The organism is Pseudomonas fragi (assembly GCF_002269505.1).
GTDB lineage: Bacteria > Pseudomonadota > Gammaproteobacteria > Pseudomonadales > Pseudomonadaceae > Aquipseudomonas > Aquipseudomonas fragi_D.
Genome location: NZ_NQKQ01000002.1, coordinates 1 through 57,452 on the forward strand (window position 1 = coordinate 1; position 57,452 = coordinate 57,452).

The 57,452-nt window shown below is 57.3% G+C and carries 49 protein-coding genes and 4 pseudogenes; 41 read left to right on the forward strand and 12 right to left on the reverse strand.

Features of this window, described 5'->3' with window-relative positions; translation table 11 throughout:
* The first annotated feature begins 888 nt into the window (after positions 1–888).
* The 23 genes and pseudogenes from rpsB (at position 889) to ispD (ending at position 27,013) form a co-directional block, all read left to right on the forward strand.
* Positions 889–1,632, forward strand: a complete 744-nt coding sequence (gene rpsB / locus CJU81_RS02470) for a 30S ribosomal protein S2 (protein ID WP_016781981.1) — start codon at positions 889–891, stop codon at positions 1,630–1,632.
* A gap of 206 nt (positions 1,633–1,838) precedes the next feature.
* Entirely contained in the window at positions 1,839–2,708 is an 870-nt protein-coding gene (gene tsf / locus CJU81_RS02475; protein ID WP_095035375.1) for a translation elongation factor Ts, read from the forward strand.
* Between the two features lie 208 nt (positions 2,709–2,916).
* A complete protein-coding gene (pyrH, locus tag CJU81_RS02480) occupies positions 2,917–3,660 on the forward strand; it encodes a UMP kinase (RefSeq protein ID WP_003440426.1) in 744 nt (247 codons plus the stop codon).
* Positions 3,657–4,214: a ribosome recycling factor gene (gene frr, locus CJU81_RS02485; RefSeq protein WP_048359907.1), complete on the forward strand. Its 558-nt coding sequence runs from the start codon at positions 3,657–3,659 to the stop codon at positions 4,212–4,214. Before pyrH ends, frr begins: the two co-directional genes overlap by 4 nt.
* Before the next feature lie 15 nt (positions 4,215–4,229).
* Entirely contained in the window at positions 4,230–4,985 is a 756-nt protein-coding gene (gene uppS / locus CJU81_RS02490; RefSeq protein WP_095029946.1) for a polyprenyl diphosphate synthase, read from the forward strand.
* A complete protein-coding gene (locus CJU81_RS02495) occupies positions 4,985–5,791 on the forward strand; it encodes a phosphatidate cytidylyltransferase (protein ID WP_095035376.1) in 807 nt (268 codons plus the stop codon). Before uppS ends, CJU81_RS02495 begins: the two co-directional genes overlap by 1 nt.
* On the forward strand, positions 5,788–6,975 hold the full coding sequence (ispC, locus tag CJU81_RS02500; protein WP_095035377.1) for a 1-deoxy-D-xylulose-5-phosphate reductoisomerase: 1,188 nt from the start codon (positions 5,788–5,790) through the stop codon (positions 6,973–6,975). Before CJU81_RS02495 ends, ispC begins: the two co-directional genes overlap by 4 nt.
* A gap of 43 nt (positions 6,976–7,018) precedes the next feature.
* On the forward strand, positions 7,019–8,371 hold the full coding sequence (rseP, locus tag CJU81_RS02505; protein WP_095035378.1) for an RIP metalloprotease RseP: 1,353 nt from the start codon (positions 7,019–7,021) through the stop codon (positions 8,369–8,371).
* A gap of 75 nt (positions 8,372–8,446) precedes the next feature.
* Entirely contained in the window at positions 8,447–10,807 is a 2,361-nt protein-coding gene (gene bamA, locus CJU81_RS02510; RefSeq protein ID WP_095035379.1) for an outer membrane protein assembly factor BamA, read from the forward strand.
* 44 nt (positions 10,808–10,851) lie between these two features.
* Positions 10,852–11,355: an OmpH family outer membrane protein gene (locus tag CJU81_RS02515; RefSeq protein ID WP_003440444.1), complete on the forward strand. Its 504-nt coding sequence runs from the start codon at positions 10,852–10,854 to the stop codon at positions 11,353–11,355.
* Between the two features lie 2 nt (positions 11,356–11,357).
* Positions 11,358–12,412 (forward strand): annotated as a pseudogene (lpxD, locus tag CJU81_RS02520) (UDP-3-O-(3-hydroxymyristoyl)glucosamine N-acyltransferase).
* A gap of 109 nt (positions 12,413–12,521) precedes the next feature.
* On the forward strand, positions 12,522–12,962 hold the full coding sequence (fabZ, locus tag CJU81_RS02525; RefSeq protein ID WP_016781990.1) for a 3-hydroxyacyl-ACP dehydratase FabZ: 441 nt from the start codon (positions 12,522–12,524) through the stop codon (positions 12,960–12,962).
* On the forward strand, positions 12,959–13,735 hold the full coding sequence (gene lpxA, locus CJU81_RS02530) for an acyl-ACP--UDP-N-acetylglucosamine O-acyltransferase (RefSeq protein ID WP_095035380.1): 777 nt from the start codon (positions 12,959–12,961) through the stop codon (positions 13,733–13,735). Before fabZ ends, lpxA begins: the two co-directional genes overlap by 4 nt.
* A gap of 2 nt (positions 13,736–13,737) precedes the next feature.
* Entirely contained in the window at positions 13,738–14,868 is a 1,131-nt protein-coding gene (gene lpxB / locus CJU81_RS02535; RefSeq protein WP_095035381.1) for a lipid-A-disaccharide synthase, read from the forward strand.
* Positions 14,869–14,879: 11 nt separating this feature from the next.
* On the forward strand, positions 14,880–15,488 hold the full coding sequence (gene rnhB / locus CJU81_RS02540) for a ribonuclease HII (RefSeq protein ID WP_016781993.1): 609 nt from the start codon (positions 14,880–14,882) through the stop codon (positions 15,486–15,488).
* Positions 15,489–15,566: 78 nt separating this feature from the next.
* Complete coding sequence (gene dnaE / locus CJU81_RS02545) at positions 15,567–19,088, forward strand: DNA polymerase III subunit alpha (RefSeq protein WP_095035382.1); 3,522 nt, start codon at positions 15,567–15,569, stop codon at positions 19,086–19,088.
* Positions 19,089–19,272: 184 nt separating this feature from the next.
* Positions 19,273–20,220, forward strand: coding sequence for an acetyl-CoA carboxylase carboxyltransferase subunit alpha (locus CJU81_RS02550; protein ID WP_095035383.1), 948 nt, complete (start codon positions 19,273–19,275; stop codon positions 20,218–20,220).
* A gap of 130 nt (positions 20,221–20,350) precedes the next feature.
* The gene (gene tilS, locus CJU81_RS02555) at positions 20,351–21,667 is read left to right on the forward strand and encodes a tRNA lysidine(34) synthetase TilS (RefSeq protein WP_095035384.1); all 1,317 of its coding nucleotides are present in this window, start codon (positions 20,351–20,353) and stop codon (positions 21,665–21,667) included.
* Positions 21,668–21,939: 272 nt separating this feature from the next.
* Complete coding sequence (locus CJU81_RS02560) at positions 21,940–23,571, forward strand: CTP synthase (RefSeq protein WP_029611550.1); 1,632 nt, start codon at positions 21,940–21,942, stop codon at positions 23,569–23,571.
* A gap of 5 nt (positions 23,572–23,576) precedes the next feature.
* Entirely contained in the window at positions 23,577–24,422 is an 846-nt protein-coding gene (gene kdsA / locus CJU81_RS02565) for a 3-deoxy-8-phosphooctulonate synthase (RefSeq protein WP_095035385.1), read from the forward strand.
* A gap of 153 nt (positions 24,423–24,575) precedes the next feature.
* On the forward strand, positions 24,576–25,865 hold the full coding sequence (gene eno / locus CJU81_RS02570; RefSeq protein ID WP_095001321.1) for a phosphopyruvate hydratase: 1,290 nt from the start codon (positions 24,576–24,578) through the stop codon (positions 25,863–25,865).
* 168 nt (positions 25,866–26,033) lie between these two features.
* Positions 26,034–26,312 (forward strand): cell division protein FtsB, encoded by a 279-nt coding sequence (ftsB, locus tag CJU81_RS02575; RefSeq protein WP_016782000.1) that lies wholly within the window; start codon positions 26,034–26,036, stop codon positions 26,310–26,312.
* Positions 26,309–27,013, forward strand: a complete 705-nt coding sequence (ispD, locus tag CJU81_RS02580) for a 2-C-methyl-D-erythritol 4-phosphate cytidylyltransferase (RefSeq protein ID WP_095035386.1) — start codon at positions 26,309–26,311, stop codon at positions 27,011–27,013. The genes ftsB and ispD overlap by 4 nt, the downstream gene beginning before the upstream one ends.
* Before the next feature lie 123 nt (positions 27,014–27,136).
* Here the strand turns inward: ispD and CJU81_RS02585 are convergent, their stop codons facing one another.
* Positions 27,137–28,033 carry a LysR substrate-binding domain-containing protein gene (locus CJU81_RS02585; RefSeq protein ID WP_095035387.1) on the reverse strand — a complete coding sequence of 299 codons (897 nt, stop codon included), beginning with the start codon at positions 28,031–28,033 and terminating at the stop codon, positions 27,137–27,139.
* Positions 28,034–28,141: 108 nt separating this feature from the next.
* On the opposite strand from CJU81_RS02585, the gene CJU81_RS02590 reads away from it, so the two are divergent.
* From CJU81_RS02590 to rpoS, 8 genes are all read left to right on the forward strand, one after another.
* Positions 28,142–29,254, forward strand: coding sequence for an S-(hydroxymethyl)glutathione dehydrogenase/class III alcohol dehydrogenase (locus tag CJU81_RS02590; protein WP_095029934.1), 1,113 nt, complete (start codon positions 28,142–28,144; stop codon positions 29,252–29,254).
* A gap of 155 nt (positions 29,255–29,409) precedes the next feature.
* Complete coding sequence (gene fghA / locus CJU81_RS02595) at positions 29,410–30,255, forward strand: S-formylglutathione hydrolase (protein WP_095035388.1); 846 nt, start codon at positions 29,410–29,412, stop codon at positions 30,253–30,255.
* Between the two features lie 43 nt (positions 30,256–30,298).
* Complete coding sequence (gene ispF, locus CJU81_RS02600; RefSeq protein WP_095001325.1) at positions 30,299–30,772, forward strand: 2-C-methyl-D-erythritol 2,4-cyclodiphosphate synthase; 474 nt, start codon at positions 30,299–30,301, stop codon at positions 30,770–30,772.
* Positions 30,769–31,827 carry a tRNA pseudouridine(13) synthase TruD gene (truD, locus tag CJU81_RS02605; protein WP_095035389.1) on the forward strand — a complete coding sequence of 353 codons (1,059 nt, stop codon included), beginning with the start codon at positions 30,769–30,771 and terminating at the stop codon, positions 31,825–31,827. The genes ispF and truD overlap by 4 nt, the downstream gene beginning before the upstream one ends.
* Positions 31,815–32,564, forward strand: a complete 750-nt coding sequence (surE, locus tag CJU81_RS02610) for a 5'/3'-nucleotidase SurE (RefSeq protein ID WP_095029931.1) — start codon at positions 31,815–31,817, stop codon at positions 32,562–32,564. The genes truD and surE overlap by 13 nt, the downstream gene beginning before the upstream one ends.
* Positions 32,565–32,605: 41 nt before the next feature.
* A complete protein-coding gene (locus CJU81_RS02615; protein WP_176464677.1) occupies positions 32,606–33,241 on the forward strand; it encodes a protein-L-isoaspartate(D-aspartate) O-methyltransferase in 636 nt (211 codons plus the stop codon).
* Between the two features lie 209 nt (positions 33,242–33,450).
* The gene (locus tag CJU81_RS02620) at positions 33,451–34,275 is read left to right on the forward strand and encodes a peptidoglycan DD-metalloendopeptidase family protein (RefSeq protein ID WP_095029929.1); all 825 of its coding nucleotides are present in this window, start codon (positions 33,451–33,453) and stop codon (positions 34,273–34,275) included.
* Between the two features lie 106 nt (positions 34,276–34,381).
* Positions 34,382–35,386: an RNA polymerase sigma factor RpoS gene (gene rpoS / locus CJU81_RS02625; protein WP_095035390.1), complete on the forward strand. Its 1,005-nt coding sequence runs from the start codon at positions 34,382–34,384 to the stop codon at positions 35,384–35,386.
* Between the two features lie 626 nt (positions 35,387–36,012).
* Here rpoS and CJU81_RS02630 read toward each other — a convergent pair.
* From CJU81_RS02630 to CJU81_RS02640, 3 genes are read right to left on the reverse strand one after another with little or no spacing between them, the layout of a single operon-like run.
* On the reverse strand, positions 36,013–37,062 hold the full coding sequence (locus tag CJU81_RS02630; protein ID WP_095035391.1) for an alkene reductase: 1,050 nt from the start codon (positions 37,060–37,062) through the stop codon (positions 36,013–36,015).
* A 20-nt stretch (positions 37,063–37,082) separates the two neighbouring features.
* On the reverse strand, positions 37,083–38,249 hold the full coding sequence (locus CJU81_RS02635; RefSeq protein WP_088378003.1) for an MFS transporter: 1,167 nt from the start codon (positions 38,247–38,249) through the stop codon (positions 37,083–37,085).
* Positions 38,250–38,260: 11 nt separating this feature from the next.
* Positions 38,261–38,563: an ArsR/SmtB family transcription factor gene (locus CJU81_RS02640; RefSeq protein ID WP_019822239.1), complete on the reverse strand. Its 303-nt coding sequence runs from the start codon at positions 38,561–38,563 to the stop codon at positions 38,261–38,263.
* Between the two features lie 154 nt (positions 38,564–38,717).
* Between CJU81_RS02640 and CJU81_RS02645 the strand changes: the two genes are divergently transcribed.
* The gene (locus CJU81_RS02645; protein WP_095035392.1) at positions 38,718–39,305 is read left to right on the forward strand and encodes an ACP phosphodiesterase; all 588 of its coding nucleotides are present in this window, start codon (positions 38,718–38,720) and stop codon (positions 39,303–39,305) included.
* A gap of 1,418 nt (positions 39,306–40,723) precedes the next feature.
* Here the strand turns inward: CJU81_RS02645 and CJU81_RS02665 are convergent.
* Complete coding sequence (locus CJU81_RS02665; RefSeq protein ID WP_095035393.1) at positions 40,724–41,515, reverse strand: lysophospholipid acyltransferase family protein; 792 nt, start codon at positions 41,513–41,515, stop codon at positions 40,724–40,726.
* On the reverse strand, positions 41,515–42,270 hold the full coding sequence (olsB, locus tag CJU81_RS02670; RefSeq protein ID WP_095035394.1) for an L-ornithine N(alpha)-acyltransferase: 756 nt from the start codon (positions 42,268–42,270) through the stop codon (positions 41,515–41,517). The genes CJU81_RS02665 and olsB overlap by 1 nt, the downstream gene beginning before the upstream one ends.
* Positions 42,271–42,505: 235 nt before the next feature.
* On the opposite strand from olsB, the gene CJU81_RS02675 reads away from it, so the two are divergent.
* The 4 genes from CJU81_RS02675 to CJU81_RS02690 all read left to right on the forward strand — a co-directional run bounded on the left by CJU81_RS02675 (position 42,506) and on the right by CJU81_RS02690 (position 46,337).
* Positions 42,506–43,096 carry a YceI family protein gene (locus CJU81_RS02675; RefSeq protein WP_095035395.1) on the forward strand — a complete coding sequence of 197 codons (591 nt, stop codon included), beginning with the start codon at positions 42,506–42,508 and terminating at the stop codon, positions 43,094–43,096.
* Position 43,097: 1 nt separating this feature from the next.
* Entirely contained in the window at positions 43,098–44,255 is a 1,158-nt protein-coding gene (locus CJU81_RS02680) for a phospholipase D-like domain-containing protein (RefSeq protein WP_095035396.1), read from the forward strand.
* A 102-nt stretch (positions 44,256–44,357) separates the two neighbouring features.
* Positions 44,358–44,993, forward strand: a complete 636-nt coding sequence (locus CJU81_RS02685) for a LysE family translocator (RefSeq protein WP_095035397.1) — start codon at positions 44,358–44,360, stop codon at positions 44,991–44,993.
* A gap of 78 nt (positions 44,994–45,071) precedes the next feature.
* Positions 45,072–46,337 (forward strand): diguanylate cyclase domain-containing protein, encoded by a 1,266-nt coding sequence (locus CJU81_RS02690; RefSeq protein ID WP_095035398.1) that lies wholly within the window; start codon positions 45,072–45,074, stop codon positions 46,335–46,337.
* 38 nt (positions 46,338–46,375) lie between these two features.
* Here CJU81_RS02690 and CJU81_RS02695 read toward each other — a convergent pair.
* The 3 genes and pseudogenes from CJU81_RS02695 to CJU81_RS02705 all read right to left on the reverse strand — a co-directional run.
* A pseudogene (locus CJU81_RS02695) lies at positions 46,376–47,056 on the reverse strand (MFS transporter); the annotation flags it as partial.
* Positions 47,057–47,256: 200 nt separating this feature from the next.
* Positions 47,257–47,382, reverse strand: a pseudogene (locus tag CJU81_RS02700) (GntR family transcriptional regulator); the annotation flags it as partial.
* Positions 47,383–47,429: 47 nt separating this feature from the next.
* On the reverse strand, positions 47,430–48,341 hold the full coding sequence (locus tag CJU81_RS02705; protein WP_095035399.1) for a LysR family transcriptional regulator: 912 nt from the start codon (positions 48,339–48,341) through the stop codon (positions 47,430–47,432).
* A gap of 153 nt (positions 48,342–48,494) precedes the next feature.
* On the opposite strand from CJU81_RS02705, the gene speB reads away from it, so the two are divergent.
* The 4 genes from speB to betA all read left to right on the forward strand — a co-directional run bounded on the left by speB (position 48,495) and on the right by betA (position 54,425).
* Positions 48,495–49,472, forward strand: a complete 978-nt coding sequence (gene speB, locus CJU81_RS02710) for an agmatinase (protein WP_095035400.1) — start codon at positions 48,495–48,497, stop codon at positions 49,470–49,472.
* 97 nt (positions 49,473–49,569) lie between these two features.
* A complete protein-coding gene (locus CJU81_RS02715; protein WP_095035401.1) occupies positions 49,570–51,078 on the forward strand; it encodes an aldehyde dehydrogenase family protein in 1,509 nt (502 codons plus the stop codon).
* A 120-nt stretch (positions 51,079–51,198) separates the two neighbouring features.
* Positions 51,199–52,734: a purine-cytosine permease family protein gene (locus CJU81_RS02720; protein ID WP_095035402.1), complete on the forward strand. Its 1,536-nt coding sequence runs from the start codon at positions 51,199–51,201 to the stop codon at positions 52,732–52,734.
* A gap of 2 nt (positions 52,735–52,736) precedes the next feature.
* Positions 52,737–54,425 carry a choline dehydrogenase gene (gene betA / locus CJU81_RS02725; RefSeq protein ID WP_095035403.1) on the forward strand — a complete coding sequence of 563 codons (1,689 nt, stop codon included), beginning with the start codon at positions 52,737–52,739 and terminating at the stop codon, positions 54,423–54,425.
* Positions 54,426–54,520: 95 nt separating this feature from the next.
* On the opposite strand, the gene CJU81_RS02730 is transcribed toward betA, so the two are convergent.
* Positions 54,521–55,039: a hypothetical protein gene (locus CJU81_RS02730; RefSeq protein ID WP_095035404.1), complete on the reverse strand. Its 519-nt coding sequence runs from the start codon at positions 55,037–55,039 to the stop codon at positions 54,521–54,523.
* Complete coding sequence (locus CJU81_RS02735) at positions 54,997–55,305, reverse strand: type II toxin-antitoxin system TacA family antitoxin (RefSeq protein ID WP_095035405.1); 309 nt, start codon at positions 55,303–55,305, stop codon at positions 54,997–54,999. The genes CJU81_RS02730 and CJU81_RS02735 overlap by 43 nt, the downstream gene beginning before the upstream one ends.
* A gap of 425 nt (positions 55,306–55,730) precedes the next feature.
* Here CJU81_RS02735 and CJU81_RS02740 point away from each other — a divergent pair.
* A pseudogene (locus tag CJU81_RS02740) lies at positions 55,731–56,589 on the forward strand (hypothetical protein); the annotation flags it as partial.
* Positions 56,590–56,602: 13 nt separating this feature from the next.
* On the opposite strand, the gene CJU81_RS02745 reads toward CJU81_RS02740, so the two are convergent.
* A complete protein-coding gene (locus CJU81_RS02745) occupies positions 56,603–57,325 on the reverse strand; it encodes a hypothetical protein (protein WP_095035406.1) in 723 nt (240 codons plus the stop codon).
* Positions 57,326–57,452 lie beyond the last annotated feature (127 nt).

Sequence of the window (57,452 nt, forward strand, 5' to 3'; positions counted from 1 at the left end):
AGGAGGTTCTGCGTAGTGGGTCGACCGGCATGGATGCCGGGAGAGCCGCGATGGGCCATGGATGGCCCGTGGCGGCGTGCCCACGGAGCGGGACCGGAGCGAGGGAACCTGAGCGCAGCGAAGGCCGTACGCCAGGGGCAAGCCTTTTTGGTTACTTTTTCGGCGTTTGGAAAAAGTGACTCGCTGTAAGAGCGAAACCATAATTTCAGTTAGACACAAATGCTGGATATGCACGCGGTACACCGATTAAACGCAGATGCAGGGTATGTACGCGGTACACCGATTAAACGCAGATGCAGGGTATGTACGCGGTACTCCCGTTAAAACCACCGAGTACATATCCATTCGATGTGTCACGGCGTTCTACGGGTTCCGCCCTTACGGCGGGTCACTTTTGGCAAACGCCGAGTGTCGGACCATCCCAAAAATAACCAAAAGGTCTTGGCCCTACCATACGGCCGCCTCGCCAAGGCTCGCCGGTGCCCTCACTCCGGCACTGTTATGGGGGCACGCCGCGACGGGCCATCCATGGCCCATCGCGGCTGGCGCGGCGTCCTGCCGCGCCACCCCCATAACAGCACCTGCGTTCGGCCTTCTGTGATGGGCCCCAGCGGTGTTTGGAATATTTCGGTGGCGGCAGTAGGATTGAGCTACAAGCTACAAACAAGACGTAAACCCTTGCCAGATAAGGGCTTAGCAATAAAGTCTGAATTCACGCTTCGTTTTTTACGCATCTTGTGGTATAAAATGCGCCGCTTTGCGGGTATAGCCCGCAGAGCACAAACCCACACACGTGTCGACACGATGACCTGGGTGCCTTCAGCTTTGAAGCTGCTGGTTGGTCGTTGGGATACGTGGAGGCCTAACCCGACTTATTAAGGAACTATCATGTCCCAAGTCAACATGCGCGATATGCTGAAGGCCGGTGTGCACTTCGGTCACCAAACCCGTTACTGGAACCCGAAGATGGGTAAATACATCTTTGGCGCGCGTAACAAGATCCACATCATCAACCTTGAAAAAACCCTGCCAATGTTCAACGAAGCTCTGACTTTCGTAGAGCGTCTGGCCCAGGGCAAAAACAAGATTCTGTTCGTCGGCACCAAGCGTTCCGCTGGCAAGATCGTTGCTGAAGAAGCAGCACGTTGCGGTTCGCCGTACGTCGATCACCGCTGGTTGGGCGGCATGCTCACCAACTTCAAAACCATTCGTGCTTCGATCAAGCGTCTGCGTGACCTTGAAATCCAGGCAGAAGACGGTACTTTCGCCAAGCTGACCAAGAAAGAGGCGCTGATGCGCACTCGCGATCTGCAGAAGCTGGATCGTAGCCTGGGTGGTATCAAGGACATGGGCGGTCTGCCAGACGCTCTGTTCGTTATCGACGTTGACCACGAGCGTATCGCGATCACCGAAGCTAACAAGTTGGGTATCCCGGTAATCGGCGTTGTCGATACCAACAGCAGCCCAGAAGGTGTTGACTACATCATCCCGGGTAACGATGACGCAATCCGCGCTATCCAGCTGTACATGGGTGCGATGGCTGATGCTGTGATCAAAGGCCGTAACCACGTTGCTGGCGGCACCGACGTTTTCGTCGAAGAAGCTCCAGCTGCAGCGGTAGTTGAAGGCTGAGTAATTAACGCCTAGCGTTTACTCAGTACGCAAAAAGGGGGCTTGGCCCCCTTTTTGCCACCTCGAAATCCATTTGTTGTAACCCTGTTTGTTGTATCTGTATCAGATGGCGACGTGCACGGTTGATTCGGGGTGCGCTTCAAACGAATTGAACGCCCGTTCGGTCGGGTGGAATGGTTGAAAACCTATCCAAGAGGAATTTTGAAATGGCAGAGATTACTGCAGCGTTGGTTAAAGAACTGCGTGAGCGTACTGGCGAAGGCATGATGGACTGCAAGAAAGCCTTGACCAAGGCTGGCGGCGACATCGAAAAAGCCATTGATGACATGCGTGCTTCGGGCGCCATCAAGGCAGCCAAAAAAGCAGGTAACGTTGCTGCTGAAGGCGCTATCGCAGTTAAAGTTGCAGACGACAACAAGTCGGCTGTAATTCTTGAAGTCAACTCGCAAACCGACTTCCTGGCTCTGCAAGAAGACTTCAAAAACTTCGTCGCTGCCAGCGTTGAAAAAGCCTTTGCTGACAAATTGACCGACGCAGCTCCGCTGATCGCCGCTCAAGAAGAAGCTCGTCTGATTCTGGTTGGTAAAGTAGGCGAGAACGTAAACATTCGTCGCCTGGCGCGCATCGAAGGCGACGTTGTTGACGCTTACCTGCACGGTAACAAAATCGGTGTTGTAGTTGCTCTGAAAGGCGGCAACGCTGAGCTGGCTCGTGACATCGCCATGCACGTAGCCGCAAGCAACCCAGAGTTCCTGCTGCCATCGCAAGTTTCCGCTGATGCTATCGAACGCGAAAAAACCGTGTTCATGAGCCTCAACGAAGACAAGATCAAAGGCAAGCCAGCAGAAATCGTTGAAAAAATGGTTGCCGGTCGCATCAGCAAGTTCCTGGCAGAAGCCAGCCTGGTTGAGCAAGCGTTCGTTAAGAACCCGGAAATCAAAGTCGGCGAACTGGCCAAGAAAGCCGGCGCTGAAATCGTTTCCTTCACTTACTTCAAAGTAGGTGATGGCATCGAGAAGCCAGTTGACGACTTCGCTGCTGAAGTTGCTGCTCAAGTGGCTGCCAGCAAGCAATAAGACGGTTTTAAACTGTCGACCCGAAGAGGCTGCCCGCTCACGCGCGCAGCCTCTTTTCAAATGGGAGGGGATTTTTCCTTCTCGGCGGAACCGGTTTACAAATTCGTGTTCCGATGGTGCTGCTGTGCAGTGCCACAGCTAGAACAAGCGCGGGTTGAAAAATGACCTCGCACAGATTATCTATAAAACGCGGCAGGAGAGATTCGCAATGGCTCAGCAGGGCAGTGGTTATCAAGCTCGCTATAAACGCATTCTACTCAAGCTAAGCGGCGAAGCCCTGATGGGCTCTGAAGAGTTCGGGATCGACCCAAAAGTACTCGACCGCATGGCACTGGAAGTCGGCCAACTGGTCGGCATCGGTGTTCAGGTAGGATTGGTAATTGGCGGTGGCAACCTGTTCCGTGGTGCAGCACTGAGTGCTGCAGGCATGGACCGTGTAACCGGCGACCATATGGGGATGCTGGCTACCGTGATGAACGCCCTGGCCATGCGCGATGCGCTGGAACGTGCGAATATCTCCGCCATCGTTATGTCGGCTATTTCCATGGTAGGCGTGACTGATCATTACGATCGTCGCAAGGCCATGCGTCACCTGAACGCCAAGGATGTAGTGATTTTCGCTGCGGGTACCGGTAATCCTTTCTTCACGACGGATTCAGCTGCCTGCTTGCGTGCCATCGAAATCGATGCCGATGTAGTACTCAAGGCAACCAAGGTTGACGGCGTGTACACCGCAGATCCATTCAAAGACCCGCATGCCGAGAAGTTCGATCATCTGACTTACGATGAAGTACTGGATCGCAAACTGGGTGTAATGGACCTGACGGCCATCTGTCTGTGCCGCGACCATAAAATGCCATTGCGTGTATTTAATATGAACAAGCCCGGCGCTTTGCTTAATATTGTCCATGGCGGCGCTGAAGGCACTCTGATCGAGGAAGGTCAACAATGATCAACGAAATCAAAAAAGACGCACAGACGCGCATGCAGAAATCGCTGGACTCTCTGTCCCATGCATTTGGCCAGATCCGTACCGGCAAGGCTCACCCAAGCATTCTGGGTAGCGTGATGGTGCCTTACTATGGCTCGGATACTCCGATCAGCCAGGTAGCCAACATCACCGTTAAAGACTCCCGCACCCTTCAAGTTGTAGCGTTCGAGCGCAACATGCTGGGCGCAGTCGACAAGGCCATCCAGAGCGCCGGTCTGAACCTCAACCCGACCAACCTGGGTGAGTTGCTGCTGATCTCCATGCCGGCCCTGACTGAAGAAACCCGTAAGGTTTTCGCCAAGCAGGCTCGTGATGCTGCTGAAGACGCCCGTATTGCCGTGCGTAATATCCGTCGCGACGCGTTGAGCCAGTTGAAAGATCTGGTCAAAGAGAAGGAAATCAGCGAAGACGAAGAGCGTCGTGCTGCTGATGATATCCAGAAACTGACCGACAAGGCCGTGGCAGATATCGAAGTTGCCACCAAGCAGAAAGAAGCGGACCTGATGGCCGTATAAGGGTCAGGGCGTTTTATGGAAAAGACGAAGCAGGCTGACCCGTCATCTGTTCCGCGACATGTCGCGATCATCATGGACGGTAATAATCGCTGGGCGAAAAAACGCTTTCTGCCGGGTGTCGCCGGGCATAAAGCGGGTGTGGATGCGGTTCGTGCGGTCATTGAAGTATGTGCCGAGGCCGGGGTCGAGGTACTGACCCTGTTCGCGTTTTCCAGTGAAAACTGGCAGCGGCCCGCCGCTGAAGTCAGTGCCTTGATGGACCTGTTTTTCAGGGCGCTGCGTCGTGAGGCCAAGCGCCTCAACGAAAACGAGATCAGTCTGCGGATCATTGGTGACCGCTCGCGCTTTCATCCCGATTTGCAAAATGCGATGCGTGAAGCGGAAGCAATGACAGTGGGCGAAGGCCGCTTTGTCTTGCAGATTGCCGCCAACTACGGTGGCCAGTGGGATATCGCCCAGGCCGCGCAGCAGTTGGCGCGTCAAGTTCAGACGGGTGACTTGCAGCCGGAGGAAATCACTCCGGGCTTGTTGCAAACCTGTCTGGTAACGGGCGATTTGCCATTGCCCGATCTGTGTATCCGCACCGGTGGCGAGCACCGCATCAGCAATTTCTTGCTGTGGCAGCTGGCCTATTCCGAGTTGTACTTCTCCGACCTGTTCTGGCCGGACTTCAAACACGAAGCCATGCAGCACGCATTGGCTGATTTCGCTTCTCGCCAGCGTCGCTTCGGTAAAACGAGCGAACAGGTTGAGGCTGGAGCCCGGATTTAATGCTTAAACAACGAATCATCACTGCACTTATCTTGCTGCCAATTGCCTTGTGCGGCTTTTTCCTGCTCGAGGGCAGCGGCTTTGCGCTGTTTATTGGCCTGGTCGTGACCCTGGGTGCCTGGGAGTGGGCGCGTCTTGCCGGTTTCGAGGCTCAACCTGCGCGTATTGTGTTTGCCGTGCTGGTGGCCTTGTTGCTGTTTGGCCTGCATCTGTTCCCTGACCTGGCGCCGTGGGTGCTGGGTGCTGCGGTATTGTGGTGGGCCACGGCTACTTTCCTGGTTCTGACCTTCCCGCAATCGGCTGTGCACTGGTCGAGCATTGCGACCAAGCTGGTGATCGGTCTGTTGATCCTGTTGCCGGCCTGGCAAGGCCTGGTCCTGATCAAGGCAATGCCGTTGGGCAACTGGCTGATCATGGCAGTGATGGTTCTGGTGTGGGGCGCAGACATTGGCGCTTATTTTTCCGGGCGCAAATTCGGCAAGCGCAAGCTCGCACCTAAAGTCAGCCCGGGCAAAAGCTGGGAAGGCGTTTTTGGCGGCTTGCTGCTGAGCCTGCTGATCACTGCCGTTGTCGGGGTGGTGCGCGGCTGGAGCGCTTCGCAGATGTTTGCCGCGTTGGTGGGCGCTGCCGTAATCGTATTGATATCGGTAGTCGGCGACCTCACGGAAAGCATGTTCAAACGCCAGGCCGGGATTAAAGACAGCAGCAACCTGCTGCCGGGCCATGGTGGTGTACTGGATCGCATTGACAGCCTGACGGCAGCGATCCCTGTATTTGCTGTATTGCTGTGGATGGCGGCTTCATGAGTCGTCCACAACAGATTACCGTTCTGGGGGCGACGGGTTCTATCGGCCTGAGTACCCTGGATGTGATTGCGCGTCATCCCGAGCGCTATCAGGCGTTCGCGCTGAGCGGCTACAGCCGTCTCGACGAGCTGCTGGCCTTGTGTGTCAAGCATCGGCCGCAAGTTGCCGTGGTTCCGCATGAAAAGGCTGCCAGTCAGTTGCAGGCAGGCTTGCGCGCTGCTGGGCTGAACACCGAAGTGCTGGTGGGTGAAGAGGGGTTGTGCCAGATTGCGTCGGCTCCTGAAGTCGATGCGGTGATGGCGGCAATCGTCGGTGCTGCAGGCTTGCGCCCGACACTGGCGGCAGTCAATGCCGGCAAAAAGATCCTGCTGGCCAATAAAGAGGCGCTGGTAATGACCGGCGATCTGTTTATGCAGGCTGTGCGTCGCAGCGGCTCGGTTTTGCTGCCCATCGACAGCGAGCACAATGCGATCTTCCAGTGCTTGCCCCAGGATTTTGCCCGTGGTCTGGGTAATGTCGGTGTACGTCGGATTTTGCTAACAGCCTCGGGCGGTCCGTTCCGTGAGACACCGCTGGCAGAGCTGGAACACGTCACGCCGGAGCAGGCCTGCGCTCATCCCAACTGGTCAATGGGGCGCAAAATTTCGGTGGATTCGGCGAGCATGATGAACAAGGGTCTGGAGCTGATCGAGGCCTGCTGGTTGTTCGATGCGCGTCCGGAGCAGGTCGAGGTGGTGATCCATCCGCAAAGCGTGATCCATTCGCTGGTCGATTATGTAGATGGCTCGGTACTGGCCCAGTTGGGCAACCCTGATATGCGCACGCCGATTGCCAATGCCCTGGCCTGGCCTGAGCGGATTGACTCGGGTGTAGCGCCGTTGGACCTGTTTGCGGTGGCGCGGCTGGACTTTCAGCGCCCTGACGAGCAACGTTTCCCTTGTTTGCGCCTGGCGCGCGAGGCTGCCGTTGCGGGCAATAGCGCCCCGGCAATGCTTAATGCGGCAAACGAGGTGGCTGTGGCGGCCTTTTTGGAGGGTCGAATCCGCTACCCGCAGATCGCGCGTATTATCGAAGACGTTTTAAATAGCGAGCCAGTGGTCGCCGTAAACGAACTGGAGGCGGTTTTCGCCGCTGATGGCAAGGCCCGAATGCTGGCTGAGCAGTGGTTGAGTCGTAACGGCTGAAAGTGGTGCAGGCCGCAACCGGACAGAATCGCGGAGAAAGTAGATGAGTGCGCTCTATATGATTGTTGGCACCCTGGTGGCATTGGGGGTGCTGGTCACTTTTCATGAATTCGGTCACTTTTGGGTGGCGCGCCGTTGTGGCGTCAAGGTTCTGCGCTTCTCCGTGGGCTTCGGTACGCCTTTGCTGCGCTGGCATGATCGCCAGGGCACCGAGTTTGTCGTAGCGGCCATCCCGTTGGGCGGCTATGTGAAAATGCTCGATGAGCGCGAGGGCGCTGTGCCTGTCGATCAGCTTGATCAGTCGTTCAACCGCAAAACTGTAGGCCAGCGCATTGCCATTGTCGCGGCCGGGCCGATTGCCAACTTCATGTTGGCCATGGCGTTCTTCTGGGTGCTGGCAATGATGGGCAGCCAGCAAGTGCGGCCGGTCATCGGTGCCGTAGAGGGCGGCAGCCTGGCGGCGCAAGCCGGCCTGGTAGCGGGGCAGGAAATTGTATCCATTGATGGCGAGCCAACCACGGGCTGGTCCAACGTCAACCTGCAATTGGTTCGTCGTCTGGGTGAAAGCGGGTCCTTGCAGGTTGTTGTGCGTGAACCGGGTACCACTGCCGAGGCGTCCCATCAGTTGGTATTGAAAGACTGGCTCAAGGGTGCCGATGAGCCGGATCCGATCAAGTCGCTGGGGATTCGTCCGTGGCGTCCCGAGTTGCCGGCCGTTCTGGCAGAGCTCGACCCGAAAGGCCCGGCCCAGGCTGCCGGGCTAAAAACCGGTGACAAGCTGCTTGCCATCAACGATCAGGCTGTCAAGGACTGGCAGCAGGTTGTCGACTGGGTGCGTGTGCATCCTGAGGCCCGTGTTGTGTTGCATGTCGAGCGTGATGGTGTGCCGGTAGATATTCCGGTCACCCTGGCTGCTCGCGGTGAAGGCAAGGCGGCAACCGGTTATCTGGGAGCCGGGGTCAAAGGTGTCGACTGGCCACCAGCGATGATTCGCGAGGTCAGCTATGGCCCGCTGGATGCGATCGGGGAGGGGGCTAAACGCACCTGGACCATGAGCATTCTGACGCTCGACTCGCTCAAGAAAATGTTGTTCGGTGAGCTCTCGGTAAAAAACTTGAGTGGACCGATAACCATTGCTAAAGTGGCGGGCGCTTCTGCCCAGTCGGGTGTTGCTGATTTCCTGAATTTCCTGGCTTATCTGAGTATCAGCCTGGGGGTTCTGAATTTGTTGCCCATTCCTGTACTGGATGGGGGGCATTTGTTGTTTTATCTGATCGAGTGGGTGCGTGGTCGCCCCTTGTCGGATCGGGTGCAGGGTTGGGGAATGCAGATCGGTATCAGTTTGGTGGTCGGGGTGATGTTACTTGCCTTGATCAACGATCTGGGCCGTCTGTAAACGCTTCGCTGAATTGCGAATCTGCCGCATTTTGCGGCAGTTTGTTTATTGCCAGTTGGAATAAGAAAGGACTTCATGAAACGTCTGCTGCTAACTGCGGTTCTCACCGTACTGATGATCGCCGAAGTTCACGCCGAGTCCTTCACTATCTCTGATATCCGTGTCAACGGCCTCCAGCGGGTTTCCGCCGGTAGCGTGTTTGGCGCGTTGCCTCTGAACGTGGGTGAAGTAGCGGATGACCGCCGTCTGGTGGATTCCACTCGTGCGTTGTTCAAAACCGGTTTCTTTCAGGATATCCAACTGGGTCGTGATGGCAATGTGCTTGTTATCACGGTTGTCGAACGCCCTTCCGTCTCCAGCATCACCATCGACGGCAACAAGGCGATCTCCACTGACGACCTGATGAAAGGTCTGAAACAGTCGGGCCTGGCCGAAGGCGAGATTTTCCAGCGCGCCACCCTTGAAGGTGTGCGTAACGAGTTGCAACGTCAGTATGTTGCCCAGGGCCGCTACTCGGCGACGGTAGACACCGAAGTGGTGCCCGAGCCGCGTAACCGCGTTGCCTTGAAGGTCAACATCAACGAAGGCACCGTTGCTGCGATCCAGCACATCAACGTGGTGGGTAACACGGTTTTCCCTGAGTCGGACCTGGTCGATCTGTTCGAACTCAAAACCACGAACTGGTTGTCGTTCTTCAAGAACGACGACAAGTACGCACGTGAAAAACTGTCGGGTGACCTTGAGCGTCTGCGCTCGTACTACCTCGATCGCGGCTATATCAATATGGATATCGCTTCGACCCAGGTATCGATCACTCCTGACAAGAAAAGCGTCTACATCACCGTTAACGTGAATGAAGGCGAAAAGTACAATGTCGGTGAAGTGAAACTGAGCGGTGATCTCAAGGTTCCGGAAGATCAGATCAAGTCGTTGCTGCTGGTTCAGCCGGGCCAGGTGTTCTCGCGCAAGCTGATGACCACCACCTCCGAGCTGATCACCCGTCGTCTGGGTAACGAGGGCTACACCTTCGCCAACGTCAACGGCGTGCCTCAACCAAACCCTGAAGACCACACCGTGGCCATCACCTTTGTGGTCGATCCGGGCAAGCGTGCTTACGTGAACCGCATCAACTACCGCGGCAACACCAAGTCGGCTGACGAAGTTCTGCGTCGCGAAATGCGTCAGATGGAAGGTGGCTGGGCTTCGACTTACCTGATTGACCAGTCCAAGGTCCGCCTTGAGCGCCTGGGCTTCTTCAAGGAAGTCAACGTCGAAACTCCGGCAGTGCCAGGCACTGACGATCAGGTTGACGTGAACTACGCAGTGGAAGAACAGGCGTCGGGTTCCATTACCGCCAGCGTCGGTTTTGCCCAGAGCGCCGGTTTGATCCTGGGCGGTTCGATTACCCAGAACAACTTCCTGGGTACGGGCAACAAGGTCAGCATTGGCCTGACCCGCAGCGAATACCAGAGCCGATACAACTTCAGCTACGTTGACCCGTACTGGACAGCGGATGGCGTGAGCCTGGGCTACAACGCCTTCTACCGCACCACTGACTACAAAGATCTGGACGTTGACGTAGCAAACTACTCGGTGGACAGCCTGGGTGCTGGTATCACCATGGGCTACCCGATCAGCGACACATCGCGCCTGACCTATGGCCTGACCGTACAGCAGGATGAAATCAGCACCGGCCAGTACACCGTTGACGAGATTTTCGACTTCGTAAACCGTGAAGGCGACAAGTACCTCAACTTCAAGGCGTCGGTTGGCTGGTCTGAATCGACCCTGAACAAAGGCGTATTGCCGACTCGCGGCAGCTCGCAGAGCCTGGTGTTTGAAACCACCATTCCTGGCAGCGACCTGCAGTTCTACAAACTGGACTACCGTGCCCAGCTGTTCCAGCCGTTGACCGACACCTACACCATGCGTCTGCACACAGAGCTGGGCTATGGTGATGGTTATGGTTCGACCGAAGGCCTGCCGTTTTATGAAAACTACTACGCCGGTGGCTTCAACTCGGTACGTGGCTTCAAGGACAGCGCTTTGGGTCCACGCAGTACCCCGAGCCGTGGTGCTGATGTAACCGGTAACGTAGGCACCATCGCCGACCCGGATCAAGACCCGCTGCCATTTGGTGGTAACGTGCTGATCCAGGGTGGTGTAGAAGTTCTGTTCCCGATGCCGTTCGTGAAAGATCAGCGTTCCCTGCGTACTTCCGTGTTCTGGGATGTGGGTAACGTGTTCGACACCAACTGCAAGGGCGATACCAAAGATTGCGATATCGGCTTCAGCAACCTGGCCAGCTCTGTGGGTGTTGGTGTGACCTGGGTGACTGCGCTTGGCCCGTTGAGCTTCAGCTTGGCCATGCCGATCAAGAAACCGGATGACGCAGACACTCAAGTGTTCCAGTTCTCCCTCGGCCAGACTTTCTAAAGCCTGACCTTAGATACAGACAACGGATTTTTTAGGAGTGCATCGTGCGTAAGTTGACTCAATTGGTTCTCCTGGCTTCGGTTTTGGTAGCTGGCCCGGCTTTCGCCGACATGAAAATTGCCGTACTGAACTATCAGATGGCATTGCTTGAATCGGACGCTGCCAAGCGTTATGCCGTGGATGCCGAGAAGAAATTTGGCCCGCAACTGACCAAGCTCAAAAGCCTGGAAAGCAGCGCCAAGGGTATCCAGGACCGTCTGGTTAAAGGCGGCGACAAAATGCAGCAAGGCGAGCGTGAGCGTCTGGAGCTTGAATTCAAGCAAAAGGCCCGTGACTTCCAGTTCCAGTCCAAGGAACTGAACGAAGCCAAAGCCGTTGCCGACCGTGAAATGCTGAAACAGCTGAAGCCGAAACTGGATAGCGCTGTTGAAGAAGTCATCAAAAAAGGCGCCTTTGACCTGGTGTTCGAGCGTGGTGCTGTGATTGATGTTAAACCTCAGTACGACATCACTCGCCAAGTTATCGAGCGCATGAATCAGCTGAAGTAATTATGACTGCGACTATAAAACTCGGCCAATTGGCCGAGTTCCTCGGGGCCACCTTGCGTGGCTCTGCGGAGAAAGAAATCACTGGGCTAGCCACTTTACAAGAGGCTGGCCCAGCTCAGTTGAGCTTTCTGGCCAACCCCCAGTACCGCAAATTTCTCGTCGACTGCCAGGCCGGAGCTGTATTGCTCAAGGCTGCGGACGCCGAAGAGTATGCCGGTGATGCCCTGGTTGTACCGGATCCTTACCTGGCTTATGCCCGTATTTCCCATCTGTTCGACCCCAAGCCCAAAGCGGCTGCTGGCATTCATCCGTCCGCAGTGATTGCTGACGACGCAGTGGTTGACCCTGCGGCAAGCATTGGTGCGTTTGCAGTGATCGAAAGCGGTGCACGCATTGCTGCCGGTGTCACGGTGGGTCCGCATTGCTTTATCGGGGCTCGTTGCGAAATCGGCGAAGGCGGCTGGCTGGCTCCACGCGTAACGCTGTATCACGATGTTCGCATCGGCAAGCGCGTGGTCATTCAGTCAGGCGCGGTGTTGGGCGGTGAAGGCTTCGGCTTTGCCAATGAAAAAGGCGTGTGGCAAAAAATCGCGCAAATCGGTGGTGTGACCATTGGTGATGATGTCGAAATCGGCGTCAATACCGCCATCGACCGTGGTGCCCTGGCCGATACGATTATCGGTAATGGCGTCAAGCTGGATAACCAGATCCAGATCGCGCACAACGTTCAGGTCGGTGACCATACGGCCATGGCAGCGTGTTGCGGGATCTCGGGCAGCACTAAAATTGGCAAGCACTGCATGTTGGCGGGTGGTGTCGGTTTGGTGGGGCACATTGAAATTTGTGACAATGTGTTCTTGACTGGCATGACGATGGTGACCCATTCGATTACCGAGCCTGGGGCCTACTCCTCCGGTACCGCAATGCAGCCGGCCGCCGAGTGGCGCAAAAGCGCGGCACGTATTCGTCAGCTGGACGATATCGCCCGGCGGTTGAAACAACTGGAAAAGCACGTCGGTAAGTGACCCCCGGCGGTAAAGCTTCTTCAAAAGGCTAATACAATTTCCATATCAAGCGTGCAGAGCCACTGGTTTGCTTCCTTGATTTGCTAGAGGAGCGCGCCTTAGTCGCGCGCGCCCAATCTTTATTACAGGCTTCCCCACGAAATGATGGACATCAACGAGATTCGCGAATATCTGCCCCACCGTTACCCGTTCCTGCTGGTGGACCGAGTGGTGGATCTGGATGTCGAGAACAAGCGCATTCGTGCCTACAAGAATGTCAGCATCAATGAGCCTTTTTTCAACGGCCACTTCCCGGCGCACCCGATCATGCCGGGTGTGTTGATCATTGAAGCCATGGCCCAGGCTGCTGGCATCCTTGGCTTCAAGATGATGGACCTCAAGCCGGCTGACGGCACACTTTATTACTTTGTAGGCTCCGACAAGCTACGCTTTCGTCAGCCCGTGCTGCCAGGTGATCAACTGATCCTTGAGGCCAAATTTTTGAGCTGCAAGCGTTCCATCTGGAAGTTTGAGTGCCAGGCAACGGTTGACGGCAAGCCGGTATGCTCGGCTGAAATCATTTGTGCGGAACGCAAACTATGAGTTTGATTGACCCTCGCGCAATCATCGATCCGACGGCCATATTGGCCGACGACGTCGAGGTCGGCCCTTGGTCGATCATCGGCGCAGGTGTGGAAATCGGCGAGGGGACAGTGATTGGGCCGCATGTGATTCTCAAGGGCCCAACCAGGATCGGTAAGCACAACCGCATCTACCAGTTTTCTTCGGTAGGCGAAGACACCCCTGATCTGAAGTACAAGGGTGAGGAAACTCGCCTGGTGATTGGTGACCACAACGTTATTCGTGAAGGTGTCACCATTCATCGCGGAACCATTCAGGACCGCTCTGAAACAACGCTGGGTGATCACAATCTGGTGATGGCTTATGCCCATATCGGCCATGACAGCGTCATCGGTAACCATTGCATCCTGGTCAACAACTCTGCGTTGGCGGGCCATGTGCATATGGGCGACTGGGCGATCCTGTCAGGTTTCACCCTGGTTCATCAGTTCTGCCATATCGGTGCCCACAGTTTTTCGGGCATGGGTACTGCCATCGGCAAGGACGTTCCGGCATTTGTAACCGTGTTCGGTAGCCCTGCTGAAGCACGCAGCATGAACTTTGAAGGCATGCGTCGTCGTGGCTTCAGTGACGATGCCATCCATGCCTTGCGTCGTGCCTACAAGGTGGTTTACCGCCAGGGGTTGACTGTTGATCAGGCGCTAGCCGAATTGGCCGAGCCTGCTTTGGAGTTCCCGGAAGTTGCCATGTTTGTAGAGTCCATTCGCTCTTCCACCCGCGGCATTACGCGCTAGTCATGGCCAGATTGCGTATCGCGCTGGTGGCGGGTGAGGCCTCGGGTGACATATTGGGTTCGGGGTTGATGCGGGCACTCAAGGCCCAGCATTCTGATATCGAATTCATCGGCGTGGGTGGTCCATTGATGGAAGCAGAGGGCATGAGCTCCTATTTCCCGATGGAGCGTCTATCGGTCATGGGCCTGGTTGAAGTGCTGGGGCGCCTGCGTGAACTGCTCAAGCGCCGCAAGCTGCTGGTTCAGACCCTGATCGCTGAAAAGCCTGATGTTTTTATCGGTATCGATGCGCCCGACTTCACCCTCAATATCGAACTTCAACTGCGCCGTGCCGGGATCAAGACTGTGCATTACGTGAGCCCGTCCGTGTGGGCGTGGCGACAGAAGCGCGTGCTGAAAATTCGCGAAGGCTGCGATTTGATGCTCACGCTGCTGCCCTTTGAAGCCAAATTCTATGAAGAGCACGGTGTGCCCGTGCGTTTCGTCGGCCATACCCTTGCCGATACGATCCCTCTTGAAGCCGATAAGGCTGGTGCTCGCGCTGAGCTTGGGCTACCTGATGGGCCGTTGGTCGCCTTGATGCCAGGCAGCCGTGGTGGCGAAGTCGGCAAGCTTGGCGGGCTATTTCTCGATGCCGCGCAAATAATTCGCGAAGCTCGCCCTGAAGTGCGCTTTGTGTTGCCTTGCGCGAGCGCAGCGCGTCGCGAGCAGATCGAACAGTTGCTGGTGGGGCGTGACTTGCCGCTGACCTTACTCGACGGCCAGTCCCACCTCGCGCTAGCGGCCTGTGATGCGGTCCTGATCGCATCCGGCACGGCCACTCTTGAAGCCTTGCTGTACAAGCGGCCGATGGTGGTGGCTTATCGCCTTGCACGTCTGACGTTCTGGATTCTCAAGCGTCTGGTCAAAAGCCCGTATGTCTCGCTGCCCAATTTGCTGGCCCAGCGCATGCTAGTGCCCGAGCTCTTGCAGGATGCAGCCACGCCTGAGGCACTGGCCCGCACCTTGCTGCCTTTGCTCGAGGGCGGCGAAGAGCAGACCCGCGGCTTTGACGAGATTCATCGCACATTGCGTCTCGACGCTTCCAATCAGGCCGCCCATGCGGTACTGGACCTGATTGCACAATCCCAATGAGTAAAGAAACCATGCAAATCGGATTGGACTTCAATCTGGTCGAAGACCTCGTGGCCGGTGTCGATGAAGTGGGTCGTGGCCCATTGTGCGGTGCCGTAGTAACGGCAGCCGTGATTCTTGACCCCAATCGGCCTATCGCCGGGCTCAATGATTCGAAAAAGCTCACTGAAGCCCGTCGCGAAAAGCTCTTCGACGAAATCCGTGAAAAAGCCCTCAGCTGGTGTATTGCTCGGGCCGAAGTCGAGGAAATCGACGAACTGAATATTTTGCACGCCACCATGTTGGCCATGCAGCGCGCTGTCGAGGGGCTGAGCATCACCCCAAAGTTGGCGATGATCGACGGCAATCGCTGCCCCAAGCTGGCCATGCCAGCCGAGGCTGTGGTCAAAGGCGATAGCAAGGTGCCGGCGATCGCGGCAGCTTCGATTCTGGCCAAGGTCAGTCGTGACCGGGAAATGGCAGCGTTCGAGTTGCAATATCCGGGTTATGGTATTGGCGGGCACAAGGGTTACCCAACCGCGGTACACCTTGAGGCGCTGGAGCGTCTGGGCCCGACGCCGATTCATCGTCGTTCGTTTGGCCCGGTGCGTCGTGCTTACGAGGCCCTTGAAGGCCTTTAGCCATAAGGCTGATGTTTTTGCCAAGGCCCGGTACAATCCGGGCCTTGTTGTTTCTCAAAGCTTATAGACAGGATCACCATGCCGGCTTCATTCGTTCACCTGCGCCTGCACACTGAGTACTCCCTGGTCGATGGCCTGGTGCGGATCAAGCCGCTGATCAAAACCCTGGCCGGCATGAATATGCCTGCCGTCGCGGTCACCGATCAAAACAACATGTGCTCCCTGGTCAAGTTCTACAAAGCCGCCATGGGCGGTGGAATCAAACCGATCAGTGGTGCAGACCTGTGGCTGTCGAACAAGGACCCGGAAAACCCGCTCAGCCGCATCAGCCTGCTGGCGATGAACCCTTTGGGCTATCGCAACCTGACCGAGCTGATTTCCCGTGGTTACATCGATGGCCAGCGCAATGGCCAGGTGATCATTGAGCGCGAATGGGTAGCCGAGGCTGCCGATGGCCTGATCATGTTGTCGGCTGCGAAAGAGGGCGAGATAGGTGTCGCGCTGATCAGTGGCAACACTGAAGAAGCCGAGACCCTGGCCCGTGAGTGGATGGCCGTTTTCCCTGACCGCTTCTATATCGAAGTACAGCGCACCAAGCGTCCCAATGATGAAGAGCATCTGCATGGGGCTGTGGCCCTTGCAGACAAAATTGGGGCGCCGCTGGTGGCGACCAACGATGTGCGCTTTATCAAGCAACAGGACTTTGAGGCTCACGAAACCCGCGTCTGCATTGGTGAAGGCCGGGCACTGGATGACCCGCGCCGTTCCAAGAATTACAGCGATCAGCAGTATCTGAAAAGCGCCGAGGAAATGGCCGAGCTGTTCAGCGATTTGCCTGATGCTCTGGCAAACACGGTTGAAATTGCCAAACGCTGTAATATCGAAGTGAAGCTGGGCACCCACTTTTTGCCCAATTTCCCGATCCCCGATGGCATGACCATCGATGAGTATTTCCGCAAGGTGTCGTTTGATGGTCTGGAAGATCGCCTGAGCGTTCTGCTGCCCAAGGACACCACCGAGGATTACGACGCCAAGCGTCAGGTGTATGTCGACCGGCTGAATTTCGAGCTGGATATCATTATCCAGATGGGGTTCCCGGGTTACTTCCTGATCGTGATGGACTTTATCCAGTGGGCCAAGAGCAACGGTGTACCGGTAGGGCCGGGTCGCGGGTCGGGTGCCGGGTCGCTGGTGGCCTATGTGCAGAAGATTACTGACCTTGACCCGCTGGAATACGACCTGCTGTTCGAGCGATTCCTTAACCCGGAACGGGTATCGATGCCCGACTTCGACGTCGACTTCTGCATGGATGGTCGCGACCGGGTCATCGAGTATGTGGCCGAAAAATACGGGCGCAACGCGGTAAGCCAGATCATTACCTTCGGTTCGATGGCCGCCAAGGCGGTAATCCGTGACGTGGCGCGGGTGCAGGGCAAGTCCTATGGCCTGGCGGACCGTCTGTCGAAGATGATTCCGTTCGAAGTGGGCATGACCCTGGAAAAAGCCTTTGAGCAGGAAGAAATCCTGCGCGACTTTATCAAGGTCGATGAAGAGGCTGCGGAAATCTGGGAAATGGCCCGCAAGCTTGAAGGCGTTGTGCGTAACGTCGGCAAGCACGCCGGTGGTGTAGTTATCGCACCGACCAAGCTGACTGACTTCTCGCCGATTTACTGCGACGAAGAGGGTGGTGGTCTGGTTACCCAGTTCGACAAGGATGACGTTGAGTCTGCTGGCCTGGTGAAGTTCGACTTCCTCGGTCTGCGGACCCTGACAGTGATCGACTGGGCGTTGAAAACCATCAACCGCGATCGCGCCAAGGTCGACGAGCCGCCGCTGGATATCGCCTTTATCCCGCTGGACGACAAGCCGACCTACCAGTTGCTGCAAAAAGCCGAAACCACCGCGGTGTTCCAGCTTGAATCCCGGGGTATGAAAGAGCTGATCAAAAAGCTCAAGCCCGACTGCCTGGAAGACTTGATCGCACTGGTGGCCCTGTTCCGTCCGGGCCCGCTGCAGTCGGGCATGGTTGATGACTTTATCAACCGTAAGCACGGTCGCGCCGAACTGGCTTACCCGCACTCGGACTACCAGTACGAAGGCCTCAAGCCTGTATTGGCACCCACTTACGGCATCATTCTGTATCAGGAACAGGTGATGCAGATTGCCCAGGTCATGGCCGGTTATACCCTCGGCGGCGCTGACATGCTGCGTCGGGCAATGGGCAAGAAAAAACCTGAAGAAATGGCCAAGCAGCGTGGCGGTTTCATCGAAGGGTGCGCCAATAACAATATTGACGCTGACCTGGCCGGTAACATTTTCGACCTGGTGGAAAAATTCGCCGGTTACGGTTTCAACAAATCCCACTCCGCTGCCTACGGCCTGGTGTCGTACCAGACCGCATGGCTGAAAACCCATTACCCGGCGCCATTTATGGCCGCGGTACTGTCGGCGGATATGCACAACACCGACAAGGTGGTGATCCTGATCGAAGAGATTCGCAGCATGAAGCTGCGTCTCGATGCGCCGGATGTGAATGCCTCGGAGTTCAAATTCACGGTGAACGATGAGGGCCGGATCATTTATGGTCTGGGGGCGATCAAGGGGGTGGGCGAGGGGCCTGTCGAGGCAATTACCGAGGCGCGTCAGGACGGGCCGTTCAAGGATTTGTTCGATTTCTGCGCCCGGGTTGATCTCAAACGAATCAACAAGCGTACTCTCGATGGTCTGATCCGCAGCGGTGCCCTTGACCGCCTGGGGCCGTTTTTCCATGACGAGCCCAAGGCCTGGCAAGCCAACATCGACCAGAACCGTGCGGTGTTATTGTCGGCGCTGGAAGAAGCGATCAAGGCAGCCGAGCAAACTGCGCGCACCCATGACAGCGGACACGCCGACCTGTTTGGCGGATTGTTTGTCGAAGCTGATGCGGACGTCTATGCCCACCACCGCAAGGCCAGGGAACTGACGCTCAAGGAGCGACTCAAAGGCGAGAAGGACACTCTGGGCCTGTACCTGACCGGTCATCCGATTGACGAGTACGAGGGCGAGATCCGCCGCTTTGCCCGTCAGCGCATTATTGATCTCAAGCCTGCCCGTGATACTCAGACCGTTGCCGGGATGATCATCGCGTTGCGGGTCATGAAGAACAAAAAAGGCGACAAGATGGGTTTTATTACCCTGGATGACCGCTCGGCGCGCATTGAAGCGTCGTTGTTTGCCGAGGCTTTTCATTCGGCGCAGTCGCTGTTGCAGACCGATGCGATGGTGGTGGTCGAAGGCGAAGTCAGTAATGACGACTTCTCCGGTGGTCTGCGCTTGCGAGTCAAGCGCGTGATGAGCATGGAAGATGCACGCACCAGCCTGGCCGAGAGTTTGCGCCTGAAAGTGAGCCGCGATGCGCTTAAGGGTGATCAACTGCGCAATCTGGGCGAGCTGCTCAAGAAACATCGCGGTGCCTGCCCTATAACCATGGAGTACACGGGTGAAGAGGCCAAGGCCATGTTGCAGTTTGGCGAGACCTGGCGGATCGATCCGGCAGACAGCTTGATTCAAGCCCTGCGTGACCAGTTCGGGCGAGACAACGTCTTCCTCCAATACCGTTGACGGTCAGGGGCCATAGCTGCGCCCTGACCTCGACCTGAATTTTTAATCTCGACCTGAGAGCGCCTGTCCCTTAAGGTAGGCGCGATACAGATCAACCGGCTGCCCCAGCTCGGTACGAAACGCCAGCAAATGCTGGGCTTTTGACCCTCTGGCATGCTTTGCCGCCGACCCAAGACGGATGCTTATGAACCCGAATTTTCTTGATTTCGAACAGCCGATTGCTGACCTGCAAGCCAAAATCGAAGAGTTGCGCTTGGTGGGTAATGACAATTCGCTGAATATCAGCGATGAAATCTCTCGTCTGCAAGACAAAAGCAAAACGCTGACTGAAGATATTTTCGGCAAGCTCACCAGCTGGCAAATTGCCCGCTTGGCCCGTCACCCGCGTCGTCCCTACACGCTGGACTACATCGATCACATCTTCACCGAGTTCGATGAATTGCACGGTGACCGTCATTTCTCTGATGATGCGGCCATTGTTGGCGGTATTGCCCGTCTGGACGATCAGCCAGTGATGGTGATTGGTCACCAGAAAGGCCGTGAAGTGCGTGAAAAAGTGCGACGCAATTTCGGTATGCCGCGCCCTGAAGGCTATCGCAAGGCCTGCCGTCTGATGGAAATGGCCGAGCGTTTCAAGATGCCGATCCTGACCTTTATCGACACGCCGGGTGCTTACCCGGGTATCGACGCTGAGGAGCGTAACCAGAGCGAAGCCATTGCCTGGAACCTGCGCGTCATGTCGCGCCTGAAAACCCCTATTATCGCTACCGTTATCGGCGAAGGCGGTTCGGGTGGTGCATTGGCCATTGGAGTGTGTGATCAGTTGAACATGCTGCAGTACTCGACCTACGCGGTGATCTCGCCGGAAGGTTGCGCCTCGATTCTGTGGAAAACCGCCGAAAAAGCGCCCGACGCCGCTGAAGCCATGGGTATCACTGCCGAGCGCCTGAAAGGCCTGGGCATCGTCGACAAGGTGATTGGCGAGCCATTGGGCGGCGCGCACCGTGACCCGGCGGCGGCTTCAGCGAGCATTCGTGCCGATCTGATTTCCCAGCTCGACATGCTCAAGAAGCTGGATCACGAAGCTCTGCTCAAGCGTCGTTATGATCGTTTGATGAGCTACGGTCTCTGATATCTGATTAAAGCTGGCCCTCACCCCAACCCTCTCCCGCAGGGAGAGGGGGTTGATGGGTGGTGTTCTCGCTACCGCGTGCGGTCAGTTCCCTCTCCCTTTGGGAGAGGGTTAGGGTGAGGGGCTTTTGATGGCTGACATGCCAATTCTACTTCTGCAAGCCCTTGCCCCCTGGCGCAACGCCAAGGCCTGGCACGTCGCGCTCTCCGGCGGCCTGGATTCGACCGTCCTGCTGCACCTCCTCGTTCAATTGCGTCAAACCCATTCAATACCGCCCATTACCGCTGTCCATGTCCATCATGGTCTCCAGGCGGCAGCTGATACGTGGCCGGCCCATTGTCAGGCGCTGTGTGACGGGCTGGGCGTGCCCTTGCAGGTGGTTCGCGTGCAGGTGCAGGCGGGTGCAAGTGTCGAGCGTGCGGCGCGGGATGCGCGCTATCAGGCGTTTGCAGCGCTCACCGCTGCCGGGGAGGTGCTGCTGGTAGGGCAGCACCGTGATGATCAGGCTGAAACTCTCTTGTTTCGCCTGTTGCGCGGGGCAGGGGTCAGCGGCTTGGCGGCCATGCCGCGCCAGCGTCGACTGGGGGCAGGGCACCTTTTTCGACCCTTGCTGGACGTACCGCGTGCCCGGCTTGAGTCATATGCCCGAGAGCAAGGGTTGAGCTGGATTGAAGACCCCTCCAATAGCCAGACAGATTTTTCCCGCAATTTCTTGCGCCATGAGGTCTTCCCGGTCCTGACCCGGCGTTGGCCCCAGGCGAACGCCAGTATGGCCCGCAGCGCATCACACTGTGCCGAAGCCCTGGGTTTGCTTGAGGAGTTGGCGAAGCAGGATCTGCAAGCGGCTGACTCTGCCAGCGACTTTGCCTGGCTCGGCCTGCCTTCCTTGGCCCTGGCGCCGCTGACCAGCCTGTCACCTGCCCGCCAGCGCAATGCCTTGCGGTACTGGCTGGCGACGCTTACTTCGCTACCGGACACCGACCATTGGGCGGGCTGGGATGCCCTGCGTGATGCCCGCAACGATGCGCAGCCGCTCTGGAAGCTGGCGGAGGGCGAGCTGCATCGCGCGGCAGGGCGGATCTGGTGGTTGTCCGCCGACTGGCTGCACCAGCCGGCTGCCCCAGTGTCCTGGGGTCGACCCGATCAGGCCCTGGTGCTGCCAGGTAATGGGCTGGTGCGCTTTGTCGGGGATATTCCTGATGGCCCCCTGCAAGTGAGCTATCGTCAAGGAGGCGAAGTAATGGCGCTGGCGCAGCGCGGCCATCGTGATCTCAAACGGTTGTTCAACGAACGGGGTGTGCCGTTATTCGCCCGTGGCAGATTGCCGCTTCTGTATCGCAATGAGCAGTTATTGGCCGTGGCAAACCTCAATGGACTGGACTCGGGCCCCTGTGGACACTGGCAATTACGCTGGCTGCCAACTTCGAGCGATCAAGGTTTGAGCTGAAAGGGGGTTTCCGGTAGACTACGCTCCCTTCTTGATACAACTTCTGTAGATTCACCAGAATTGCAGATGTTGCCGATTACCAAGCAGTCTTTGCTGGGCGATTTTAAAAAAATGTGTGGCTTGCATCGAACCGGTGGTTTCCATCGGTCTGTTTCAACGCAGCAGTTTTTCGAAAGGTGCACTGTGACTAATGCTGGTGATTGGGGGCTTCGGCCTTCCTTCGCTTTCCCCGGCGGCTCTGACCGCTTTAACGCAGACTTCTAGGGTTTTTCATGACGCGCTACATCTTCGTCACGGGCGGTGTTGTTTCTTCATTGGGGAAAGGCATTGCCTCGGCTTCATTGGCAGCCATCCTGGAGGCGCGGGGACTTAAGGTCACCATGCTGAAGCTGGACCCCTACATCAACGTTGATCCGGGCACCATGAGCCCGTTCCAGCACGGTGAAGTGTTCGTCACACACGACGGCGCCGAAACCGACCTGGACTTGGGCCATTACGAGCGGTTCATCCGCACGACCATGACCCAGAACAACAACTTCACCACGGGCCGTGTTTACGAACACGTCCTGCGCAAGGAGCGCCGTGGTGATTACCTGGGTGCAACCATTCAGGTAATTCCGCACATCACCGACGAAATCAAACGTCGGATCATCAAGGGCGCCGGCGATGCCGACGTAGCGATGGTTGAGATTGGCGGCACTGTGGGTGACATTGAGTCGCAACCGTTCCTCGAAGCTATCCGTCAGCTGCGCATCGAAGTGGGCGCCAAGCGCGCCATGCTGATGCACCTGACTCTGGTTCCGTACATCGCCACCGCTGGCGAAACGAAAACCAAACCGACGCAACATTCGGTTAAAGAATTGCGCTCCATCGGCCTGCAGCCAGACGTACTGATCTGCCGCTCCGATCACCACGTTGATGTGTCTTCGCGTCGCAAGATCGCGCTGTTCACCAACGTTGAAGAGCGTGCCGTTATTTCGCTGGAAGACGCCGACACGATCTACAAGATCCCGGGCATGCTGCACGCTCAGGGTCTGGATGATTTCGTGGTTGAGCGCTTCGGCCTGGAATGCAACAGCGCCGACCTGTCCGAGTGGGACAAAGTGGTCGACGCCAAGCTCAATCCAGAGCACGAAGTCACCATCGCGATGGTCGGCAAGTACATGGAACTGCTGGACGCGTACAAGTCGCTGATCGAAGCGATGAGCCACGCCGGTATTTCCAACCGTACCAAGGTCAACCTGCGTTATATCGACTCCGAAGATATCGAAAACAAAGGCACTGAACTGCTTGAGGGCTGTGATGCCATTCTGGTTCCGGGCGGCTTCGGTCTGCGCGGCGTAGAAGGCAAGATCACGGCGGTTCAGTATGCTCGTGAGAACAAGGTGCCATACCTGGGTATCTGCCTGGGCATGCAAGTAGCGGTAATCGAGTTCGCACGTAACGTGCTGGGCTGGAAAGACGCCAACTCCACCGAATTCGATCGCAGCAGCGGTCACCCGGTTGTGGGCCTGATCACCGAGTGGGAAGACGCCACCGGTGCAGTTGAAACCCGTACCGAAACCTCCGATCTGGGCGGCACCATGCGTCTGGGTGCGCAGGATTGCCAGCTGCAAGCCGGTTCCCTGGTTCACGACTGCTATGCCAAGGACGTGATTGTTGAACGTCATCGTCATCGCTATGAAGTGAACAACAACCTGCTGCCACAACTGACTGAAGCAGGCCTGAAAGTGACCGGTCGCTCCGGTGACGGCGCGCTGGTAGAAGTGGTTGAAGCTCCGGATCATCCTTGGTTCGTTGCTTGCCAGTTCCACCCGGAGTTCACCTCCACGCCACGTGATGGCCATCCATTGTTCACCGGTTTCGTCAAGGCTGCACTGGCGCAACACGAGAAGAAGGCGTAACCAGAATGGCGCAAAAGATTATCCGTGTAGGCAATATCGAAATTGCCAACGACAAGCCAATGGTCTTGTTCGGTGGCATGAACGTGCTGGAAAGCCGTGATATGGCCATGCAGGTGTGTGAAGAGTACGTACGGGTTACCGAAAAGCTTGGTATCCCTTACGTGTTCAAGGCCAGTTTCGACAAGGCCAATCGCTCATCTGTCAGCTCTTACCGTGGCCCCGGCCTCGAAGAAGGCATGCGGATTTTTCAGGACATCAAGGCTACTTTCGGTGTGCCGCTGATCACTGACGTCCACGAGCCTGCGCAAGCAGCCGTGGTCGCTGAAGTCTGCGACATCATCCAGTTGCCGGCATTCCTGTCGCGTCAGACTGACCTGGTCGTGGCCATGGCCAAGACCGGCGCCGTGATCAACATCAAAAAAGCCCAGTTCCTGGCACCTCAGGAGATGAAACACATCCTGAGCAAATGCGAAGAAGCGGGCAATGATCAGTTGATCCTCTGCGAACGTGGCTCCAGCTTTGGCTACAACAACCTTGTTGTCGACATGCTGGGCTTCGGCATCATGAAGCAGTTCGAATACCCGGTGTTTTTCGACGTGACCCATGCGCTGCAAATGCCTGGCGGTCGCTCGGACTCTGCCGGTGGTCGTCGTGCCCAGGTGACCGATCTGGCCAAGGCTGGCATCAGCCAGAGCCTGGCAGGTCTGTTCCTGGAAGCACACCCGGATCCGGACAACGCCAAATGCGACGGCCCTTGCGCCTTGCGTCTGGACAAGCTGGAGCCATTCCTGGCCCAGTTGAAGTCGCTGGATGAGTTGGTTAAAAGTTTTCCGACAATAGAAACCGCGTAACCCCCGTTTCTCCGGTAAAGTACCGCACGATTTCTCGGGCCTCAGGGCCCGAGCCTTATCGCCCGCAAGGCTGCCCGCTATTTGACCCTTGCCGCCGATAACAATATTTCCCTCAGCTGCGTCGTTTTCGTCAACTTTGGAGTATTTACAACAATGGCAAAGATCGTCGACATCAAAGGTCGTGAAGTTCTCGACTCCCGTGGCAATCCCACTGTGGAAGCGGACGTGCTTCTCGACAACGGCATCATCGGCAGCGCTTGCGCGCCGTCCGGTGCTTCCACCGGTTCCCGTGAAGCGCTGGAACTGCGTGATGGCGACAAAAGCCGTTACCTGGGCAAAGGCGTGTTGAAAGCCGTTGCCAACATCAACGGCCCGATTCGTGACTTGCTGCTGGGTAAAGACCCGGTTGACCAAAAGGCGCTGGACCACGCGATGATCGCGCTGGACGGTACTGAGAACAAAGGCTCCCTGGGCGCCAACGCTATCCTGGCCGTGTCTTTGGCTGCTGCCAAAGCTGCTGCCCAGGACCAGGACCTGCCGCTGTACGCACACATCGCCAACCTGAACGGCACTCCGGGTGTTTACTCGATGCCGGTTCCGATGATGAACATCATCAACGGTGGCGAGCACGCCGATAACAACGTCGATATCCAAGAGTTCATGGTTCAGCCGGTTGGCGCCAAGACCTTTTCCGACGCGCTGCGCATGGGCACTGAAATCTTCCATCACCTCAAAGCAGTGCTCAAGGCCCGTGGCCTGAACACCGCAGTGGGCGACGAAGGTGGTTTCGCACCTAACCTGGCGTCCAACGAAGATGCATTGAAAGTGATCTCCGAAGCCATCGCCAACGCCGGTTACACCTTGGGCACCGACGTGACCCTGGCTCTGGACTGCGCGGCCAGCGAATTCTACGAAGACGGCAAGTACAACCTGTCGGGCGAAGGCCAGGTGTTCAGTTCCGAAGGTTTTGCTGAATACCTCAAAGGTCTGACCCAGCGCTATCCGATCATCTCGATCGAAGACGGCCTGGATGAGTCCGACTGGGATGGCTGGAAAATCCTGACCGACAAAATCGGTGAGAAGGTTCAGCTGGTAGGTGACGACCTGTTCGTAACCAACACCAAGATCCTGAAAGAAGGCATCGACAAGAGCATCGCTAACTCGATCCTGATCAAGTTCAACCAGATCGGCACCCTGACCGAAACCCTGGAAGCTATCCAGATGGCCAAGGCTGCTGGTTACACGGCTGTGATCTCGCACCGCTCCGGCGAAACCGAAGATTCCACCATTGCCGATCTGGCAGTGGGTACCGCCGCTGGCCAGATCAAGACCGGCTCGCTGTGCCGTTCCGATCGCGTTTCCAAGTACAACCAATTGCTGCGTATCGAAGAGCAACTGGGTGCAAAAGCCAAGTACAACGGTCGTGGCGAGTTTCGCGGCTGAGCACTTAATGGTAAAAAGTCAGCAGGTAGTGTCGGAAAATTCGCCAAGTCGGGTCTTTTGACACTAATCTGATGCTTCTGTATACAAGCCTGGTTCGTCCAGGCTTTGTACTATTCGTTGTTTACGTTTGTCGGCATGGCTGTCTTTTCACTGGATACCTGATATTCGATGCGCAGTCCCAATTGGTTGTTTCTCATCTTGCTCTTGCTGCTGGCAGGCCTGCAGTATCGACTGTGGGTGGGTAATGGCAGTTTGGCGCAGGTTACCGACCTGACCCAGCAAATCGCCGATCAGCGTGCTGAAAATGAAATTTTGCTGGAGCGTAACCGCGTGCTGGATGCGGAAGTACTTGAGCTGAAAAAAGGCATGGAGACCGTTGAAGAGCGTGCTCGCCATGAGTTGGGCATGATCAAAGAGGGTGAAACCCTCTATCAGTTGGCCCAATGAGTTTTTCATCACCGGCCTTCTGGGCCGTGATTCCTGCCGCGGGTGTGGGTGCCCGTATGGCCGCGGACCGTCCCAAGCAATATTTGCAGTTGGGCGGGCGCAGTATTCTGGAACACAGCATCAGCTGTTTTCTCGACCACCCCGGGCTCAAGGGGCTGGTGGTCAGTGTTGCTTTTGATGATCCCTTCTGGCCGTCCTTGTCGTGTGCTGCCGACCCCCGGGTTGTGCGGGTCGACGGCGGGCGCGAGCGTGCCGACTCAGTACTCAATGCGTTGTTGTACCTGCATGCGCAAGGCGCGGCAGACGATGACTGGGTAATGGTCCATGACGCCGCACGGCCGAACCTGTCTCAGGAAGACCTTAACAAACTGCTGTGTGAATTGGCGGACGATCCCGTAGGTGGTTTGTTGGCCGTTCCGGCACGGGACACCCTCAAACGGGTGGACAAGCAGGGGCGTGCGGTTGAAACCGTAGATCGCAGTTTGATCTGGCAGGCGTATACGCCGCAGATGTTCCGCCTTGGTGCATTGCATCGTGCGCTGGCAGACAGCCTTGTGGCGGATGCGACCATCACTGACGAGTCTTCGGCGATGGAATGGGCCGGTCTGGCGCCGCGCTTGATCGAAGGCCGCTCGGACAATATCAAGGTCACCCGCCCGGAAGACCTTGAGTGGTTGCGTTTGCGTTGGGCGAAACGCTGATCCCCTTGTAGTCGCTGACGAGGAATGAGGCTGCGAAAAGGGCCGAAGGGCCTTCAAAATGCTGGGGCCGCTGCGCAGCCCATCGCAGCCTCGTACCTCGTCAGCGACTACACAAGCAGCGGCTTACCCCTGATACTCCTCCCGTCTGGCCAACCCCTCCTTCAAGTAATCAACCAGTTTTCTGACCTTGGGCGACAAGTGCCGCTGTTGCGGGTACAGCGCCCATACGGCGGTGTTGGGTGGCTGGTGGGTGTCGAGTAACGACACCAGCGTCCCGGTCTTCAAGTGCTCCAGCACGTAATAGTCCGGCAACTGACAAATCCCTACACCCTGTAACGCAGCATCCAGCACCGCCTGCCCACTGTTGCATCGCCAGTTCCCCTGCACTCGTTGCGAAAATTCGCGGCCGTCCTGCTGCAGCTGCCATAGATCCGAACTGCCAATCAGACAATTGTGCCGGCTCAATTCCGACAGGCTGTGGGGGCGCCCGTAGCGCTCCAGATAGGAAGGTGAGGCGCACATATACATACGCCTGGGAGCAAGGCGCGTGGCTACCAGTCTTGAGTCTTGCAAGCGCCCCAGGCGGATCGCCAGATCAAGGCTTTCATGCACCAGGTCCAATGGCCGGTTGCTCAGCTCAATGTCCACCCGCAATTGCGGGTATAGCCCCATAAAGCGCGTGACCAGCGGTACGATAAAGCGTTCGCCATAGGCCACGGCACAGGTCATGCGCAACATGCCCTTGGGTTCGCTGGCCAGATCACCGATGGCACGCAGTGCTTCTTCGCGCCCGTCTTGCAGGCGCTGGCAATGCTGCAAAAAAGTCTGCCCGGCTTCGGTCAGCGTCACCTTGCGGGTACTGCGATAAAACAGACGGGTCTGCAATCGCTCTTCAAGGCGCGCCACCTGGCGGCTGATATGGGATGAAGAGACGCCCAGACGCTCGGCTGCCGCAGTGAATTGGCCGTATTCGGCCACGGCGACAAATTCGTCTATACCTTCCCAGCGGTTCTCATTCATGGTTGATTGTCCCTGCATGGCAATAATGTTTTGCTTTTGCCCGGATTATTAATCACTCAGCGCTGATTTACACTCGGCGTCTTGTTTTTACTTTGCTGGAGACGATCGATGATCAAGTCACGTGCCGCCGTTGCGTTCGAGGCCAAAAAGCCGCTGGAAATCGTGGAAGTAGACGTTGCCATGCCCAAGGCTGGCGAAGTACTGCTGCGGGTTGTGGCCTCGGGTGTTTGCCATACCGATGCCTACACCCTGTCGGGCGCTGACCCGGAAGGTATTTTCCCGTCGATCCTGGGCCATGAAGGCGGCGCCATCGTCGAAGCCATCGGTGAAGGCGTGACCTCGGTTGCGGTCGGCGATCATGTCATCCCGCTGTACACGCCTGAGTGCGGCAAGTGCAAATTCTGCCTGTCGGGCAAGACCAACCTGTGCCAGGCCATTCGCGCCACCCAGGGCAAAGGCTTGATGCCTGATGGCACTACGCGCTTCTCCTACAAAGGCCAGCCGATTTTCCACTACATGGGTACTTCGACCTTTTCGGAGTACACCGTGCTGCCGGAAATTTCGGTCGCGAAAATTCAGAAAGAAGCACCGCTTGAGAAGGTGTGCCTGCTGGGTTGCGGCGTGACCACCGGCATCGGTGCGGTGCTCAACACCGCCAAGGTCAAGCCGGGCGATACCGTGGCCATCTTCGGCCTGGGCGGGATTGGCCTGTCGGCGGTGATCGGTGCCGTAAAAGCCAAGGCTGCACGGATCATCGCCATCGACATCAACCCGGCCAAGTTTGAAATTGCTCGACAGTTGGGTGCTACTGATTGCGTGAACCCGAAAGATTTCGATCGTCCGATCCAGGAAGTGATCGTTGACATGACCGATGGTGGTGTTGATTTTTCCTTCGAGTGCATCGGCAATGTGCAGTTGATGCGTGCGGCGCTGGAATGCTGCCATAAGGGGTGGGGCGAATCGGTGATCATCGGCGTCGCCGGTGCCGGCCAGGAAATTTCCACTCGTCCGTTCCAGCTGGTGACCGGTCGCGTCTGGCGCGGTTCGGCGTTTGGTGGTGTGCGCGGTCGCAGCGAATTGCCGAGCTATGTCGATATGGCGCAAAGCGGCGAAATCCCGCTGGATACCTTCATCACCCACACCATGGGCCTGGAAGATATCAATAAGGCATTTGACCTGATGCATGAAGGCAAAAGCATTCGTACCGTCATCCATTTCTAACTGACTGCGGCAAGTCTGAACGCCACAAAACACCTGTGGGAGCGGGCTTGCTCGCGATTGCAGCTACCCGGTTTAACTGAAAGACCGAGTTGTCTGCATCGCGAGCAAGCCCGCTCCCACAGAGGTGGTGTTTTTCTTGCAGTCTGGAGCTGCCCATGACATTGGAAAATATCTCCTGCCAGAAAAGCTTTGGCGGCTGGCACAAGCGTTACAAGCATCGCTCGCACGTGCTGGGTTGTGACATGGTGTTTGCCGTGTACCTGCCGCCACAAGCGGAGCAGGGCGCAAAGCTGCCGGTGCTGTACTGGCTGTCGGGGTTGACCTGCACCGACGAGAACTTCATGCACAAGGCCGGGGCCATGAAAATGGCTGCTGAACTGGGGCTGATCATCGTTGCGCCGGACACCAGCCCCCGTGGTGAAGGGGTGCCGGATGACCCGCAAGGCGCCTGGGATTTTGGTCTGGGCGCGGGTTTTTACCTGAATGCTACTCAGGAGCCTTGGGCTCAGCATTATCGGATGCACGATTATGTCGTGCAGGAATTGCCCGAGCTGGTCGAGGCGCATTTTCCCGCGTCGCAAAAGCGTGGGATCAGCGGGCACTCGATGGGCGGGCATGGGGCGCTGGTGTGTGCGTTACGCAATCCCGGGCGCTATCAGTCGGTTTCGGCTTTTGCACCGATCAGCAATCCGATGGACTGCCCGTGGGGGCAAAAGGCCTTCTCCCAGTATTTGGGTGAAGAGCGTGCGCGCTGGCGCGAGTGGGACGCTTGCGTGCTGATCAGCGAAGCGCAGGAAAAACTGCCGCTACTGGTGGATCAGGGCGACCGCGATGATTTCCTGGCCGTGCAGCTCAAGCCCGAGGCGTTGCAGCAAGCCGCCAGGCTGGCTGATCACCCGCTGACACTGCGCATGCAGCCAGGCTACGACCATAGCTATTTCTTCATCGCCAGTTTTATTGACGATCACTTGCGTCACCACGCAAGCGCACTAAGTGCTTAATAGTAGGTAGAATCACGCCCTGACTTAATCGGGGCGTTTTTTTATGCGTATTGGCCACGGCTATGATGTGCACTGTTTCGCTGAAGGCGATTTCATTACGTTGGGCGGCGTGCGGATCTCCCACAAATTCGGGCTGTTGGCCCACTCTGATGGCGATGTGCTTTTGCACGCCCTGAGCGATGCCTTGCTGGGTGCTGCGGCCCTGGGCGACATCGGCAAGCATTTTCCGGACACCGATCCGACCTTCAAGGGCGCTGACAGTCGCGTCCTGTTGCGTCATGTCGTGGGTCTGATCCATGCCAAGGGCTGGAAAGTCGGCAATGTCGACAACACCATCATTGCCCAGGCGCCAAAAATGGCGCCGCATATTGAAACGATGCGTGCGCTGATTGCCGCGGATCTAGAGGTTGATTTGGACCAGGTAAACGTCAAGGCCACGACCACCGAGAAGCTGGGCTTCGTGGGGCGTGAAGAAGGGATCGCGGTGCACTCCATTGCGTTGTTGGTTCGCTCATGAACGAGTCCGATCTGCTGGGCCCGCTCGCTTATGGCGAGGCACTGGGCACGGCTGTGCTCAAGGCCACGGCTGAAGATTTTCAAGTCGACGAAGTACTCGATATACCGCTGTCCGGTGACGGCGAGCACCTGTGGTTGTGGGTCGAGAAGCGCGGTCTGAATACCGAGGAAGCTGCCCGGCGCATTGCCAAGGCAGCGGGCGTGCCTTTGCGCACCGTCAGTTATGCAGGCCTCAAGGACCGCCAGGCGTTAACCCGCCAATGGTTCAGCGTGCAGTTGCCGGGCAAGGCAGACCCTGATCTGTCGGGTGCTGAAAACGACACGCTGAAGATTCTCAAGACCTCGCGTCACAAGCGCAAATTGCAGCGTGGCGCCCATGCGGCTAACGGTTTCACCTTGCGCCTCACGCAACTGAATGCCGACAAGGACGCACTGGAGCAACGCCTGCAACTGATCACCAGGCAAGGTGTGCCGAACTATTTCGGTAGCCAGCGCTTTGGCTGGCAGGGTGGCAACCTGGGTGAGGCCCGCGACTATGCTGCGCGCAAGGCCCTGCCTGAGCAGCGCAATGTGCGCTCGCGGCTGCTCTCCACTGCGCGCAGTTATCTGTTCAACCAGGTGCTAGCCGCACGGGTGGCCGATGGCAGCTGGCAGCGGGCGCAAGTTGGCGATCTACTGGCTTTTACCGACAGCCGCAGTTTTTTCCCGGCGGGGGAGGCTGAATGCAGCGACCCGCGCCTGGCGATTCTCGATCTGCATCCCACCGGCCCGCAGTGGGGCGAGGGCGAATCACCGACCACTGGTGCCACCCATGCGCTGGAGCAGTCCATTGCAGAGCGTGAAGCCGACTTGCGTGACTGGCTGGTACGCGCCGGCATGAGCCATGAGCGGCGCATCCTGCGGCTGCCCATTGGCCGGTTGACGTGGCATTATCCGCAGCCTGACATTCTGCAACTGGAATTTGTTCTGCCGGCCGGATGCTTCGCCACTGTTCTGGTGCGCGAGCTTGTTGATCTGGTGAGCTTGGATCAAACGGATAGCTTATGCGTATTCTGATTTCAAACGATGACGGGGTTACCGCTCCGGGCCTGGCTGCGCTTTATGGCGCGCTGGCCGACTACGCCGAGTGCGTGGTGGTTGCCCCCGAGCAGGACAAAAGCGGCGCCAGCAGTTCGCTGACGCTGGATCGTCCCCTGCATCCTCATACCCTGGCCAATGGCTTTATCAGCATCAACGGTACGCCCACCGACTGTGTGCACCTGGGTATTCACGGTTTGCTGGAGCAGCAGCCGGACATGGTGGTGTCGGGCATCAACCTGGGTGCCAACCTGGGCGACGATGTACTGTATTCGGGCACTGTGGCGGCGGCACTTGAAGGGCGTTTTCTGGATCGGCCCTCTTTTGCCTTTTCGTTGGTGTCCCGCCAGGTGGACAACCTGCCGACAGCAGCGTTTTTTGCCCGCAAGCTGCTTGAAGCCCACGCATCGCTGGACTTGCCGCCGCGTACGGTCCTCAATGTGAATATTCCCAACCTGCCGCTCGACAAGATCCGCGGCATTCAACTGACCCGCCTCGGGCATCGGGCACGCGCTGCCGCGCCGGTGCGGGTGGTCGATCCGCGAGGCAAGGCCGGATACTGGATTGCGGCGGCAGGTGATGTTGAAGACGGCGGCCCGGGCACGGACTTCCATGCTGTGATGCAGGGCTATGTGTCGATTACGCCGCTGCAACTGGATCGCACCTTTGGTGATGGTTTCAAAAGCCTCAATGACTGGCTGGAGGGCATGGGCTGATGGCGCGCGAGCAGGATGGCATGATGCACCGCGGCATTGGCATGACCTCTGAGCGCACCCGCGAGCGGCTGATTCAGCGCCTGCGTGAAGAGGGCATCGTTAACCAGAACGTGCTCGAGGTCATTCGCCGCACGCCACGTCATCTGTTTGTGGATGAGGCCCTGGCGCACAGGGCGTACGAAGATACGGCGCTGCCGATCGGCAATAACCAGACCATCTCCCAGCCTTACATGGTGGCGCGCATGAGCGAGCTGCTGCTTGAGGACGGGCCGCTGGACAAGGTGATGGAGATCGGCACCGGTTCGGGTTACCAGACCGCCATACTCTCGCAGCTGGTCGAACGGATTTTTTCGGTAGAGCGCATCAAGGTGCTGCAGGACCGGGCCAAGGAGCGGTTGCTTGAGCTTAACCTGCGCAACGTGGTGTTCCGCTGGGGCGATGGTTGGGAGGGCTGGCCTGCGCTGGCGCCCTACAACGGCATTATCGTCACGGCCGTGGCCACGGATGTGCCGCAGGCACTGCTCGACCAGTTGGCCCCCGGCGGCCGCCTGGTGATCCCGGTGGGCGCGGGCGAGGTGCAGCAATTGATGTTGATCGTGCGCGAAGAGCACGGTTTCGCCCGGCGGGTGATAGGCAATGTGCGCTTTGTGCCGCTGCTCAACGGGCCGCTGGCCTGAGTCTTTGTTCGTCGCGGGTGAATTTTGGGCCGGGGTACGGGTCATAAAGCCCGTCACCCGGGCCCTGCCCAGTATTTGTGTATATTTTATACAGTGTGTTTATGAATCGGCTTTGCAGTCTGTAAAAGCCCTGTAGCCAGTTATACTTGCGCTAAACCATGGCCAGTACTGGCGTTTTACTATTTAGCCATCTTCAAAGGGAGCGGCGGGTGAGTCTCACAGTCATTGCGCAGCGTAAGAGCAGCAAAAGCTTTCAGAGACTGGTGGTCGGTCTATTTCTGAGTACCACACTGGCTTTGTTGGCGGCGTGCTCCAGCACCCCCAAAAATGGCGTGAATGTCGTCGACCGTAACGGCGTGGCCCAGCGCCCGGCCGTGACCACCGGCCAGTACGCGGTGCGTCGCGGAGATACCTTGTTCTCGATTGCTTTTCGCTACGGCTGGGACTGGAAGGCACTGGCTGCGCGAAACAATATCGGCGCACCGTTCACCATCGTCCCGGGCCAGGTGATTCGCTTTGACGGCCGCTCCGGCTCACAGCCAGCGGGCAGCACGACGACTGTCGTGTCATCTTCTTCGGGCAGTAAAACCACGGTTATCAAACGTTCTGCCGCCACCACAACAGCCCCGGCAGCTGTAGCACCGCTGCCGGCAGGCCCGGCTCCCAAGGGTTGGGGATGGCCTTCCAATGGAATTTTGATCGGAAAATTTTCTTCAAACGGTAGTTTGAATAAAGGTATTGATATCGCCGGCGATTTGGGACAGCCTGTTTTAGCTGCGTCTGATGGTTCGGTTGTATACGCTGGCAGTGGATTGAGGGGCTACGGCGAACTGATCATCATCAAACACAGTGATACCTACGTCAGTGCCTACGGTCATAACCGCAGGCTTTTGGTTCGGGAGGGGCAGCAGGTCAAGGTCGGACAGACAATTGCCGAAATGGGGTCAACTGGTACAGACCGGGTGAAACTTCACTTTGAGATTCGCCGCCAAGGTAAACCTGTAGATCCATTGCAATTCCTTCCTCGCCGTTGATCGGTTACCAGCCTGTTCCTGATGTGGATAAGGAACAGGCTCCAGCATTGCCAAGGATTAAGGCGAAGCTTGAGCTTGAGGTCGAACTCAACAAAGGACTATTGCAATGGCTCTCAACAAAGAAGCGCCGGGGTTTGACATCGACGATGAGGTGCTCCTTATGGACTCCAGCATCGATAGCGACTTGATGTCAGAAGAAGACGATTCGCCCCCTACAGCTAGAACCAAGTCCAAAAAAGCGACTGCTACAAAACAGCATAAATACATTGATTACACGCGGGCCCTTGATGCGACCCAGCTGTACCTCAATGAAATCGGCTTTTCCCCGTTACTCTCTCCGGCAGAAGAAGTTCACTTTGCGCGTTTGTCGCAAAGCGGCGACCCGGCCGGGCGCAAGCGCATGATTGAAAGCAACCTGCGTCTGGTGGTTAAAATCGCCCGACGCTATGTCAACCGTGGTTTGTCGCTGCTAGACCTGATCGAAGAGGGCAACCTGGGCCTGATCCGGGCTGTCGAGAAATTCGATCCCGAACGAGGGTTTCGCTTCTCGACATACGCCACCTGGTGGATCCGCCAAACGATAGAACGGGCGATCATGAACCAGACCCGCACCATCCGTTTGCCGATTCATGTTGTAAAAGAGCTTAACGTCTACCTGCGAGCAGCGCGCGAACTCACGCAAAAGCTCGATCACGAACCCTCCCCTGAAGAAATCGCCAATCTGCTCGAAAAACCCGTCGCCGAGGTCAAGCGCATGCTTGGGCTCAACGAGCGCGTGTCTTCGGTAGACGTGTCCTTGGGCCCGGACTCTGACAAAACCCTGCTTGATACCCTGACGGATGACAGGCCCACAGACCCTTGTGAGCTGCTTCAGGACGATGACTTGTCGCAAAGTATCGATCAGTGGTTGTCTGAGCTCACCGACAAGCAACGTGAAGTGGTGATTCGCCGTTTCGGGCTGCGTGGGCATGAGAGCAGTACCCTTGAAGATGTAGGGCTGGAAATCGGCCTGACCCGAGAGCGTGTGCGTCAGATCCAGGTTGAAGGGCTCAAGCGCTTGCGTGAGATCCTTGAGCGCAATGGTCTGTCGAGCGAGTCGCTGTTCCAGTAATCCGCAAGCAGCTGACTTAAAACCCCGAGCTATTCGGGGTTTTTTGTGGGCCATGTTTTTCAACGAATAGCCGGCGGTGTTGATTGCACCTCATTCAGCCATCGTCGGTGCATCCATTTGAACGAATTGTTTATCCGGTCGGCCCTGAAATGGAATGTCACGCAGGATATGGAGTATTACCTGTGGGCTGCTGTAAGCCTTTACTTACTTTTTGCGTAAGCCAAGGGCTTGCAAGAAAAGGGTAAATGCCTTTTTGTTGTCGCTTATATTTCTTAACTTATTGAAATTAAATGACTTTATAGTTTTCGATAAAAGTTGTGTGTAATAAAAAATCATAACTTCTGCGCTTGCAGCAATCCCATAAAACTCTAGTATTTGAACTGTATCGACGGATTGATACAGCGCTCACGGAAGAACGCAAACGGACATCGCGGGAAGCGATTCATCAGGATGATGAGAAGGAACAAAAGGGACTAGGGAAAAATGTGGGCGGGTCAAACCGCCCCTTTTTTTTGCCTTCAAAAAGGCCCCGGGCAGTAATATTCAAACGAATATAGCAAAACGCCCGAGGCCAATGGCCGCGGGCGTTTTGCATTGAGCAACAGGCAAGCCTGATTGTTCAGTCCTTACAGCACCGGATAGTCGATGTAGCCTACCGGGCCATTGCTGTAGAAGGTTTCCGGGTGCGCTTCATTGAGCGGTGCATCGGCCTTCAAACGTGCAGGCAGGTCAGGGTTGGCAATAAAAGGCACGCCAAATGCAACGGCATCCGCCTTGCCCGCTGCCAGCCAGGCATTGGCGCTGTCCTTGGTGAAGCTCTCGTTGACGATGTACGGGCCGCCGAAGGCTTGCTTGAGCTGCGGGCCGAGGCTGTCTGCAGCTTCATGCTCGCGTGCACAGATGTAGGCAATGCCACGCTTGCCCAGCTCGCGGGCGACATAACCGAAGGTTTCAGCCAGATTTTCATCACCCATGTCATGCAGATCGGCCCGTGGCGACAAATGCACGCCAACCCGGCCAGCGCCCCAGACTTCAATCGCGGCGTCGGTGACTTCCAGCAACAGGCGTGCGCGGTTCTCTACGCTGCCACCGTACTGGTCGGTACGCTTGTTGGTGCTGCTTTGCAGGAACTGGTCGAGCAGGTAACCATTCGCGCCATGAATCTCGACGCCGTCAAAACCGGCGGCCTTGGCGTTCTCGGCACCTGTGCGGTAGGCCTCGACAATATCGGCGATCTCGGCAGTTTCAAGTGCGCGGGGTACCGGGAAATCAACCTTGGGGCGTACCAGGCTGACATGGCCCTTGGCGGCAATGGCGCTAGGGGCAACCGGCGTTTCGCCGTTCAGGTACATCGGGTGCGAGATGCGGCCTACGTGCCACAACTGCAAGGCGATCCGGCCACCGGCCGCGTGTACGGCCTTGGTGATGTTGGTCCAGCCGCGTACCTGATCGTCGGCCCAGATGCCCGGGGTGTCAGGGTAGCCGACGCCCATTGGCGTGACCGACGTTGCCTCGCTCAGGATCAGGCCGGCAGAAGCGCGTTGAACGTAATATTCAGCCATCAGGGCGTTGGGTACACGACCTTCGCTGGCGCGGCAGCGGGTCAGCGGAGCCATGATGATGCGGTTGGGCAGCTCGAGGTCGCCCAGCTTGATCGGATCGAAAATCGTCGTCATGTATGCAGCCCTCTAAAGGATCAGTTAGTAGCAGTGGCCAGCTCGGAATTACCGTTCTGGCGGAAAGTAATCAGCGTCACCAGCAGGGCCAGTATTGCCAGCGCAGCGGCGGCCAGTGGCACGCTGGTGAGACCGAAGCCGTGGGCGATGACACTGCCGCCAACCCAGGCGCCGAGTGCATTGCCGACGTTGAATGCGCCGATATTCAGGGTCGAAACCAGGTTCGGTGCAGCCTTGCCAAAGGTCACGACATTGATTTGCAGCGCCGGTACGGCGGCAAACGAGGCGGCGGCCCAGAGGAACAGGGTGATTTCGGTAGGGATCACCGCGACGCTGGTCCAGGTCAGTACGGTGGACATCACGGCCATGGCGATAAACACACCGATCAGCGTTGCGGCCAGGCGTTTGTCGGCCAGCTTGCCGCCGATGATATTGCCCACGGTCAGGCCAAGGCCGATCAGCAGCAAGGTCCAGGTCACGCCGGTAGGCGATACGCCGGTGACATCACCGAGCAGAGGTGCCACATAGGTAAACAGGGTGAACATCGATGCCGAAAACAGCGCGGTCATGCTCAACGAAAGCCAGATGCCAGCACCCTTGAGGGCTGCCAGTTCGGCGCGCATGTCGAGTTTTTCCTCGTCACGCTTGGCTGGCAGAAAGCGGATCAGGCCGATCAATGCCACCACACCAATCACGGTGACGGCGAAAAACGTCGAGCGCCAACCTGCGGCCTGGCCCAGAGCGGTGCCCAGGGGGACGCCCAGTACGTTGGCCAGGGTCAGGCCGGTAAACATCAGAGCCACGGCAGATGCGCGCTTGTTGGCAGGCACCAGACCTGCAGCCACAACCGAACCAATACCGAAGAACGCACCGTGACACAGGGCAGTGACAACGCGGGCAAACATCAGCACGTTGTAATCACTGGCCAGGGCACAGAGCAGGTTGCCGATGATGAAAATCACCATTAACGCTACCAGGGCGGCCTTGCGCGGCAGCTTGGCCGTGGCCAGTGCCATGAACGGCGCACCGATGGCCACGCCCAGCGCGTAACCGGTCACCAGCCAGCCGGCACCGGGGATGGACACACCCAGGTCGGTCGCGACATCGGGCAGCAAGCCCATGATCACGAACTCGGTGGTCCCGATGGCGAAAGCGCTGAGCGCCAGAATGAGTAGCGAGAGTGGCATGGAAGTCCTTGTTAAAGCTCTTGGCTGATTTTTTCGAGGAAGACCTTGATGGTTTCCTCATTACGTTTGAAGAAGTGCCACTGGCCGTGCTTTTGGCTGGTAATAAGGCCTGCTCGCTGCAGCGTTGCCAGGTGGGCTGAGACCGTTGACTGCGACAGGCCGCAGAGTTGATCAAACTGCCCTGCGCACACGCCATGTTCGGTGGAGTGGATCTGGTCAGGGAACGACGCATCAGGGTTTTTCAGAGCGTTGAGAATTTCTCGGCGTACTGGGTGTGCCAGGGCTTTTATTATTTCGTCGAGGTCGATAGGCATGGTGGTCGTGCTCAGTGGGTACAACGTTATATCGCGATGAGGCGAACTTTAAATCGTAATATCGCGATATACAAATATGATTTTGATCTTAGATCTGCTCAAATCGATATATCGGGTTATAACGATATTGGTGTGGCAGTGCTAAACTGCGCCGATGAATTATCTCGCACATCTGCACCTGGGCGGACAACGCCCGGAAGAAATGCTGGGCAGCCTTTACGGCGATTTCGTCAAAGGGCGGCTGCACGGCCAATACAGCCCTGATATTGAACACGGTATTGCGCTGCACCGCAGCATTGATGTCTTTACTGACAACCACCCCTTGGTTGATCAGTCGTTGTCGCGCTTTGCCCATACTCGCCGGCGCTATGCTGGCATTGTCCTGGACGTGTTTTTCGACCATTGCCTGGCGCGGGATTGGGTGCAGTATGCCGAAGGGCCTCTGGAGCGTTTTACGTCGGACTTTTACCGGGTGCTGGTGGCCGAGCAGGAGCTGCCACGGCGTCTTGCCACTATTGCGCCGCATATGGCGGCGCATGACTGGTTGGGTTCGTACCGGGATTTTGCCGTACTGGAGCAAGTGTTCAACGGTATCGCCCGGCGCTTGTCGCGCCCCGAGGAACTGGCCGGAGCGATGCGGGATTTAAAGGCATTGTATGAACCGCTGAGTGAGGATTTTAGGGCGTTTTATCCGCAGTTGCAGGTGTATGCGGCGGGTTGTTACCGGAAGGGATATCTGTAGCAGCCTTCGCTTCTCGGCAACTGCTACAGAAATTATAAGCTCACTTTTTTCGGGATTTTTCGTACAGGCTTGTCAATTGCTGTGTGACGGTTGCGGCCTGCTTGATCTTGTTTGTTTAACTGATACGTTGAGTACATATCCGGCATTTGTGTCTAACTGAGACTATGGTTTCGACCTTACGTCGAGTCCCTTTTGGAAGGACCCAAAAGGAACCAAAAGGTCCTCGCCCCATCGTACGGCCTTCGCTGCGCTCAGGTTCCCTCGCTCCGGTCCTGCTCCGTGGGCACGCCGCCACGGGCCATCCATGGCCCATCGCGGCTCTCCCGGCATCCATGCCGGTCGACCCACTCCACAGAACCTCCTCTCGGCCTCCCGGGAGGGCTGGCAGATCAAAAACACTGCGCCCCGAGGCGGCCGACCGGCCGGCCTGTTCGGTTCGCGTGTACTGCGCAATCTCTGTAGATACTCTGTTGCAGGTCAAGCCCTATTGTGGGAGCGAGCCTGCTCGCGAACGACCTTCGCGAGCAGGCTCGCTCCCACAGTTGCAGTGTTCCTGTAGCAGCTGCCGAGGAACGAAGGCTGCGTTCGGCGACGAAGTCGTCGCAAAATCAGGCAATGCGTTGTGTCAGTTGAACCAGGTTCTCAAGGTTTACGACTGCTGCGGCGCAGTGGCGCACCAAACCGATCGCAGCCTTCGTTCCTCGGCAGCGGCTACAGAGACTGCCAGCTCACGTTTTTTCAAGATTTTTCGCACAGGTTTGCCAATTGCTGGGGCGAGGGGACGACGCTTATAGTCGGTGTTCGCCGATAAGGCGGCCGGGTTTGGCGACTTGGAACATTTTCAGAAATATGTGCAATTGCTATATAAGACAGAGCGTGTATTTATACGCGCTGTGCTTTAGGGCAACTGTTTCGGAGCAATTGCTGCGTGATGGGTGTGATTTGCTGGATGTGCTGGGCTGGCGGTTGCGGCCTGTTTGATAGCGTTTTTATAACTGATGCATTGAGCACATATCCGATATTCGCGTTAAAAATCGCAGCCTCGTTCCTTCGGCAGCGACTACAGGATTGAGCATAATTGCGCCAAACAGGCCGGCCGGTCGGCCGCCTCGGCGTAGTGCTTTTGATCTGCCTGCCCTCCCGGGAGGCCGAGTGGAGGTTCTGCGCAGTGGGTCGACCGGCATGGATGCCGGGAGAGCCGCGATGGGCCATGGATGGCCCGTGGCGGCGTGCCCACGGAGCAGAGCCTGCGCGAGGGAACCTGAGCGCAGCGAAGGCCGTACGATGGGGCGAGGACTTTTTGGTTCCTTTTTGGTCCTTCAAAAAGGGACTCGCTGTAAGAGCGAAACCAATATTTCAGTTAGACACAAATGCCGGATATGTACGCGGTGGGTCAGTTGTTTAACGACGCTCCCGGCTCAAATCATCGCCCCCACTCTCTCCGGCAACGGATCTGTTTGTGTGACTGGCGCCGTCACCACCCGTCGTATCGCTTCCTGCGCTCTGAACGCCAGCACGGCACGTTCTTGCGCCTGGCTGGCAATGGGCTCCAGCAGATGGATCTCGACATCGCCCTGTTCATGGCTAAACAGTCGCAACAGATGCGACAGCAAATCGTCATCCCCAACAAACGGTGCTATCGCATCGACCTCGCCATTGCGCAAATAGCGGATAGCCACCGGTTGCAGCGGCATACGGCTGTCGATCGCCGCCGACAACAACCGCCCATGAAAGGTACGCACCGAGCTCCCGTCAGTGGTAGTACCTTCAGGAAACATCAGCAAGGGCAGTGGCTGTTGCAGGTGTCGGGTCATTTGCTCGCGGATCAACTGGCTGTCTCCAGCTCCCCGGCGGATAAACAAACTGCCAGCCTTGGCTGCCAACCATCCGGCCACTGGCCAGCCGCGCACCTCGGACTTGGACAAAAACGACAGCGGGGTCAGTTGCCCGAGCAGCGCAATGTCGGTCCAGGACACGTGATTGCTCACCCACAACATCGGTGTTGCCGGGAGTTCCCCGACCACGGTGACGCGAAAGGGCAGGGCATTGCTCAGGCGGGTCATGAAAAACTGCGACCAGCGCTGGCGGCGGCCCATCGTGCTGTTCAGGCCCAGGCGCTCCAGCAGCCCGAACATACCCGCCATGCCCAACCCCAGACTGACCACCCCGAGCACCCGTGCCACCCGGGCATACCGGCGCAAGCGGCGCATCACATGGCCGCCTTGAAGTGGCGGGCATAACGCGGGCACAGTTCATCGCGCTTGAGCAGGATAAATACGTCGGCCACCTGAAAGTCTTCATCCCAGCAGGGCTCGCCGCAAATCCTCGCGCCCAGGCGCATATAAGCCTTGAGCAGCGGCGGCATTTCAGTGATGACGTTGGCAGGCACTTCCTGTGCCGGCAGCGGGTTTTTCGGTTCGGCACGTAAATGTTCCGTACACAAGTAACGCTCGCGCAAGCGCTGCATGATCGCCCGGGCCTGAATGCCACCGTCCTGCATCGGGATGCTGGCGCAGCCCATCAGGTAGCGATAATTGCCCTGGTTGAGGACTTCGGCCAGTTCGCCCCAAAGCACGGCGATGGTGCCGCCATTGCGGTAGGCCGGGTCGACGCAGGTGCGGCCGATTTCAAGCACCGGCCCCTGCAGATTGGCCAGTCCGTGAAGGTTGAATTCTTCTTCGCTGTAGAAGTGGCCGATACGCTGCGCCGCGCTGTGATCCAGCAAACGGGTGGTGGCTACCAGTTGGCCGCTATTGAGATCGCGAACCCCGATATGTTCGCAATAAGCGTCATAGCCGTCTTCGTCCAGCCCGTGTTCGGTGCTTTTGAGTTTGGCTTTCAATTCGCCGCTGAACACACGAAAACGCAAGGCTTGGGCCTCACGCAATGCTGCGGGGCCGAGCAAACGCTCAGCGTGCAAGCGGCGTTCTGGAGCGGTGTCGCGGATACGGGCGATCTGGGACATTGCGAATCTCCGTGCAGGCACTGTGCCCGCTCTGGGTTTCTGCCAATCGACTGAGGTGTGCAACTTCAGGCTAGGCAGGTGCAATGTCATCACTGTGACGTTTAGATGATGCTTGTATGACAGGCTGGGCAGGAACTGTCGGTGGCGCCTGGCGTCCTAAGAGGGTGAAAAAAGTCCTGCCAAAACCGCTCGCCGGGTTTACTGTTCACCCACGTTTATTGGTTGATGAGTTTTTATGCTTAAAGCGTTGTTTTCTTCTGCCTGCGTCTTGTTGCTGACCCTTGGCGTAAATCTGACGGCCCAGGCCAACTGGTACCTGGATGGTGAGTCGTCACGGCTGTCATTTATCACCACGCAAAATGCCAATATCGCCGATGTGCACCGGTTTCTGGTGCTGCATGGCAAGGTTGACCGCAAGGGCCTGGCGCAATTGCGGATCGAGATGGATTCGGTCAACAGCGCAGTCCCTTTGCGTGATGAGCGCATGCGCGACGTGCTTTTTGATTTCAAGCACTTCCCCGAAGCGCAGATCAGCGCGCAGATCGACCTGCAACCGATCAACGATCTGGCCCCCGGTGCGCAACTGGAGTTGCACTTGCCGGTAACGGTCAACTTGCGCGGCAAACAGCACACCTATGAGGCCGAGCTGTTGGCCACGCGTCTGGATGAACGACGCTTTCAGGTCGTGACCCTGGAGCCGCTGATGCTGCAAGCCGAAGATTTTGGCCTGCAACCGGAGCTCGAAACCTTGCGCAAACTGGCCGGGCTTTCGGCCATCAGTTTTTCAGTACCGGTAAATGCGGTGCTGATTTTCACGGCCCGCTAAGATGGCTGGCGCGGTGTTTGGCTGGCGCAGCGACAATCAGTTCGAGTTGTTGATCGACGGCCCGCAGTTTTTCCCGCGCATGCTGGCCGCTATCGAGCAGGCACAGGAACAGATCGATCTTGAGCTGTATCTGGTTGAAGCCGGTGACTGTGCCGAAATCATCGTGCAGGCTCTGGAGCAAGCAGCATGGCGCGAGGTGCGGGTACGTTGCCTGTTTGATGCCTACGGCAGCCTGGGGCTGGGCCCGGGTTTGCGCCGCAGGCTGGTCGAGGCCGGGGTCGAGCTGCGCCATTACAACCCGCTGCGCTGGCGCGGTGGCTTGAACAACCTGTACCGCGATCATCGCAAGCTGTTGCTGGTGGACCAGCAATTGGCCGTAGTTGGCGGTACCGGGGTTACCGACGAATTTTGGCGGCCGAATGAAAATACCTGCGACTGGCATGAAGTGATGGTCATGATGCAGGGGCCGTTGGTGCTCGACTGGCAGATGCTGTTCGATCGCCAATGGCGCGCCAATATCAGCCGCAAGGCGTGGAAACCGGCGACCCACTTTGGCCTGGCGAAGGTGCCAAACATGCCTGAAGAAGCCGTGGGCATGGGCCGTGTGGCTTACGCCGACGCCCATCAGCATCGCGACATCCTGCAGTCGCTGGTGCGCGCGATTAACAGTTCCCAGCAGCGTATCTGGTTGGCCACACCGTACTTCCTGCCGACCTGGAGCGTGCGCCGTTCGCTGCGTCGGGCGGCGGCGCGGGGCGTCGATGTGCGGCTGCTGCTGACGGGGCCACGCACGGACCACCCTTCGGTGCGCTACGCCGGGCACCGTTACTACCCGAGACTGCTCAAGTCCGGCGTGCAGATCCTGGAGTACCAACCCTGTTTCCTGCACCTGAAAATGGTCCTGATCGACGATTGGGTGAGCATTGGCTCGTGCAATTTCGACCACTGGAACCTGCGCTTCAATCTTGAGGCCAACCTTGAAGCGCTGGACCCGGCGCTCACGCAAGCGGTGGCGGCCAGCTTTACTGCCGACTTCGCCCAGAGCGAGCCTGTCAGCCTGCAGGACTGGCAATCCCGACCACTGTGGCGGCGAGTAAAACAGCGCATCTGGGGCTGGGTTGATAGGCTGGTGGTGAATGTTTTGGGGCGTCGACACTAGATTTGCCCTGCGCGCGGTTACATAACCCTGCAGAACGTGCAAAATCGGCTCACTTCACGGGCAACGTGACAGCGTGAGGCATGATTTTCTGGAGCGTTTTGCATGACACCTTCGTTGTTATTGGCCGTACTGGCTTCCGGTTTTATCTATGGCATTACCCCGGGGCCGGGCGTGCTGGCTGTTTTTGGCATTGGCGCTGCCCGTGGGCGGCGTGCCGGTGCAGGTTTTTTGTGTGGGCATTTGCTCGGTGACGTGATCTGGTGCAGCACGGCGCTGATTGCCATCGTTGGTGCCCGTGAATTTGGCAGCACCGCATTCAACGTCTTGGGTTTGATCAGCGGGCTGTATCTGTTCTGGCTGGGCATCCGCGCCGTTTGCGCCCAATCCAGCGGCGGCGCCCGACAAGGCCCGGCGCGGCAGCCGTTTGCCCACGGCATATTGTTCGGTTTGACCAACCCCAAGGCGTACCCGGTGGCAGTGGCAACCTTCACGGCGTTGCTTTCCAGCCGCGCAGAGCTTTTGACCTGGGCCATGCTGCCCTGGCTGATCGCGTTGAGCTTTGTGGGCGGGGCGCTGGCCTACATGATTCTGGTCGGTATTGTCGGCGCGGGGCATGTCAGGGCACTCTATCAGCGTCACGAACTGCTGATTACCCGGTTGTGCGGGGTGATGTTCATCGGTTTTGCCATCAGTGCATTGATGCATGCACTGCCGGGGCTGTTACGAACTATCGTTTAAAGTAAGTCGCAGGGAATGCAGTGCGGTTGAGGTCTCAGGGATGACTGTTGAGGTTTAACCCTGAGGCTGCGTTGCCCTATGGACATCAAGAGTTACCTGCTACAGGCAGGTTTTGTCGACCTGCTGCTGGACGCTGTATGTGTGGTGGACCGCAATGGCCGCTTCGTTTATGTCAGTGCGGCGAGCAAGCGTATCCTCGGCTATGAACCCCGGGAACTGATCGGCACGGCCATGATTGATCTGGTGTTCCCGGCCGACCGTGAGCGAACCCTGCTGGCGGCCAACGATATTATGGCGGGTGAACCCAAGCTCAACTTCGAGAACCGCTATGTTCACAAGGACGGCCATGTGGTGCATATCCAGTGGTCTGCACGCTGGTCCGAAACCCATGAAATGCGCGTTGCCGTGGCCCGTGACATCACCGAACGCAAACAGGCAGAGTCGCGCCAGTCGGCGCTTTTCGCGATTTCCGAGGCTGCCCACGGCGCTGAAGACTTGCTGGCGCTGTTCCCGTGCGTACACCAGCTTATCGGCCAATGGCTGCCGGCGCTGAGCTTTACAGTGGCATTGCGCGATCAGGGGGTGCTGACTTTTCCCTATCATGTTGATGACCTTTGCCCGCAGATTCGCCACCTCAGTGAGGAGGTGGTGGACAGTGGCCGGGCCCTGATCCGCAGTGACGACAATGCACCGTCATGGTTGGGCGTACCGCTGACAACCCAGAACGGCATTATCGGAGCGCTGGTGGTCAAGAGCCTGCAAGGAGAAGAGCGCTACACCGAGGAGCACCGGGACCTGCTGCAATACGTGTCGACCCAGGTGGCGGCGGCCATTGAACGCAAGCAGTTGCATGCCCGCCTGCAGTATCTGGCGCAATACGATGCCTTGACTCACTTGCCCAATCGAGAGCTGCTTTACGACCGTTTGCACCGCGCATTGATAAGCGCAAAGCGCGACAACGAGTGCCTGGCCGTGCTCTATGTCGACCTCGACCACTTCAAGCTTGTTAACGACAACTACGGGCATGCTGTCGGTGATGACTTGCTGCAACAGACAGCACGACGTCTGACCCTGTGCGTGCGGGAGAGTGACACGGTGTCGAGGATGAGCGGTGACGAGTTTGTGCTGGTGCTGGAACGGCTCAAGCTGGCGGAGCATGCGCTGATCGTGGCTGAAAAAATCCGTATCAACCTTAGCCAGCCCGTCTACGTTGGCGACCATACGTTAAACATCTTCCCCAGCATCGGCATTGCCGTATACCCCGAACACGGCGAGCATGCCCAGCAGTTGCTGCACTATGCAGATACGGCGATGTACGGGGTTAAAAAGCGCGGGAGAGGGTGAAGTGCTGTTCAGCACCATAAAACCTGTGGGAGCGAGCCGGCCATATAACCACCCGCCGGGCCACCCAGAATTTTCAGGAAGTACTGGTTGATGATGCCGTAGGCACCGACCAGGGCCACTGGCAGTTCGTAGATATCCTTGAGGTAAGGAATAAAGTAAGTCAGGCCGCAGTACACGATATAGACCATAAATACGTTGAGGCTGACCAGCCATATACCGGGAATACGGATAGCTTCAAGCAGCCCGGAGATACCGGATGCGCCGACTTCCTTTTTGACCACCGGTGATCCTTTGCTGTCGCGCAACAGGAACCAGGTGACGATACCCGCGGTGATGTCCACCAACGAATAGAACACGATGGCCGACTTGAGCCCCGCCTCACCCGAGCCCATGGCTACGAATACGCCCAGGGCTGAAAAAGCCACCAGCGTGTCCACGATGCCCCGACCGCCCTCCAGAAAGCCGAACATGCGCCCTTGTTCGTTCTTCTCGCCCAGGTTGCGCACGGCCTTGAGCAGGGCTGGCCAATAGATGCAGTCCGCGCACACCGCCAGCAGGCAGAACACGATCAGCAGCTTGTCGAAGCCGGGGAAGGTGGCCAGATAAAGCCCCAGGCCGCCGGTGCCGATCAGGCCCAGAGGGATGAGTTTGCGGGTGTCAAAGCGGTCCGCCAGATAGCCGCCGAGCACGAACAGTGCGGTGGCGATAATGGCGTTGGCCCTGGCGATGGCGATGACCTGATCGAAGTCCTCCTTGCGGGTGCTGCTGATTTCCAGATGCACATCCAGGCCGAGTTTTGCAGCCTTGTCGCTGAATACCTGCAACTGATCCGGGTTCATTTAGCTCAGGCTGTTGGCCTCGCCATCCAGCAAATGCAGGCTCAGGCCTTGCAGCTCATGGCGCCAGGCGAAGTCCAGCAACGTGACTCCAGAAACCCCTCGGCAATCAACTGATCAAACGCGTTGAGGATGGTAATTCGCGACAGCGACTGCTCTTTGCACAGGGTTCGCGTGGAGGGCAGTCGGGTGCCGCCTTGCAGCCGACCACCGGGGGATTTCATGGAGTTTTGCCTCAATTGTTTTTATTGCGCTCTCAGGCACTTGTGTCGTGACGTGTGGCGGCCAGATCTTCCAGAAACACCCGCAAAATCGGTGGTGGGGCAACGCCTCGACGGGTGATCAGATCAAATGGTGAGGTCAGGCCAAGGCTGTTGGGCGCCAGTTGTTGCATCTCGCCGGTCTTGACCCACTGGGCCGCGAAGTGATTGGGCAAAAAGCCCAGGTAGGCCCCCGAGATGATCAAAATGGCCAGCGCCTCGATATTGTCGACCGTGGCCGCCGCCTTGCTCACGCCCAGACTATCCAGATCGTATTGCTGCATAAAGCCCCGGGCCACTATTCTGCTTTCGCCGATCTCTTCCAGTAATTCTTCGCTCTCTGCCGTGCTACCGAACAAGGGGTGGCGACGCCCGCAATAGAGCCCCAGTGCCTCATGGTAGAGGGGGGAATACTCAAGCCCCGGTACGGGGTTGGGAAAGTGTCCGATTGCCAGGTGCAAACGGTTGTCGAGGACCCGTTCTTCCAGTTCGGCCGGGGTGCCGACATACACATTGAGGTGTACATCGTGGCCCCGGGATACAAAACGCTGAGTGGTTCTGGGCAGGGGCGAGCCGGGGTCGCTGATGGTGGAGTCGATGATGCCCAGGTTGAGCACGCCGGTGATGTGCTGTTTGAGCACGCCGGCATCCAGGCAAAAGGAGTCCACGGCCTGCAGCAGGCGCTGGGTGGATTCGTAAATGGCCACCCCTTGCTCGGTCAGGCGAAAGCCGCTGCGCCCGCGCTGGCACAGCTTTACCCCGAGACGGGTTTCGAGGTGGGTCATTTGTTCGCTGATGGTCGACTGGCCGATATTCAGGGCCGCCTGGGCTGCAGAAAAACCGCCGCATTTGACGATCTCGACAAAGACCCTGAGCAGTTTCAGATCAACAGTGTGCAGTTGATTCACGCCGGTACTCCCTTCTCTTGATGCATCGGACAGGCCGATATGAGTATCGGATGATTGGCATTTTTTCCATCAAAACCTGCGCTCATAGTTACTCCAGCAGGGGACGCTTACCAGCACTGTCCTCGCCAATAACAAGAACTGGAGATACATCGCATGTCTAAGAATGGGTATGAATCCGGCCGTTTGAACCTTCCGTTCGTAGGTCACTGTACGTTTGGAAAGGCCCCGGTGTGCACTGACTGGGATGCGCTGGATGCTGACGTGGCGATCCTCGGCGCACCCAATGACATGGGCACCCAATGGCGCTCTGGCGCTCGTTTGGGCCCGCGCGGAATTCGCGAAGCCTCGACGCTGTTTTCCTTTGGTCATGCCGGTGCCTACGATCACGAAGATGACGTGATGTACCTGACTGCGCAGGATGTGCGCATGGTAGATGTGGGGGATGCCGATATCGTCCACACCGACATGAATGCCAGCAACGACAATATCGAATATGCCGTACGCAAGATTCTCGCGTCCGGTGCCATGCCGGTGGTGCTGGGTGGCGATCACTCGGTGCATGCTCCTGTGATCAAGGCGTTTGAAGGCAAGGGGCCGATTCACATCGTGCATTTCGATGCGCATCTGGACTTCGTCGACGAGCGTCATGGCGTGCGCTATGGCCACGGCAACCCGTTGCGTCGGGCTTCTGAAATGAACCACATTGTCGGCATGACCCAGATGGGCATCCGCAACGTGTCGTCCTCCAACCGTGATGACTATGAAGCGGCCCACGCTGCCGGGTCCAGAATCCTGTCGGTACGTGATGTGCGCCGCCTTGGCACCGAGGGTGTGCTGGAGTTGATTCCGCAGGGGGTCAAGTACTACATCACCATTGATATCGACGGTTTTGACCCTTCCATTGCCCCCGGCACGGGCACCCCTAGCCACGGTGGCTTTCTCTACTACGAGGTGCTGGAAATCATCCAGGCCCTGGCCAAACGCAGCAAGGGCAACATCATCGGCATGGACCTGGTAGAGGTTGCACCGGTGTATGACCCGGCCGGCGTGACCTCGATTCTGGCTGCGCAATTGCTGCTCAACAGCATCGGCTTTATCTACCACGAGCGGGCCAGAGCGCGCGAACTCTGAACAATGCAACACGCCGGGGATGAGTGTGCAGCCCCCGGATCGAGTCTTGAACCCAAGAGGCCTGGCGTGACCTTCACTCCGGCCCGAGAGAATAAAAATGGACATGACGGTCAAACAGTATTTGCAGAAATTCGGCGTAAGCGAAGCGACGCAAAAGTTTCTCGGCAAACACCAGAAGATGTTTATTGGTGGCCAGTGGGTCGAAGCCAGTGACGGGCAAACGTCTGATGTGATCGAGCCCTCGACCGAGGGGTTATTGACCCGCATCCCCATGGGCACCACAGCCGATCTGGATCGCGCCGTACAAGCCGCACGGGCGCAGTTTGACGGTGGCGCCTGGCGCCAGCTCAAGCCGCAGGAGCGTGAACGGTTGATGCATCGGCTGGCGGACCTGATTGAAACCAATGCCGATGAACTGGCCGAAATCGAGTCGATCGACATGGGCAAGTCCGTGGCCAGTGCCCGGGGTGTCGATCTGCAGGGTACGGTCGATACGCTGCGCTATTTCGCCGGTTGGGCGACCAAGATTCATGGTCGCACTGTCGAGCCTTCTCTGCCCGGTAACTACCTGGCCTACACCCGCAAGGAACCCATTGGCGTGGTGGGCGCCATTGTGCCGTGGAACTTCCCGCTGCAAACCATGGCCTGGAAGCTCGGTGCTGCCCTGGCCACCGGCTGCACCGTGGTGGTCAAGCCAGCCGAACTGACGTCATTGTCGGCCCTGCGCTTTGCCGAGCTGGTGCAGCAAGCGGGCATACCCGAAGGTGTGGTCAACATCGTCACCGGGCGCGGCAGTGTGGTGGGTGCGGCGATGGCGACCCATCCGGGTATCGACAAGCTGACGTTTACCGGCTCGACCCCGGTGGGGCGTACAGTGGGGCAGGCGGCGCTGGACGACATGAAGCGTCTGACCCTGGAACTGGGCGGCAAATCGCCGGTGATCGTACTGACCGATGCGGATGTGCCGGCGGCGGCCCAGGCGATCGCCAATGGGGTGTTTTTCAACTCGGGCCAGGTGTGCGATGCGGGCACTCGCGCTTACGTGCATCGCAGCATTTACGACAGTTTTTTGCGTGAACTGATTGCGTACACGCGCACCCTGAAGATGGCACCGGGGCTGGACCCTGATTGCTTTATCAGCCCGCTGGTCTCGGCCTTGCAGAAACAACGGGTGCTGGACTACATCGAAATCGGCAAGCGTGAAGGCGCCGAGCTGGTCCATGGCGGTCGGCCCGTCGATGGGCCCGGTTATTTTGTCGAGCCGACGATCTTTGCCCATTGTCGCAATGACATGCAGATCGTCCAGGAAGAAATCTTCGGTCCGGTGCTGGTCACTGCGCCGTTCGATGATGAAGAAGAAGCGCTGGCGCTGGCCAACGACTCGCCTTACGGCCTTGCTGCCGCGCTTTACTCCAATGACCTGGGCCGCGTGCACAGCCTGATTCCGCGGCTGCGGGCCGGTTCGGTCTACGTCAACGCGCACGGCACCCTCGACCCTTCGATGCCGTTCGGTGGCTATAAACAGTCGGGTTTCGGCAAGGATCTGGGCGCTGAACAGCTCGATTACCTGCTGGAAACCAAAGCGGTGTGGATAACGCTGCCCTGAGTGTCTACTGACGCTCTTCTGCGTCGGGCGCCTGTCGCGTCTCTGTAAAGAGGCGCCCCGGTGCGCGCCTGCGCAGGGTGGTTATCTGGTCATGATCTTCACTACCTCTGCGAGTACATCATGGACACTCATGCCAAATCGGCTGTCGAAGGGCACTCGATCGACTTTATTCCCGAAAGCGAACGCACCGATAAGCTCTCCAGCCAGGGGCCGTTCTGGTTTCTCGGTAACTTCACGTTTTTCACCATGACCATTGGCTTTGTGGGCCCCAGTGTCGGCCTGAGCGCTTTATGGACCATTCTGGCCGGGACGCTGGGCATCATGTTCGGCACTTTGTTCATGGCCTTTCACGGCTCCCAGGGGCCGCATCTTGGCTTGCCGCAGATGATCCAGTCGCGGGCCCAGTTCGGCTATCGCGGGGTGATTCTGGCGTTGCTGGCGACGCTGTTTGTGTTCGCTGGTTTCAATATCGTCAACATGGTGTTGATGATGCAGGGCCTCAAGGAGCTGTTTGGTTTCAACCCGTTGGTCGTCGCGCTGGCCGTAACGGTACCGGCGACGGTGCTGGCGATTCTGGGGCATGACTGGATGCACCGCAGTTTCAAATGGGCGTTGTTTTTGTCAATTCCGCTTTACGGTCTGGTGACCCTGGCCGTGCTGATGAACTGGGTGCCCGATGCGCCGATGCCGCTGCTGGCTGTCGGTGAAATTGCCCCGGCGCCTTTGGGGTTCAACTGGACCGGCTTTATCACCCAGTTTGCCGCAGCCGCCAGCTACAACATCGCCTATGCGCCGTATGTCTCCGACTACTCACGCTACCTGCCCAAGAACACCCACAGCGGCAAGTTGATTGCGGTGGTTTTTCTCGGTGCCTCTTTGTCAGGTGCCTGGATGATTGCTGTAGGTGCCTGGCTGGCTGACCACCTGCATGCCAGTAACGTGCTGGTGGCCCTGTCGCAAGTGGGCAATACGGTGTCGCCGATGATGGGCATCTTTGTGGTCGGGGTGACGATCCTGGTGTTTCTGCCGGTCATCGCCATGAACATCTACAGCGCCAAGCTGACCACCCTGACCTGTGTGGACTCCATCAAACATATTGAGCCGACGCGCAAGGCACGCATCCTGGCCATCGCTTTCGTGATCCTGCTGCAACTGGGGGTTTCGCTGAGCCTTCAGGACTCGGACAAGGGCCTGTCGGTATTGGGTATCTACCTGGTGGTGATGCTGTATTTCCTGGTGCCCTGGACCGCAGTCAACCTCACGGATTACTTCTTCGTACGCAAGGGCCGCTACGCCATTCCGCACTTCTTCACCCCCCATGACAGCCTCTATGGCAGTTGGGGGCTGCGTGGCCTTGCCTCTTACGCCATCGGTTTTATCGCGATGATTCCGTTCTTCTACATCTTTGATGGCGTGGCGCAGAAGGAGGTCTATGTCGGTCCGCTGGCCAGGGCGTTGGGCAATATCGATGTGGCATGGCTGGTCGGGCTTGTCGTTTCGGGGCTGGTGTACTTCTGGCTCAGCCGTTCCATCGACCTGAAAAACGAAGAAGCCGTGATTCAGGGTATCGAGTTGACGCATCCGCATTACACCACCGGGGACAAGGCAACGATGCCGCTTGCGCCGCTGTCCGGCGTTACGAATTTTGGGAGATAGATATGGCGATCACAGATTTTGATTACATCATCATTGGCGCGGGCTCTGCCGGATGCGTACTGGCCAATCGGCTGACTGAAGATGCCGATACCCGGGTGCTGGTGCTGGAATACGGCGGCAGTGATCGCAGTGTGGTGATCCAGATGCCGAGTGCGTTCTCGATCCCGATGAACACCACCAAGTACAACTGGCGCTACGAGTCCGAGCCCGAGCCATACCTTAACGGCCGTCGTATCCACTGCCCGCGGGGCAAGGTGCTGGGGGGCTCGTCGTCGATCAACGGGCTGGTGTATATCCGTGGCCATGCCTTCGACTTTGACGAGTGGGAATCCCTCGGGGCTGAGGGCTGGGGTTACCGCAATTGTCTGCCGTACTTCAAGCGGGCTGAGAGCTGCGATGCGGGCGGTGACGAGTACCGCGGTGGCAGCGGTCCGTTGCATACCACCAGTGGCAACAATATGAAAAACCCGCTGTATGGGGCATGGGTTGATGCGGGTGCCGAAGCGGGCTATATCAAGACCGACGACTGTAATGGCTATATGCAGGAAGGCTTCGGTGCCATGCATATGACGGTCAAGGACGGCGTGCGCTGTTCCACGGCCAATGCCTATTTGCGCCCGGCCATGCAGCGGCCCAATTTGACCGTGATCACCCAGGCAATGACCCGCCAGATTATTCTCGATGGCAAGCGCGCGGTGGGCGTGAGCTATGACCGTGATGGTCAGACCCATACGGTTTACTGCAAGCGCGAAGTGCTGATTTGCGCAGGGCCGATCGGCTCGCCCCACTTGCTGCAACGTTCCGGCATTGGCCCGGCAGCAGTGCTGAGCAAGGCCGGGGTTGAGGTGCGACATGACCTTGCGGGCGTCGGCGAAAACCTTCAGGACCACTCTGAAATCTATATCCAGTACGGCTGCAAGGAGCCGGTCACCCTCAACAGCAAAATGGACCCCCTGAGCAAGCTGATGATTGGCCTGCGCTGGTTGCTGTGCAAGGACGGTCTCGGCGCCACCAACCACTTTGAAGCGGGCGGTTTTATCCGCTCCGGGGAAGGGCTGCGCTGGCCGGATATTCAGTTCCACTTTTTGCCCGCGGCCATGCGCTATGACGGCAAAAAACCGATCAAGGGCCATGGTTTTATGGTGCTTACCGGGCCGAACAAACCCAAGAGCCGCGGCCATGTGCGGCTACGCTCGGCGGACCCTTACGAGCATCCGCAGATTCTGTTCAATTACCTGCAACGCGAAGAAGACCGCGAGGGCTTCCGTCGTTGCGTGCGCCTGACCCGGGAAATCATCGGCCAGCCCGCGATGGACCGTTTCCGGGACACCGAGATTGCACCGGGGCCGAACGTCAATAGCGATGCCGAAATTGATGCGTTTGTGCGCGAAAACCTGGAAAGCACCTACCACCCTTGCGGATCGTGCCGCATGGGCGAGGACGATATGGCCGTGGTGGATTCTCAACTGCGGGTGCGCGGGATGGAAGGCTTGCGTGTTATCGACTCGTCCGTGTTCCCGACGGAGCCCAATGGCAACCTCAATGCGCCGACCATCATGCTGGCCGAGCGGGCGGCAGACCTGGTTCGCGGGCGCAGTATGCTGCCGGAATCCGATGTGGTGGTAGGGCTAGCCGCACAATGGGAAACACGTCAACGCACGTCAGCGCCGGTGAGAAAAGTCAGCGTTTGAGGTTAGTGCCATGGGAGGTGCAACGGGCATAAAAATGGGGGGCGAAGAATTTAACCGGCCGCATTAGAGTGCGGCCAGTCGCTGTGCAGTACCAATCAGGTGAAAGGAAGCATCATCGTGATTGGGGAAAGTTGCGGGCAGCGAATAAATCCGACCTTCTCATAAAGCCCCACCAACCGATCATTAAGCGGATGGACTATGAGTGCAGTTGATGCGACGTCTTCAGAAGCGCTGATGGCACGAAGTACGGCGTCTTGAATTAGGTCTAGCGACAGTCCAGTACCTTGGAGCGTCCTACACACGCCCATGCGACCGAGGACTGTAATAGGGTGCTGATCGGGCGAGTTGCGCTGCGCTTTTTTGGGTACGACATTTGCCCGCATTATCGTCCCGCTCGACAATGTGTAATAGCCGACGACGGTATTTGTACCTTTTATACAAGTGACTAGCACAGTGGCGGTCTTGGACGCTTGGGCTCTTAGAGCTTTTTTCTTCAGGTATTCGTTGATTGTCTCCTCGCCACAATCGAAGGGGTCCAGATTGTGGATTTCATTCAGCTTTACCGGGGCGTTCAGCTCCAGCGAGAGGGCCTGTTCAGCAGCTTCTGGATGCATGCGTTACTCCTTACGGGATTATTCTGTAAGGCTTGCTCGAAAGCGTCGAAGTCATCGTCAGCAAGGACGAACAGGCGTTGATCCAGAATGACCTCCTCTGCTTTTTTACAAGCGGCATCCAGGATGAAGCTGGTTCGATCACTTCCCGAGATGGCTGCGGCCACATCGATCAAGTCTCGTTTCTTAAAATCGACCCGCATGTTGAGCGGGACGGATTTGGTTCGCTCTGCAGTGGTGGTATCTGCACGCAAAAGTGAGTTGGTCATCGGTCTAGCTCCAGTGGTATTTCGTGGTGATTTGGTGGTTTACCTCCTTCGGTTCATTTGGTCGTTGCTCGGCTGGTTTGAAGAGTCATAGCTGTTTACCTCTGGCGGTTTTATGTGTTCTAGGTGTTTTCGGTACTTTAAGTATTTTTACTTTCTGATTAAGGAGGATATTTGCCCCGAAACAGATCGTACCCCACCTGTGTAGCTGATGTCTACATGTAACGCTTTTGACTATACAGGCGGTTCGTGGTGAGGATGTTGACGCACCTAGGCTCTTGTTAGGGGGGATCAAAGCCCCGTTTTTTTCAACCTGGCCATCGGCATTCAAATCATGGACAGCCTGGTCCGGGTGTTCAACATCTCCGACCCGATCTGGCAGCAACAGGGCGATGGCGAAGTCATTTTTTGGTGACCAGGAGCCGCTGCCCCGGTACGCGGTAGGCCTGCAGGTACTGGCCGAGGACGGCGAACCCGACCCCAACCTGCCGATCCTGGCCGGTTTACCGCTGCCAGTGTCCGTGGGGGGGTGATGAGATGGGCTTTTTCGGCTTCCCGGGGGAAGGCGCCATGTGGGTGGTCAACTTCACCTACCGCATGCCCAGCAAGCCGTTCATTCAAACCATCTTGCCCCACGGCCTGAGCCTGCCCAAGGTGCCCAAAGGGGATCAAGTCTGGCAGCACAGCGAAACCGCCCAACAGCGCGTGGACGCCGACGGCAACTGGTCGCGGCAGACCGATGGCCGCATACAGGACTTTTCAGCCGACCGCGAAGTGCAGTCCTTGGACAACCAGGAGCACTATCAAAGCCACAGCCAAACCGTGGACGACCACTCAAAGGAAACCGTCGGCGGGGTCAAAACCATAGAAGCCCTGGGCGCCGTGAAACTGCTGTCAGGCGGATCGATGAGCGTGGCGGCTGTGGATGACTTGCACCAGGCCACTGGCCGCGACCTGAATCTGGTGGTAGGGGATAAGTACAACGCCACGGTGGGTGGCGATATGCAGGAGCGGATCGAGGGTCTGCGCAAGAGCGTGGCCGGGGATGGCCAGCGGCTGGTCGCGCCGAAAAACTGGATCGGTTCCGAGAGCATGAACCTGTTTCAGGTGGTGTGTGATTTGCTCGACCTGGTGCAGGAGATGAACGTGCAACTGGCGGGGCATACGCATGGGGCAACACCAGTGCCTAATATTGCTGCACTCCTAAGTAATGGCGCTGAAAGAGCAATGCTCCTCGCAGAAAAAAAAGCCTATAATAATTTAACTACAACACTCAACACTAACTGAAAAGCTCAAAAAATTATTCAAGAGATATCATTCCATGAATACCGATAAATCTAACATCTAAAAGCTCTTTGTTTCTTATAAGCACTTTTATTTGATGTGGCCTGAACATGTATGGCATTGCACCAATTGAACCATCCCAAGTTTGATACAAGAATAGATTGGCATTTTCATACCCTATACCCCACCATTCTTCGACATATAAATTTAAAAAAGAGGTCATCGCCTGCAATGCAGCCTGAGCGTCTTTTACTGTATACAGCTCGGGATCATCACCAAGTAACTTGGGGTTTTGGCTCGCGCCTTTCTTGGGCGCTTTTTTTATGACGGTGTGCATAAATGGTTCGCCACCACCGCCAGTAGTACGCACTTGGTAACCAACAGCATTGACCTTAGGGTGAACCATTTGATTTCGTCGAGTTATAAGATTTCTGACCTGCTGATAAATCTTTGCCCCACTGGGTAACGACTTCCCAGTATGATAATTAACAACATACCCAAACTTTTCTAGTGTTGAGTACCTGTCAACCTTACCTTTCAGTTCGTCATCTAACTCAACCGACGAAACAAAAGAGTTCGCAGCCGCCTCCAAGGCGTAATTAACTGTCAATATTGAGGATTTTACTAAAGCACTTTTAAGTTCCTCATCCACTGCCGAGACAGCAGCTTCATATAAAATCACAGCATCAGAAAAAATAGAAATGAAATTATTCTCTACAAGAGTTACATCCCTAATCATAAAAACCCCAACCTTCATCTGATTATTTTGTTGTTGCGACCGCAAATTTCAAAAAAGAGAAATATGAATTCCATTTTTAGGTAGCCACTCAACTGCTTTTTCAAGCAAAATCTTCTTTTTTTGCTGA

Excerpts from the sequence above, each read along its gene's own strand:
- rpsB (WP_016781981.1), top strand. The coding sequence starts at position 889 with ATGTCCCAAGTCAACATGCGCGATATGCTGAAGGCCGGTGTGCACTTC.
- tsf (WP_095035375.1), top strand. The coding sequence starts at position 1,839 with ATGGCAGAGATTACTGCAGCGTTGGTTAAAGAACTGCGTGAGCGTACT.
- pyrH (WP_003440426.1), top strand. The coding sequence starts at position 2,917 with ATGGCTCAGCAGGGCAGTGGTTATCAAGCTCGCTATAAACGCATTCTA.
- frr (WP_048359907.1), top strand. The coding sequence starts at position 3,657 with ATGATCAACGAAATCAAAAAAGACGCACAGACGCGCATGCAGAAATCG.
- uppS (WP_095029946.1), top strand. The coding sequence starts at position 4,230 with ATGGAAAAGACGAAGCAGGCTGACCCGTCATCTGTTCCGCGACATGTC.
- CJU81_RS02495 (WP_095035376.1), top strand. The coding sequence starts at position 4,985 with ATGCTTAAACAACGAATCATCACTGCACTTATCTTGCTGCCAATTGCC.
- ispC (WP_095035377.1), top strand. The coding sequence starts at position 5,788 with ATGAGTCGTCCACAACAGATTACCGTTCTGGGGGCGACGGGTTCTATC.
- rseP (WP_095035378.1), top strand. The coding sequence starts at position 7,019 with ATGAGTGCGCTCTATATGATTGTTGGCACCCTGGTGGCATTGGGGGTG.
- bamA (WP_095035379.1), top strand. The coding sequence starts at position 8,447 with ATGAAACGTCTGCTGCTAACTGCGGTTCTCACCGTACTGATGATCGCC.
- fabZ (WP_016781990.1), top strand. The coding sequence starts at position 12,522 with ATGATGGACATCAACGAGATTCGCGAATATCTGCCCCACCGTTACCCG.
- lpxA (WP_095035380.1), top strand. The coding sequence starts at position 12,959 with ATGAGTTTGATTGACCCTCGCGCAATCATCGATCCGACGGCCATATTG.
- lpxB (WP_095035381.1), top strand. The coding sequence starts at position 13,738 with ATGGCCAGATTGCGTATCGCGCTGGTGGCGGGTGAGGCCTCGGGTGAC.
- rnhB (WP_016781993.1), top strand. The coding sequence starts at position 14,880 with ATGCAAATCGGATTGGACTTCAATCTGGTCGAAGACCTCGTGGCCGGT.
- dnaE (WP_095035382.1), top strand. The coding sequence starts at position 15,567 with ATGCCGGCTTCATTCGTTCACCTGCGCCTGCACACTGAGTACTCCCTG.
- CJU81_RS02550 (WP_095035383.1), top strand. The coding sequence starts at position 19,273 with ATGAACCCGAATTTTCTTGATTTCGAACAGCCGATTGCTGACCTGCAA.
- tilS (WP_095035384.1), top strand. The coding sequence starts at position 20,351 with ATGGCTGACATGCCAATTCTACTTCTGCAAGCCCTTGCCCCCTGGCGC.
- CJU81_RS02560 (WP_029611550.1), top strand. The coding sequence starts at position 21,940 with ATGACGCGCTACATCTTCGTCACGGGCGGTGTTGTTTCTTCATTGGGG.
- kdsA (WP_095035385.1), top strand. The coding sequence starts at position 23,577 with ATGGCGCAAAAGATTATCCGTGTAGGCAATATCGAAATTGCCAACGAC.
- eno (WP_095001321.1), top strand. The coding sequence starts at position 24,576 with ATGGCAAAGATCGTCGACATCAAAGGTCGTGAAGTTCTCGACTCCCGT.
- ftsB (WP_016782000.1), top strand. The coding sequence starts at position 26,034 with ATGCGCAGTCCCAATTGGTTGTTTCTCATCTTGCTCTTGCTGCTGGCA.
- ispD (WP_095035386.1), top strand. The coding sequence starts at position 26,309 with ATGAGTTTTTCATCACCGGCCTTCTGGGCCGTGATTCCTGCCGCGGGT.
- CJU81_RS02585 (WP_095035387.1), bottom strand. The coding sequence starts at position 28,033 with ATGAATGAGAACCGCTGGGAAGGTATAGACGAATTTGTCGCCGTGGCC.
- CJU81_RS02590 (WP_095029934.1), top strand. The coding sequence starts at position 28,142 with ATGATCAAGTCACGTGCCGCCGTTGCGTTCGAGGCCAAAAAGCCGCTG.
- fghA (WP_095035388.1), top strand. The coding sequence starts at position 29,410 with ATGACATTGGAAAATATCTCCTGCCAGAAAAGCTTTGGCGGCTGGCAC.
- ispF (WP_095001325.1), top strand. The coding sequence starts at position 30,299 with ATGCGTATTGGCCACGGCTATGATGTGCACTGTTTCGCTGAAGGCGAT.
- truD (WP_095035389.1), top strand. The coding sequence starts at position 30,769 with ATGAACGAGTCCGATCTGCTGGGCCCGCTCGCTTATGGCGAGGCACTG.
- surE (WP_095029931.1), top strand. The coding sequence starts at position 31,815 with ATGCGTATTCTGATTTCAAACGATGACGGGGTTACCGCTCCGGGCCTG.
- CJU81_RS02615 (WP_176464677.1), top strand. The coding sequence starts at position 32,606 with ATGACCTCTGAGCGCACCCGCGAGCGGCTGATTCAGCGCCTGCGTGAA.
- rpoS (WP_095035390.1), top strand. The coding sequence starts at position 34,382 with ATGGCTCTCAACAAAGAAGCGCCGGGGTTTGACATCGACGATGAGGTG.
- CJU81_RS02630 (WP_095035391.1), bottom strand. The coding sequence starts at position 37,062 with ATGACGACGATTTTCGATCCGATCAAGCTGGGCGACCTCGAGCTGCCC.
- CJU81_RS02635 (WP_088378003.1), bottom strand. The coding sequence starts at position 38,249 with ATGCCACTCTCGCTACTCATTCTGGCGCTCAGCGCTTTCGCCATCGGG.
- CJU81_RS02640 (WP_019822239.1), bottom strand. The coding sequence starts at position 38,563 with ATGCCTATCGACCTCGACGAAATAATAAAAGCCCTGGCACACCCAGTA.
- CJU81_RS02645 (WP_095035392.1), top strand. The coding sequence starts at position 38,718 with ATGAATTATCTCGCACATCTGCACCTGGGCGGACAACGCCCGGAAGAA.
- CJU81_RS02665 (WP_095035393.1), bottom strand. The coding sequence starts at position 41,515 with ATGCGCCGCTTGCGCCGGTATGCCCGGGTGGCACGGGTGCTCGGGGTG.
- olsB (WP_095035394.1), bottom strand. The coding sequence starts at position 42,270 with ATGTCCCAGATCGCCCGTATCCGCGACACCGCTCCAGAACGCCGCTTG.
- CJU81_RS02675 (WP_095035395.1), top strand. The coding sequence starts at position 42,506 with ATGCTTAAAGCGTTGTTTTCTTCTGCCTGCGTCTTGTTGCTGACCCTT.
- CJU81_RS02680 (WP_095035396.1), top strand. The coding sequence starts at position 43,098 with ATGGCTGGCGCGGTGTTTGGCTGGCGCAGCGACAATCAGTTCGAGTTG.
- CJU81_RS02685 (WP_095035397.1), top strand. The coding sequence starts at position 44,358 with ATGACACCTTCGTTGTTATTGGCCGTACTGGCTTCCGGTTTTATCTAT.
- CJU81_RS02690 (WP_095035398.1), top strand. The coding sequence starts at position 45,072 with ATGGACATCAAGAGTTACCTGCTACAGGCAGGTTTTGTCGACCTGCTG.
- speB (WP_095035400.1), top strand. The coding sequence starts at position 48,495 with ATGTCTAAGAATGGGTATGAATCCGGCCGTTTGAACCTTCCGTTCGTA.
- CJU81_RS02715 (WP_095035401.1), top strand. The coding sequence starts at position 49,570 with ATGGACATGACGGTCAAACAGTATTTGCAGAAATTCGGCGTAAGCGAA.
- CJU81_RS02720 (WP_095035402.1), top strand. The coding sequence starts at position 51,199 with ATGGACACTCATGCCAAATCGGCTGTCGAAGGGCACTCGATCGACTTT.
- betA (WP_095035403.1), top strand. The coding sequence starts at position 52,737 with ATGGCGATCACAGATTTTGATTACATCATCATTGGCGCGGGCTCTGCC.
- CJU81_RS02730 (WP_095035404.1), bottom strand. The coding sequence starts at position 55,039 with ATGCATCCAGAAGCTGCTGAACAGGCCCTCTCGCTGGAGCTGAACGCC.
- CJU81_RS02735 (WP_095035405.1), bottom strand. The coding sequence starts at position 55,305 with ATGACCAACTCACTTTTGCGTGCAGATACCACCACTGCAGAGCGAACC.
- CJU81_RS02745 (WP_095035406.1), bottom strand. The coding sequence starts at position 57,325 with ATGATTAGGGATGTAACTCTTGTAGAGAATAATTTCATTTCTATTTTT.